52 protein-coding genes, 2 pseudogenes and 1 riboswitch (2 of these 55 running past the window's edge) are annotated in these 55,342 nt (G+C 71.4%); of the genes and pseudogenes, 16 read left to right on the top strand and 38 right to left on the bottom strand.

All coding sequences use genetic code 11. The features are described from left to right. The 3 genes and pseudogenes from ASG30_RS22935 to ASG30_RS05345 form a co-directional block, all read right to left on the bottom strand. Nucleotides 1-173: pseudogene (locus tag ASG30_RS22935) on the bottom strand (glyoxalase superfamily protein) (its annotated part extends 169 nt beyond the left edge of the window); the annotation flags it as partial. A gap of 66 nt (nt 174-239) precedes the next feature. Further along, on the bottom strand, nt 240-659 hold the full coding sequence (locus ASG30_RS05350; RefSeq protein WP_055893716.1) for a hypothetical protein: 420 nt from the start codon (nt 657-659) through the stop codon (nt 240-242). A 116-nt stretch (nt 660-775) separates the two neighbouring features. Beyond that, the gene (locus ASG30_RS05345) at nt 776-982 is read right to left on the bottom strand and encodes a dodecin (RefSeq protein ID WP_055893713.1); all 207 of its coding nucleotides are present in this window, start codon (nt 980-982) and stop codon (nt 776-778) included. A 104-nt stretch (nt 983-1,086) separates the two neighbouring features. Between ASG30_RS05345 and ASG30_RS05340 the strand changes: the two genes are divergently transcribed. Beyond that, entirely contained in the window at nt 1,087-1,776 is a 690-nt protein-coding gene (locus tag ASG30_RS05340; RefSeq protein WP_055893711.1) for an alpha/beta hydrolase family protein, read from the top strand. Nucleotides 1,777-1,821: 45 nt separating this feature from the next. Here ASG30_RS05340 and ASG30_RS05335 read toward each other — a convergent pair whose 3' ends face one another. From ASG30_RS05335 to ASG30_RS05315, 5 genes are all read right to left on the bottom strand, one after another. Further along, entirely contained in the window at nt 1,822-2,082 is a 261-nt protein-coding gene (locus ASG30_RS05335) for a ParE family toxin-like protein (protein ID WP_055893708.1), read from the bottom strand. After that, the gene (locus tag ASG30_RS05330) at nt 2,079-2,279 is read right to left on the bottom strand and encodes a hypothetical protein (protein ID WP_055893706.1); all 201 of its coding nucleotides are present in this window, start codon (nt 2,277-2,279) and stop codon (nt 2,079-2,081) included. Before ASG30_RS05330 ends, ASG30_RS05335 begins: the two co-directional genes overlap by 4 nt. 96 nt (nt 2,280-2,375) lie before the next feature. Beyond that, on the bottom strand, nt 2,376-3,581 hold the full coding sequence (locus ASG30_RS05325) for an aminotransferase-like domain-containing protein (protein WP_055893703.1): 1,206 nt from the start codon (nt 3,579-3,581) through the stop codon (nt 2,376-2,378). A 113-nt stretch (nt 3,582-3,694) separates the two neighbouring features. After that, nucleotides 3,695-4,384, bottom strand: a complete 690-nt coding sequence (locus tag ASG30_RS05320; RefSeq protein WP_055893701.1) for a hypothetical protein — start codon at nt 4,382-4,384, stop codon at nt 3,695-3,697. A 120-nt stretch (nt 4,385-4,504) separates the two neighbouring features. After that, nucleotides 4,505-5,317, bottom strand: a complete 813-nt coding sequence (locus ASG30_RS05315; protein ID WP_055893698.1) for an IclR family transcriptional regulator domain-containing protein — start codon at nt 5,315-5,317, stop codon at nt 4,505-4,507. Between the two features lie 92 nt (nt 5,318-5,409). Here ASG30_RS05315 and ASG30_RS05310 point away from each other — a divergent pair, with 92 nt between their 5' ends. From ASG30_RS05310 to ASG30_RS05285, 6 genes are all read left to right on the top strand, one after another. Beyond that, nucleotides 5,410-6,390 (top strand): Bug family tripartite tricarboxylate transporter substrate binding protein, encoded by a 981-nt coding sequence (locus tag ASG30_RS05310; protein WP_055893696.1) that lies wholly within the window; start codon nt 5,410-5,412, stop codon nt 6,388-6,390. Further along, nucleotides 6,387-7,616, top strand: coding sequence for an aromatic ring-hydroxylating dioxygenase subunit alpha (locus ASG30_RS05305; protein ID WP_055893694.1), 1,230 nt, complete (start codon nt 6,387-6,389; stop codon nt 7,614-7,616). The genes ASG30_RS05310 and ASG30_RS05305 overlap by 4 nt, the downstream gene beginning before the upstream one ends. 2 nt (nt 7,617-7,618) lie before the next feature. After that, on the top strand, nt 7,619-8,083 hold the full coding sequence (locus tag ASG30_RS05300) for an aromatic-ring-hydroxylating dioxygenase subunit beta (protein ID WP_055893692.1): 465 nt from the start codon (nt 7,619-7,621) through the stop codon (nt 8,081-8,083). Further along, nucleotides 8,080-9,156 (top strand): PdxA family dehydrogenase, encoded by a 1,077-nt coding sequence (locus ASG30_RS05295; RefSeq protein ID WP_082521920.1) that lies wholly within the window; start codon nt 8,080-8,082, stop codon nt 9,154-9,156. Before ASG30_RS05300 ends, ASG30_RS05295 begins: the two co-directional genes overlap by 4 nt. Before the next feature lie 22 nt (nt 9,157-9,178). Further along, nucleotides 9,179-10,177, top strand: coding sequence for a 2Fe-2S iron-sulfur cluster-binding protein (locus tag ASG30_RS05290; protein ID WP_055893690.1), 999 nt, complete (start codon nt 9,179-9,181; stop codon nt 10,175-10,177). A 133-nt stretch (nt 10,178-10,310) separates the two neighbouring features. Next, the gene (locus ASG30_RS05285; RefSeq protein WP_156385433.1) at nt 10,311-11,201 is read left to right on the top strand and encodes a YihY/virulence factor BrkB family protein; all 891 of its coding nucleotides are present in this window, start codon (nt 10,311-10,313) and stop codon (nt 11,199-11,201) included. Between the two features lie 69 nt (nt 11,202-11,270). Here the strand turns inward: ASG30_RS05285 and ASG30_RS05280 are convergent, their stop codons facing one another. The 14 genes from ASG30_RS05280 to ASG30_RS05215 form a co-directional block, all read right to left on the bottom strand. Then, on the bottom strand, nt 11,271-12,881 hold the full coding sequence (locus tag ASG30_RS05280; RefSeq protein ID WP_055893683.1) for a gamma-glutamyltransferase family protein: 1,611 nt from the start codon (nt 12,879-12,881) through the stop codon (nt 11,271-11,273). Between the two features lie 152 nt (nt 12,882-13,033). Continuing rightward, nucleotides 13,034-14,005: a tripartite tricarboxylate transporter substrate binding protein gene (locus ASG30_RS05275; protein WP_055893680.1), complete on the bottom strand. Its 972-nt coding sequence runs from the start codon at nt 14,003-14,005 to the stop codon at nt 13,034-13,036. 244 nt (nt 14,006-14,249) lie between these two features. Then, entirely contained in the window at nt 14,250-15,155 is a 906-nt protein-coding gene (locus ASG30_RS05270) for a crotonase/enoyl-CoA hydratase family protein (protein ID WP_055893678.1), read from the bottom strand. A gap of 108 nt (nt 15,156-15,263) precedes the next feature. After that, nucleotides 15,264-16,235 carry a tripartite tricarboxylate transporter substrate binding protein gene (locus ASG30_RS05265; protein ID WP_156385432.1) on the bottom strand — a complete coding sequence of 324 codons (972 nt, stop codon included), beginning with the start codon at nt 16,233-16,235 and terminating at the stop codon, nt 15,264-15,266. Nucleotides 16,236-16,267: 32 nt separating this feature from the next. Further along, nucleotides 16,268-17,131: an isocitrate lyase/PEP mutase family protein gene (locus ASG30_RS05260; RefSeq protein ID WP_055893672.1), complete on the bottom strand. Its 864-nt coding sequence runs from the start codon at nt 17,129-17,131 to the stop codon at nt 16,268-16,270. 33 nt (nt 17,132-17,164) lie between these two features. Continuing rightward, nucleotides 17,165-17,770 (bottom strand): 3-isopropylmalate dehydratase small subunit, encoded by a 606-nt coding sequence (gene leuD / locus ASG30_RS05255; protein WP_055893669.1) that lies wholly within the window; start codon nt 17,768-17,770, stop codon nt 17,165-17,167. Continuing rightward, complete coding sequence (gene leuC, locus ASG30_RS05250) at nt 17,767-19,170, bottom strand: 3-isopropylmalate dehydratase large subunit (protein ID WP_055893666.1); 1,404 nt, start codon at nt 19,168-19,170, stop codon at nt 17,767-17,769. Before leuC ends, leuD begins: the two co-directional genes overlap by 4 nt. Nucleotides 19,171-19,187: 17 nt before the next feature. Then, nucleotides 19,188-20,186 (bottom strand): Bug family tripartite tricarboxylate transporter substrate binding protein, encoded by a 999-nt coding sequence (locus ASG30_RS05245; protein ID WP_055893663.1) that lies wholly within the window; start codon nt 20,184-20,186, stop codon nt 19,188-19,190. A gap of 35 nt (nt 20,187-20,221) precedes the next feature. Then, nucleotides 20,222-21,202: a tripartite tricarboxylate transporter substrate binding protein gene (locus ASG30_RS05240; protein WP_235579739.1), complete on the bottom strand. Its 981-nt coding sequence runs from the start codon at nt 21,200-21,202 to the stop codon at nt 20,222-20,224. 34 nt (nt 21,203-21,236) lie between these two features. Then, nucleotides 21,237-22,199, bottom strand: coding sequence for a 3-hydroxyacyl-CoA dehydrogenase (locus ASG30_RS05235; protein WP_055893661.1), 963 nt, complete (start codon nt 22,197-22,199; stop codon nt 21,237-21,239). A 7-nt stretch (nt 22,200-22,206) separates the two neighbouring features. Further along, nucleotides 22,207-23,226 (bottom strand): LacI family DNA-binding transcriptional regulator, encoded by a 1,020-nt coding sequence (locus tag ASG30_RS05230; protein WP_055893658.1) that lies wholly within the window; start codon nt 23,224-23,226, stop codon nt 22,207-22,209. Continuing rightward, nucleotides 23,223-24,002 (bottom strand): SDR family NAD(P)-dependent oxidoreductase, encoded by a 780-nt coding sequence (locus ASG30_RS05225; protein WP_082521919.1) that lies wholly within the window; start codon nt 24,000-24,002, stop codon nt 23,223-23,225. The genes ASG30_RS05230 and ASG30_RS05225 overlap by 4 nt, the downstream gene beginning before the upstream one ends. After that, nucleotides 23,999-25,321, bottom strand: a complete 1,323-nt coding sequence (gene hisD, locus ASG30_RS05220; RefSeq protein WP_055893652.1) for a histidinol dehydrogenase — start codon at nt 25,319-25,321, stop codon at nt 23,999-24,001. Before hisD ends, ASG30_RS05225 begins: the two co-directional genes overlap by 4 nt. A gap of 125 nt (nt 25,322-25,446) precedes the next feature. Continuing rightward, a complete protein-coding gene (locus ASG30_RS05215) occupies nt 25,447-27,153 on the bottom strand; it encodes a GMC family oxidoreductase (RefSeq protein WP_055893648.1) in 1,707 nt (568 codons plus the stop codon). A 115-nt stretch (nt 27,154-27,268) separates the two neighbouring features. Between ASG30_RS05215 and ASG30_RS05210 the strand changes: the two genes are divergently transcribed. Beyond that, entirely contained in the window at nt 27,269-28,186 is a 918-nt protein-coding gene (locus ASG30_RS05210; protein ID WP_055893645.1) for a LysR family transcriptional regulator, read from the top strand. A gap of 6 nt (nt 28,187-28,192) precedes the next feature. Here the strand turns inward: ASG30_RS05210 and ASG30_RS05205 are convergent, their stop codons facing one another. Continuing rightward, nucleotides 28,193-29,227 (bottom strand): LacI family DNA-binding transcriptional regulator, encoded by a 1,035-nt coding sequence (locus ASG30_RS05205; RefSeq protein ID WP_082521918.1) that lies wholly within the window; start codon nt 29,225-29,227, stop codon nt 28,193-28,195. Between the two features lie 140 nt (nt 29,228-29,367). Here ASG30_RS05205 and ASG30_RS05200 point away from each other — a divergent pair, with 140 nt between their 5' ends. Together ASG30_RS05200 and ASG30_RS05195 are read left to right on the top strand one after the other, a co-directional pair. Next, nucleotides 29,368-30,246 (top strand): isocitrate lyase/PEP mutase family protein, encoded by an 879-nt coding sequence (locus ASG30_RS05200; protein ID WP_055893640.1) that lies wholly within the window; start codon nt 29,368-29,370, stop codon nt 30,244-30,246. Between the two features lie 29 nt (nt 30,247-30,275). Then, nucleotides 30,276-31,250: a tripartite tricarboxylate transporter substrate binding protein gene (locus tag ASG30_RS05195; RefSeq protein ID WP_055893636.1), complete on the top strand. Its 975-nt coding sequence runs from the start codon at nt 30,276-30,278 to the stop codon at nt 31,248-31,250. Between the two features lie 12 nt (nt 31,251-31,262). Here ASG30_RS05195 and pcaC read toward each other — a convergent pair whose 3' ends face one another. After that, a complete protein-coding gene (gene pcaC, locus ASG30_RS05190) occupies nt 31,263-31,646 on the bottom strand; it encodes a 4-carboxymuconolactone decarboxylase (protein WP_055893633.1) in 384 nt (127 codons plus the stop codon). Nucleotides 31,647-31,724: 78 nt separating this feature from the next. Between pcaC and nth the strand changes: the two genes are divergently transcribed. The 3 genes from nth to ASG30_RS05175 all read left to right on the top strand — a co-directional run bounded on the left by nth (nt 31,725) and on the right by ASG30_RS05175 (nt 33,255). Beyond that, complete coding sequence (gene nth / locus ASG30_RS05185; RefSeq protein WP_055893630.1) at nt 31,725-32,378, top strand: endonuclease III; 654 nt, start codon at nt 31,725-31,727, stop codon at nt 32,376-32,378. Between the two features lie 67 nt (nt 32,379-32,445). Further along, on the top strand, nt 32,446-32,961 hold the full coding sequence (locus ASG30_RS05180; RefSeq protein ID WP_082521917.1) for a J domain-containing protein: 516 nt from the start codon (nt 32,446-32,448) through the stop codon (nt 32,959-32,961). A gap of 24 nt (nt 32,962-32,985) precedes the next feature. Further along, nucleotides 32,986-33,255 carry a hypothetical protein gene (locus ASG30_RS05175; RefSeq protein ID WP_055893624.1) on the top strand — a complete coding sequence of 90 codons (270 nt, stop codon included), beginning with the start codon at nt 32,986-32,988 and terminating at the stop codon, nt 33,253-33,255. Between the two features lie 100 nt (nt 33,256-33,355). On the opposite strand, the gene ASG30_RS05170 is transcribed toward ASG30_RS05175, so the two are convergent. The 13 genes from ASG30_RS05170 to ASG30_RS05110 all read right to left on the bottom strand — a co-directional run bounded on the left by ASG30_RS05170 (nt 33,356) and on the right by ASG30_RS05110 (nt 52,396). Continuing rightward, nucleotides 33,356-34,876: an efflux transporter outer membrane subunit gene (locus tag ASG30_RS05170; RefSeq protein ID WP_055893621.1), complete on the bottom strand. Its 1,521-nt coding sequence runs from the start codon at nt 34,874-34,876 to the stop codon at nt 33,356-33,358. A 169-nt stretch (nt 34,877-35,045) separates the two neighbouring features. After that, complete coding sequence (locus ASG30_RS05165; RefSeq protein ID WP_055893618.1) at nt 35,046-38,318, bottom strand: efflux RND transporter permease subunit; 3,273 nt, start codon at nt 38,316-38,318, stop codon at nt 35,046-35,048. Further along, complete coding sequence (locus tag ASG30_RS05160; RefSeq protein ID WP_082521916.1) at nt 38,315-41,506, bottom strand: efflux RND transporter permease subunit; 3,192 nt, start codon at nt 41,504-41,506, stop codon at nt 38,315-38,317. Before ASG30_RS05160 ends, ASG30_RS05165 begins: the two co-directional genes overlap by 4 nt. 157 nt (nt 41,507-41,663) lie before the next feature. Continuing rightward, a complete protein-coding gene (locus tag ASG30_RS05155) occupies nt 41,664-43,052 on the bottom strand; it encodes an efflux RND transporter periplasmic adaptor subunit (RefSeq protein WP_055893615.1) in 1,389 nt (462 codons plus the stop codon). 225 nt (nt 43,053-43,277) lie between these two features. Further along, nucleotides 43,278-43,715 carry a universal stress protein gene (locus ASG30_RS05150; protein ID WP_055893614.1) on the bottom strand — a complete coding sequence of 146 codons (438 nt, stop codon included), beginning with the start codon at nt 43,713-43,715 and terminating at the stop codon, nt 43,278-43,280. A 77-nt stretch (nt 43,716-43,792) separates the two neighbouring features. Next, on the bottom strand, nt 43,793-44,833 hold the full coding sequence (gene cobT / locus ASG30_RS05145; RefSeq protein ID WP_055893603.1) for a nicotinate-nucleotide--dimethylbenzimidazole phosphoribosyltransferase: 1,041 nt from the start codon (nt 44,831-44,833) through the stop codon (nt 43,793-43,795). Then, a complete protein-coding gene (locus ASG30_RS05140) occupies nt 44,830-46,356 on the bottom strand; it encodes a cobyric acid synthase (protein WP_055893600.1) in 1,527 nt (508 codons plus the stop codon). The genes cobT and ASG30_RS05140 overlap by 4 nt, the downstream gene beginning before the upstream one ends. Before the next feature lie 10 nt (nt 46,357-46,366). After that, entirely contained in the window at nt 46,367-47,128 is a 762-nt protein-coding gene (locus tag ASG30_RS05135) for an ABC transporter ATP-binding protein (RefSeq protein ID WP_055893597.1), read from the bottom strand. Then, entirely contained in the window at nt 47,125-48,150 is a 1,026-nt protein-coding gene (locus ASG30_RS05130) for a FecCD family ABC transporter permease (protein WP_082521914.1), read from the bottom strand. The genes ASG30_RS05135 and ASG30_RS05130 overlap by 4 nt, the downstream gene beginning before the upstream one ends. Then, complete coding sequence (locus ASG30_RS05125; protein ID WP_055893594.1) at nt 48,147-49,055, bottom strand: ABC transporter substrate-binding protein; 909 nt, start codon at nt 49,053-49,055, stop codon at nt 48,147-48,149. Before ASG30_RS05125 ends, ASG30_RS05130 begins: the two co-directional genes overlap by 4 nt. Beyond that, complete coding sequence (locus ASG30_RS05120) at nt 49,052-49,639, bottom strand: bifunctional adenosylcobinamide kinase/adenosylcobinamide-phosphate guanylyltransferase (RefSeq protein WP_055893593.1); 588 nt, start codon at nt 49,637-49,639, stop codon at nt 49,052-49,054. Before ASG30_RS05120 ends, ASG30_RS05125 begins: the two co-directional genes overlap by 4 nt. Further along, a complete protein-coding gene (locus ASG30_RS05115) occupies nt 49,632-50,447 on the bottom strand; it encodes an ABC transporter substrate-binding protein (protein ID WP_055893590.1) in 816 nt (271 codons plus the stop codon). The genes ASG30_RS05120 and ASG30_RS05115 overlap by 8 nt, the downstream gene beginning before the upstream one ends. Nucleotides 50,448-50,455: 8 nt before the next feature. Then, on the bottom strand, nt 50,456-52,396 hold the full coding sequence (locus tag ASG30_RS05110; RefSeq protein WP_055893585.1) for a TonB-dependent receptor: 1,941 nt from the start codon (nt 52,394-52,396) through the stop codon (nt 50,456-50,458). Between the two features lie 73 nt (nt 52,397-52,469). Then, nucleotides 52,470-52,740, bottom strand: a riboswitch (cobalamin riboswitch). A 36-nt stretch (nt 52,741-52,776) separates the two neighbouring features. On the opposite strand from ASG30_RS05110, the gene ASG30_RS05105 reads away from it, so the two are divergent. The 3 genes from ASG30_RS05105 (at nt 52,777) to ASG30_RS05095 (ending at nt 54,717) form a co-directional block, all read left to right on the top strand. After that, nucleotides 52,777-52,989: a hypothetical protein gene (locus ASG30_RS05105; protein ID WP_055893582.1), complete on the top strand. Its 213-nt coding sequence runs from the start codon at nt 52,777-52,779 to the stop codon at nt 52,987-52,989. A gap of 14 nt (nt 52,990-53,003) precedes the next feature. Then, the gene (locus tag ASG30_RS05100; RefSeq protein WP_055893579.1) at nt 53,004-53,339 is read left to right on the top strand and encodes a cell division protein ZapA; all 336 of its coding nucleotides are present in this window, start codon (nt 53,004-53,006) and stop codon (nt 53,337-53,339) included. Between the two features lie 562 nt (nt 53,340-53,901). After that, complete coding sequence (locus ASG30_RS05095) at nt 53,902-54,717, top strand: sulfite exporter TauE/SafE family protein (protein ID WP_055893577.1); 816 nt, start codon at nt 53,902-53,904, stop codon at nt 54,715-54,717. A 51-nt stretch (nt 54,718-54,768) separates the two neighbouring features. Here ASG30_RS05095 and ASG30_RS22930 read toward each other — a convergent pair. Beyond that, a pseudogene (locus ASG30_RS22930) lies at nt 54,769-55,342 on the bottom strand (alpha/beta fold hydrolase); its annotated part runs 59 nt beyond the window's last position; the annotation flags it as partial.

Raw genomic sequence — 55,342 nt, 5'->3', positions numbered from 1 at the left:
TGCTCGGACAGGTGCAGCCGGCAGCCCTGCCGCGACACCTGCAGGTAGAGCGGCAGGCCGGGTTCGAAGCGGTGCTCCCAGTCGATCCTGAAGCCGAGGAAGTCCACGTAGAACTCGCGGGCCTTGGCCTCATCGAAGATGCGCAGGATCGGGGTGGGCGAGCCGAGATGCATGGGGAAACGAGCCTCCTCGGGCGATCATCCCACGGGCCCCGGCGGCGCGAATCGGACGCGCCGGCCTCAGCGGCATTCCGCCTGCGCCCAGTACTTCGGCGTCCATTCCGGCGGGCTGTTCTCGTTCCACACCGAAGCGGAGATCCGACGGGCGACGAAGAGGTCGCCGTGGCGCCAGACCACCTGGCCCGGCATGTAGCGCACGCGGGGGTCCCACCGGGGCGCGCCGCACGACTGCTCGTGGCGGTGGCGGCGTTCGTACGCGTAGGCGGGCGGCGCGTCGTACACCTCGTAGGGCTGCGCGTGCACCGTGCGCACGGCCGGCGCGTACACCGGTTGCGGCTGGACGTGCACCGGCACGGCCGTGGGCAGGGGCACGCCCACGGAGACGTGGACAGAGGTGCCTGCATGGGCGCCGGCGGCAGCGCCCAGGGTGCCGACGACCAGGGCGGTGGCGGCGATCCGGTTTCTGATCGAACGGTTCATCTGGGTCCTTTCCTCGATGACCGCACTGTCCGCTTCCTACCTGAACGGACCATGAAGGCAAGGTGAACCCTGCGTGAACAATTGGAAGCAAACGCTGGGCCCGGCCTGCCGCCGGATCACTCCAGCGTGAAGCCGACCTTCAGCGTCACCTGCCAGTGCGCGACCTTCCCGTCGCGGATGTGGCCGCGGGTCTCGACCACCTCGAACCACTGCATGTTGCGCACGCTCTCGTGGGCCTTGGCGATCGCCGCGCTCACGGCCTCCTCGATCCCGGCGGGGGACGATCCCGTCAGCTCGAGCGTCTTGTACACGTGGTTCGACATGGTGGGGCTCCTTTGATCCAGGCGGGCGCCCATTCTCCCGCCCGGCGCACCGTCGAGCTGAGGTGGCGTGTCGCATCGACCCTCGGACGGCTAGCATCGCCCGCATGCAAGCCGATGCCCTGCCGCTGTCGATCGACCTGCCTTCGGGCCCGGCCGTCTCGGGACTGCTGCTCGCCCCGAAGGCGCCCGCCGCCTGCTACGTGTTCGCCCATGGCGCGGGCGCCGGCATGCAGCACCGGTTCATGGCCGACCTGGCCGGCGCGTTGTGCGGCCGCGGGATCGCCACCCTGCGCTTCCAGTTCCCGTACATGGAGAACGCGAGCAAGCGCCCGGACCGGCCGGAAGTTGCGCACGAGGCCGTGCGCGCGGCGGCCGCGGAAGCCGCGCGACGCTTGCCGGACGTGCCGCTCTTCGCCGGCGGCAAGTCCTTCGGCGGCCGCATGACGTCCCAGGCGCAGGCCGCCCGCCCACTGGCCGGCGTGGCGGGACTGGTGTTCGTCGGCTTTCCCCTGCACCCGGCCGGCAAGCCCGGCACCGACCGGGCCGCGCACCTGTCGCAGGTGCAGGTCCCGATGCTCTTCCTGCAGGGCGACCGCGACGAGCTGGCCGGGATGGACCTGATGCGCCCCGAGGTCGAGCGGCTCGGTGCGAAGGCGTCCCTGCACGTGGTCGCGGGCGCCGACCACGCCTTCCACGTGCTGGCGCGGTCCGGGCGCAAGGACCCGGAGGTGGTCGAGGAACTGGCTGATGTGATGGCGCGCTGGATGGGCGCTTTACGGGCCGAGAAGAAGTAGCCCCGGGGCCCATCGGCCGCAGCGGAATGTGTCCGCCCCGCGAGGTCAGCCGACGAGCTTGTCGTATTCGGCGTGGCTGCCGATCCAGAACCAGTGCACCCCTCCATCCACGCGCAGGCCCAGTGCCCGGTAGTGCAGGCCGACCCGAACGCTGTAGACCCTCGCAGCGCCGAGCGGCTTGAGCTGCAGGGAGGGATGCGCAGGGTCGACTCTCAGGAGAGCAAAGTTTCTACGGGCAAGCGACCGGATCTCGGCGGGAAGCTTCTCGAGACAGTCCCAGAACCGAGCCGACGCCGTGTGCTTCAAGGCTGTTTGCGCGGGCCGCTAGCGTAGTCAGCCTGAGCCTCGGCGACAAGCGTCTCCAGCTTGCCTCTGGAGAGGTCGTCTTCGAGCTGGGCGTCCCATGCAGCGTTGTCGAACTCTGCGAACCAGCGACGAAACACCGCGAGCTCCGCCGGAGGCAGGGATCGCACAGCGTCTTCAATGGCCTTGACGTCTGACATGGTGGGCTCGTTGGATAGGGATTTCAGTATGCCGCACACATGACGCGGCGCCAATGGCCGGGTGGCGCACACACCCCCCACCTTCAGGGGATGCGATCAAGACGCCAACGCCGCCCCGAGCCGCGCCACGCCCTCCCGGATCTTCCCCACATCCGCCGTCGCGAACGACAGCCGCAGCGAACTGCGATCCGGCTCCTTGGCAAAGAACGGCGCGCCCGGCACGAAGGCCACGCCCTTCTCGATCGCGCGCTTGGCGAACTCGGCCGCGTCGCTGGTCTTGCCGCCCGCGCCCGTCAGGCGGGCCCAGAAGAACAGGCCGCCCTGCGGCTGCGTGAACTCGATCGCGTCGCCCAGCTCGCGCTGGAGCGATTCGCCCATCGCCTGCGCGCGCTCGGCGTAGACCTGCCGCACGCGCTCGAGGGTCGCGGGCATGCGGCCGCTCCTGAGGTACTGCGCGGCCGTCGCCTGCGCGAAGGTGCTGGTGTGTGCGTCGCTGAACTGCTTGCACATGGTGGCCTTGGCCAGCAGCTCGGTGGGCGCCACCAGCCAGCCCACGCGCAGGCCGGGCGACAGCACCTTGCTCAAGCTGCCGCAGTGCGCCAGCCAGTCGCGCGAGCCGGGCACCTCGTGGCTGAGGGCCAGCATCGACGGCGGCGGCGGCCCGGGGGTGAAATAGAGATCGCCGTAGGGGTCGTCCTCGACGATCAGCGTCTGGTACTTGACGGCCAGCTCCAGCACCTTGCGCCGCCGCTCCAGCGAGAGCAGCGCGCCGCTCGGGTTGCCGAAGGTGGGGATCAGGTAGACGAACCTGGGCTTGTGCTCGCGGATCAGGGCTTCGAGCCGCTCGACATCCACGCCATTCGAGTCGATGGGCGCGGAGACCAGGTCGGCGCCATAGAGGCGGAAGCACTGGATGGTGGCCAGGAAGGTCGGGCCCTCGACGATCACCTTGTCGCCGGGGCTGATCAGGGTCTTGCCCAGCAGGTCCAGCGCCTGCTGGCTGCCCGTGGTAACGATCAGCTGCTGCGGCTCCAGGCCCTGGACGCCCTTGCCCTGTTCGAAGGCGGCGAGCTGCGCGCGCAGCGGGTCGTAGCCTTCGGTGGCGCCGTACTGCAGCGCGGCGCCGGGCTCCTCGGCCAGCGCCTTCTGGCTGGCCTCGCGCAGGCCCTCGACGTCGAACATCGCGCTGTCCGGAAAGCCGCCGGCGAAGGAGATGATGCCCGGCTTGCCCAGCAGCTTGAACAGCTCGCGGATGGCCGAGGTTTCGACGTTGTCGAGGCGGGAGGCGAATTGGAGGGGCATGGCAAGGCAGGTGGGTCGGTCCGGCGCCTATTGTGGCGCGAACGGCCCCAGCCCTCGCCTGCGGCGCTGCGGGCGTCGGGGCCGTGCCCGACGCCGCCGTGGCACTTCGAAGGTCAGCGAGCCGGCTTGTCCTTGTCCGCGTAGCGCAGCCCCACGTGGTCCAGGTCGTCGCGCTCCGCCGCACGGGCGCGTTCGCGCTCCGCCTCCGCGCCCGGGGTGGCGTCGCTCCAGTCGCGGCCGGCGGCCGGGGCCTGCGAGGTGTCGACGGCGGCGGCACCCGACGCCATCGCGCGTTCGCGCGGCGTTTCGGCCCGCGGATCGAACGCGCTGCTGCGGTCCTGGTAGCTGCCCTGCAGGCCGCCGGAGCTGCCGGGCAGCGGGCGGTCGACGACCTCGTGCAGGGGCTTTTGCGCCGGCCGGTGGAACACGTTCAGGTCCGTGGCCTGCAGGTCGTGCAGCAGCGCACGCGCCCGGGCGGCCTCGGCCTCGTTCGCGGTGTCGACCACGAGCACGAAGGAGCCGCGGTCCACCGCCTTCTCGTAGACCTCGTGGTCGCCCGGGTTGCGGTCGGCGCCGAACAGGCGCACGAAGAAACCGGCCACCTTGTCGACCATGTCGCGGCTGGCGGCGATCTCGCGGTCCGTGCCCTCCCAGGCGCGCGGGTCCTCGCCCATGGCGTCGGAATCGGTGGGGCCGCGGTGCTGCAGGTGGACGTCCTTGCGGTCGAAACCGGATTGCAGCAGGCGGTCGCGGGCGCGCTCGGCGACGTCGCGGTGGTCGAAAGAGCAGATGGCGGTGTGCATGAGGTACTCCTTTCGCTTGGCTTGCCTCCTTGATAGGCCTGCGGGAGGCGCAGGGGCAGTCGCCGGGGGAGGCAGAGGGTGTAGGTGGGGGACTACCGCGCAGTCGTCCCGGCGGCGCCCTCACCCTTCGCGCGGCAACCGCTGCGCCAGCGAGTCGCGCGCTTTCTGCAAGACCGGCAGCATCGCCTCGCGGAATTCCGCCATCGTCATGCGCTCGGCGCGCACCGCCATGCTGATGGCGCCGACGGCGCGGCCCTCGCGGTCGAAGGCGGGCACGGCGAGGGACCGCACGCCCAGTTCCAGCTCGCCGTCGCTGCCGGTCCAGCCCTCCTCGCGGCAGCGGTCCACCAGCGCGATCACCTCACGCGTGCGCCACACCGTGCGCTCGGTCAGCGGCTTGCGCGGCATCAGCTCGATGCGGCGCCGGACCTCGTCCGGCGGCAGGCTGGCCAGCAGCGTGCGGCCGAGCGCGGAGCAGTAGCCCGGCAGGCGCGAGCCGATGGCCAGCCCGGTGGACAGGCTGCGCCGCGCGGTCGAGCGCGCGATGATGAGCGCGTCGTCGCCCAGCAGCGTGCCGAAGGTGGCCGACTGGCGGGTGCGTTCGGCCAGCGCGTCCAGCAGCGGCTGGGCCAGCTGAGGCAGCGGGCGCGAGACCAGGTACGAGTGCCCCACCAGCAGCGCGCGCGGCGCCGGCCAGAAGCGCTTGCCGTCGCTGTCCAGGTAGCCCAGCGCGTGCAGGGTGTGCAGCGAGCGGCGCGCCGAGGCCGGCGTGCTGCCCGCCAGCCGCGCGACCTCGCTCAGCGTCAGCCGCGCCGCCTCGCGGTTGAAGCACGTCAGCACGTCCAGCCCCTTCTGCAGGGCGGTGACGAAGCTCTTGTCTTCGGGTGCGGCAGCGGCGCGCGGCCGGGCTGCAGCGGAGGCGTTCTTGCGCATCGCGCAATTTTCGCTTGCCGCGCCGGCGCGCACGGCGGGACACTGGCAGGCTGCCGCGAAAGAGACAAGCGGCCCACCAGGAGACACCGTCCATGACCCATCGCTTCACTCGCCGCCAGGCGCTCGCGCTCGCCGCCGGCGGCGCCCTCGCCCCGGTGCTTCCGGCCCTGGCGCAGGGACAGCCCGCCAAGTCGGTGCGCCTGATCGTGCCCTTCCCCGCCGGCGGCACCGCCGACGTGCTGCCGCGCCTGGTGACCGAGAAGATGCGCGCTTCCTTTCCCAACGGCATCGTGGTGGAGAACAAGTCCGGCGCGGGCGGCAACATCGGCGCGGCGGAAGTCGCGCGGGCCGAGCCGGACGGCAGCACCTACCTGGTGTCGCCGCCGGGGCCGATCGCGATCAACCAGCACCTGTACAAGTCGCTGCAGTTCGACCCGGCCAAGTGGGTGCCGGTGACCGTGCTGGCCACCGTGCCCAACGTGCTGGCGGTCAGCAACAAGGTGCAGGCCGCCAACCTGCAGGACTTCGTCGCCTACCTCAAGGCCAACCCCGGCAAGGTGAGCTACGCCTCGCAGGGCAACGGCTCCACCTCGCACCTGACGGCCAGCCTGTTCATGCAGCTGACCGGCACCGAGATGATCCACGTCCCCTACAAGGGCACGGCGCCCGCGCTGGTGGACCTGGTGGCCGGCAACGTGGACGTGTTCTTCGACAACATCAGCTCGTCGGCCCAGTTCCACACCGGCGGCAAGATCAAGGTGCTGGCCGTGGCCGACCAGCAGCGCTCGCAGGCGCTGCCCAACGTGCCCACCTTCGCCGAGCAGAAGCTGCCCGCGATGAGCGCGGTCACCTTCTTCAGCATGGTGGCGCCCCCCGGCACGTCGGCCGAGAACGTGGCCTACATGCACAAGGCCGTGTCCGGCGCGCTCGCACTGCCGGACGTGCGCCAGAAGTTCCTGGACCAGGGTGCGCAGCCGCGCGGCTGGTCGCCCGAGGAGACCGGCCGCTTCATCCGCGGCGAGTCGGACAAGTGGAACAAGGTCGTCAAGACCGCCAACGTGACGGTGGAATGATGGAAAGCACGATCGAATGGCGCGGGCCGGGCTTCACCCGGATCCCGTACGGGGTCTACAGCGGCTCCACGCTGGAGCAGCAGGAGCAGGAGCGCATCTTCCGCGGCCCGACCTGGAACTACCTTTGCCTGGAAGCCGAACTGCCCGAGGGCGGGAGCTTCCGCACCACCTTCGTCGGCGAGACGCCGGTGGTGGTGGTCAAGGACGACGACGGCGAGATCTACGCCTTCGAGAACCGCTGCGCCCACCGCGGCGCGCTGCTGGCGCTGGAGAAGTCGGGCAAGGTGGAGAACTTCCAGTGCGTCTACCACGCCTGGAGCTACAACCGCCAGGGCGACCTCACCGGCGTGGCCTTCGAGAAGGGCGTCAAGGGCCAGGGCGGCATGCCGGCCTCCTTCTGCAAGGAGGAGCACGGCCCGCGCAAGCTGATGGTGGCGCGCCATTGCGGCCTGGTGTTCGGCAGCTTCAGCGACGAGGTGCCGCCGATCGAGGAGTACCTGGGCGAGGAGATCTGCGCGCGCATCGGGCGCGTGCTGCACAAGCCGGTGCAGGTCATCGGCCGCTTCACCCAGGCCCTGCCCAACAACTGGAAGCTGTACGTGGAGAACGTCAAGGACAGCTACCACGCCAGCCTGCTGCACCTGTTCTTCACCACGTTCGAGCTCAACCGCCTCTCGCAGAAGGGCGGCGTGATCGTCGACGAGAGCGGCGGCCACCACGTGAGCTATTCCATGATCGACCCGGCCGCGGCCGACTCCTCCTACCGCGAGCAGGGCCTGCGCTCGGACGACGCGCAGTACCGCCTGAAGGACCCCAGCGTGCTGGCCGGCTTCCAGGAGTTCGACGACGGCATCACGCTGCAGATCCTCTCGGTGTTCCCCGGCTTCATCCTGCAGCAGATCCAGAACTGCCTGGCCGTGCGCCAGGTGCTGCCCAAGGGCGAGGGCCGCTCCGAGCTGAACTGGACCTACCTGGGCTACGCGGACGACACGCCCGAGCAGCGCACGGTGCGCCTGAAGCAGCTGAACCTGGTGGGGCCAGCCGGTTTCATCTCGATGGAAGACGGCGCCGTCGGCGGCTTCGTGCAGCGCGGCATCGCCGGCGCGCGCGACCGGGAGGCGGTGGTGGAGATGGGCGGCGAGGCCACCGACTCCAGCGAGGGCCGCGCCACCGAAACCTCGGTGCGAGGCTTCTGGAAGGCCTGGCGCGGGCACATGGGGGTGTGAACATGGTCGACGTCCTGTCCCTCTGCGCCTTCCACGCCGCCTACGCGCAAGCCATCGACAGCGATGCGCTGGAGCGCTGGCCCGGCTTCTTCACCGAGCGCTGCCACTACCGCATCACCCACGTGGAGAACGAGCGCGAGGGCCTGCCTGCCGGCATCGTCTACGCCGACTCGCGCGCCATGCTGGAAGACCGCATCGCCGCCCTGCGCGAGGCCAACATCTACGAGCGCCACCGCTTGCGCCACCTGCTGGGCATGCCCCTCGTGGAATCGGCCGATGGCGGCGGCGCCGTGGCGCGCACGCCCTTCATGGTGGCTCGCATCATGCACACCGGCCAGACCGAGCTGTTCGCCACCGGCGAGTACCGCGACCGCTTCGTGCTGCAGGACCAGCGCCTGCTGCTGGCCGAGCGCGTGGTGGTGTGCGACAGCACCGTGACCGACACCTTGCTGGCGCTGCCGTTGTGACCCGACGCATCGCGCTGTCGGTCGGCGACCCGAACGGCATCGGGCCCGAGATCGTGCTGAAGTCGCTGGACGCCTTGCGCGGCGAGGACCGGCTGCGCGTGACGGTGTTCGGGCCGCGCGCGGTGCTGGAGCGGGCGGCGCAGGTCACGGGGCTGCAGGAGTTGCTCTCGACGATCGACCTGCGCCCGGCCGGCGAGCTGCCGGCGGCCGCCGCGCAGCCCGGCCAGGTCAACGCCGAGGCCGGCGCCAGCGCGGTGGCCAGCGCCACCGCCGCCATCGAGGCCTGCCGCCGCGGCGAGTTCGACGCCGTCGTGGCCGGCCCGCACCACGAGACCGCCATCGCGCTGGCCGGCATCCCCTTCTCGGGCTACCCGTCGCTGCTGGCGCGCGTGTGCGGCCAGCCGGAGGACCAGGTCTTCCTGATGCTGGTGGGCGGCGGCCTGCGCATCGTGCACGTGACGCTGCACGAAAGCGTGGCGACCGCGCTGGCGCGCATCACGCCCGAGCTGGTGTGCGCCGCCACGCTGGCCGGCGTGCGCGCCTGCCGGGCGCTGGGCGTGGCCAAGCCGAGCGTGGCGCTGTTCGGCATCAACCCGCATGCATCCGAGGGCGGCCTGTTCGGCCACGAGGACGCCGAGCGCGTGTTTCCCGCTGCGCTGCGCCTGCGCGCGCAGGGCGTGGACGTCGCCGGTCCGCAGGGCGCGGACATGCTGCTGGCCGACCGCAAGCACGACCTGTACGTGGCCATGCTGCACGACCAGGGCCACATCCCGGTCAAGCTGCTCGCGCCCCAGGGCGCCAGCGCGGTGTCGATCGGCGCCGACGTGCTGCTGGCCAGTACCGGGCATGGCAGCGCGATGGACATCGCGGGCACGGGGACGGCGCGGCCCGATGCCTTGCTGCGCAGCCTGCGGCTGATGGGCGGGCTTCCGACTCCCTCCCGTCATTCCCGCGGAGGCGGGAATCCAGAGCTCCCGCCTTCCTCCCGTCATTCCCGCGAAGGCGGGAATCCAGAGCTTCCGCCTTCCGAGACGCCGGAGGGAAGCACTGGATCCCCGCCTCCGCGGGGATGACGGCCCATCCAAGACAGCTCCCATGCCCTTTGACATCCGCATCGCCGGCACCGACGTGCAGTTCCCCTGCGAGCCGGGCCAGAACGTGCTCGACGCCGCGCTCAAGTCCGGCATCGAGATGCCCTACTCCTGCCGCAAGGGCATCTGTGGCAACTGCGCGGGCCGGGTCACCGCCGGCCGCGTCGAGTGCCCGCCGCCCGGCGCGGTGATCGAGGCGGACCAGCACCTGTTCTGCCAGTGCCTGCCGCTGGAGGACCTGGAGATCGCGCCGGCCACCTGGCACCGCCTCGATCCGTCGGCGCGCAAGACCTACACGGTCAAGGTGTTCCGCAACACGCTGGCCGCCCCCGACGTCAACGTGCTGCAGCTGCGCCTGCCGGCCGGCCAGCGCGCGAAGTTCCGCGCCGGCCAGTACCTGCAGGTGACGCTGCCCGACGGCAGCCGCCGCTCCTACTCCCTGGCCAACCCCCCGCACGAGAGCGACATGCTCCAGCTGCACATCCGCCACGTGGCCGGCGGCCAGTTCACGCAGCTCGTGCCGCAGCTCAAGTCGGGCGACACGCTGCAGGTGCAGCTGCCCTTCGGCGACGTGGAGATCCAGGAGGACACCCCTGCCCCGCTGCTGTGCGTGGCCGGCGGCACCGGCTTCGCGCCGGTCAAGTCGCTGATCGACGACCTCCTGAAGAAGGGCAGCACCCGCGCCGTCACCCTGGTGTGGGGCGCGCGAACGCCGGACGGGCTCTACCTGATGCCGGCGGTGGAGCGCTGGAAGAAGTCGCTGCCGGGCTTCCGCTTCGTGCCGGCGGTGGAGGACGAAGCCGGTGCCCAGGCGACGGGCGGCTTCCACGGTCGCGCCGACGACGCCGTGCGCTCGCTGTTCACCGCACTGGCCGACCACGAGGCCTACTGCTGCGGCGCGCCGGCCATGGTGACGGCCGTGCGCAAGGCCTGCGTCGAGGACCGCGGGCTGGACCCGCACCGCTTCTTCGCCGACGTGTTCGTGCCCGGCCCGGCGGCCTGACGGGGCCTGCCGTCCGGGCGGCGGCCGCCGAAGTCACCGCTTTCGCATGGCGTTTGTCGCCCCTTTCTTACCTGCGTCGCGCCTCATCGGGCGCAGAGTAGGCGTGCTCCCAACGCGACAACGGGCACGAAAAATGATGAATCCCAAGCAGTTGCTGCGGCTGGTCGTCCAGTCCGCGAAGTCCTGGTCCAACGACTACGCGCCCTCCATGGGCGCGGCCATCTCCTACTACACGGTGTTCTCGCTGGCCCCGCTGCTGGTGATCGTCATCGCGATCGCCGGCGCCGTCTTCGGGCGCGAGGCGGTGCAGGGCCAGATCTCCGACCAGCTCACCGGCCTGATGGGCCCCAGCGGCGCGCAGATGGTCGAAGGCCTGGTGGCCGCCGCGAGCGACACCGACCGCGGCCTCGTCGCCGGGCTGATCGGCTTCTTCCTGCTGCTGGTGGGCGCCACCACGGTCTTTGCCGAGCTGCAGAGCGCGCTGGACCGCATCTGGAAGGTGCCCGAATCGAAGAAGCCGTCGGGCATCTTCGGGCTGCTGCGAGCGCGCCTGATGTCCTTCGGGCTGATCCTGGGCGTGGCCTTCCTGCTGATGGCGTCGCTGGTCGTGAGCGCCGTGCTGGCGGCGGTGGGCAGCTGGCTCGGCGGGCTGATGCCGGGGTGGGAGGCCACGCTGCAGGTGCTGAACCTGGCGGTGTCGCTCACCATCCTCACGGTGCTGTTCGCGATGATCTTCAAGCTGATGCCGTCCACGCCGGTCGGCTGGAGCGACGTGTGGGTGGGCGCCTTCGTCACCGCCCTGCTGTTCGAGGTGGGCAAGGTGCTGATCGGCCTGTACATCGGCAAGAGCGGCATGAACGAATCGTTCGAGGCCGCCGGCTCGCTGGTGATCCTGCTGGCGTGGGTGTACTACGCGGCGCAGATCTTCCTGCTGGGGGCGGAGTTCACCAAGGCGTACGCGGACACGCACGGCTCGTTGTCGCGGGTCGAGAAGCCCGTGCAGGAGAACCCGACCAAGCACTAGGCGGGCACGGGAAGCACTGGATCCCCGCCTGCGCGGGGATGACGGCCAACCCTTCGCGATGACGGGATCTCAGAACCCGGCCGCCAACCCGTCCCGCCGCGAATCCGAAGCCGCCACGTAGCCCTCGGCCTTGGGATCGCCCGCGCGCCAGATGAACTGGCCGGCGCCGAAGTCCTGGTAGTTGTCGTGGATCACCTCGACGCGGTGGCCGCGGGCGGTGAGCTCCTCCAGCGTCGCCGGGTTCATCTGCTGCTCGGCGTTGATCTCCAGGCCGGCGTTGTAGCGCCAGCGCGGCGCGTCGCAGGCAGCCTGCGGGTTCTGGCCGTAGTCCAGCATGCGCACCACCGTCTGCATGTGGCCCTGGGGCTGCATGTTGGCGCCCATCACGCCGAACGACATCACCGGCTGGCCGTCCCGGGTGAGGAAGGCCGGGATGATGGTGTGGAACGGCCGCTTGCCGGGCTCGACCTGGTTGGGGCCGGGCTGCAGGCTGAAGCCGTGGCCGCGGTTCTGCAGGCTGATGCCGAACTCCGGCTCCACCACGCCGGAGCCGAAGCCCATGTAGTTGCTCTGGATGAAGCTGACCATCATGCCGTTCTCGTCGGCGGCCGTGAGGTAGATGGTGCCGCCCTTGACCGGATTGCCGGCGCCGAAGTCCTGCGCTTTCTTCATGTCGATCAGCCTGGCGCGCGACGCGAGGTAGCCATCGTCCAGCATCTCCTCTGGCGTGACCTCCATCGACTTCGGTTCGGCCACGTACTTGTAGACGTCGGCGAAGGCCAGCTTCATGGCCTCGATCTGCAGGTGCTGCGAGTCGGGGCCGTCCACCGGCAGGCCGGCGACGTCGAACTTCTCCAGGATGCCCAGCGCGATCTGCGCGGCGATGCCCTGCCCGTTGGGCGGGATCTCGTGCAGCGTGTGGCCGCGGTAGTTGCGCGCCAGCGGCGTCACCCACTCGGGCTTGTACGCGGCCAAGTCCCTGGCCGTGAGCGTGCCGCCGTGCTCCTTGACGAAGCGCTCGATGGCCTGCGCGATCTCGCCGCCGTAGTACGCCGCGCCCTTGCTGTCGGCGATCGTGCGCAGGCCGCGCGCGGCGGCCGGGAATCGGAACAGTTCGCCCACGCGCGGCGCGCGGCCCCAGGGCAGGAAGGCCTGCGCGAAGCCGGGGTTGCGGCCCAGCTCCGGCGTGGCGGCTTCCCATTTCTGCTGCACGACGATCGGCAGCAGGTAGCCGCGCTCGGCGATCTCGATGGCGGGCGCCAGCACGTCGGCGAACGGCAGCTTGCCGAAGCGCTCGGACAGCGCCACCCAGCCCGCGACGGCGCCGGGCACGCTGATCGAGTCCGGGCCGCGCTTGGGCGGCGTCTTCGCATCGGCGCCGTACTTCTGCTTGAAGTAGGAAGGCGTCCAGGTCGAAGGCGCGCAGCCGGACGCGTTCAGGCCGTGCAGCTGCTGGCCGTCCCACAGGATGGCGAAGGCGTCGCTGCCCAGGCCGTTGCTCACCGGCTCGCAGACGGTCATCGCGGCCGCGGCGGCGATGGCCGCATCGACGGCGTTGCCGCCCTGCCAGAGGATGCGCAGGCCCGCCTGCGCGGCCAGCGGGTGCGAGGTCGACACCACGTTGCGCGCGAAGACGGGGATGCGGGTGGTGGGATAGGGGTTGTGGAAGTTGAAGTGCATGGTGTCGTCTCTCATTAACTCAACACAGAGGCACAGAGGCACAGAGGCACGGAGGCACGGAGGGAAGAGGAGGAATCCTTTTATGAAGATCCTCTGTGTTCCTCTGTGTTCCTCTGTGTTCCTCTGTGCCTCCGTGCCTCTGTGTTCTGTCCTCAATCCGCGATCAGTTTGCGCTCCACGATGATCTTCTTCCACTTCGCACGGTCGGCTTCGGCCATGCGGGCGAACTGCTGGGGCGTGCCGCCGGCCGGCTCGATGCCCAGGCGGGCCAGGCGGTCCTTGACCTCGGCGTCCTGCAGGGCCTGGTTGATGCCGGTGTTGACGCGCGTGACGATGTCCGCCGGCAGGCCCTTGGGGCCGTACAGGCCGAACCAGGTGACGGTCTCGTAGCCCGGCACGCTCTCGGCGATCGCGGGCAGGTCCGGCAGCAGCGGCGAGCGCTTGGCGCTGGTGATGCCCAGGGCCTTGAGGCGGCCCTCGCGCACGTGCGGCAGGCCGCTGGGCAGCGAGTCGAACAGCACGTCGATCTTGCCGCTCACCAGGTCGGGGATGGCCAGCGCCGTGCCGCGGTACGGGATGTGGACCAGGAACAGCCCGGCCTGCGCCTTGAAGTACTCGGCGCCCAGGTGGACGATGGTGCCGTTGCCGCTGCTGGCGTAGTTGAGCCGGCCGGGGTTCTTCTTCGCGTACTCGACCCACTCCTTGACGTTCTTCGCGGGCGCCGAGTTGGGCACCAGCATGATGCTGGGCGCGCTGCCCACGTGCGAGATCGGCGTGAAGTCGGCCACCACGTCGTAGGGCAGTTTGGCCGAGGCGAAGCTCGGGCCGATCGCGTGCGTGCTGGTCGTGGCCAGGAGCAGCGTGTAGCCGTCGGCCGGCGCCTTGGCGGCGATGTCCGAGCCGATGGCGCCGCCCGCGCCGGGCTTGTTGTCCACGACGACGGTGGTGCCCAGGCGCTCGCCCAGCTTGGCCGACACCGCGCGCGCGAAGATGTCGGTGGCCCCGCCGGCCGGGAACGGCACGACCAGGCGGATCGGCTTGTTGGGATAGGCGTTCTGCGCCCAGGACGGCGCGAGGGCGGCCGCCGAAGCGGCGGCCAGCAGGAGGGTGCGGCGTGTGCTCATGGGGGGATTATCGCGGGGTGTTGGCATGCCAACGGATGAGGTGGGAGCTTGTCCGTCATTCCCGCGGAGGCTCCCTTTCCCGTCATTCCCGCGGAGGCGGGAATCCAGGGCTTCCGGTTTCGGCCTTCGAGGCCCGCTGGGCTGGGTCCCCGCCTGCGCGGGGACGACGGCAGAGTGGGGGCTGGGTCCCCGCCTGCGCGGGGACGACGGCAAAGTGGGCGCGGCGGCCGGGCGGATCCGACGATCATTCGCCCTTTCGCTTCTCCTCCATCCGCCGCACCAGCTCGCGCGCCTCGTCGCCTTCCGGGATCGGCTTGCCGCTGTCGCGCCACTGCACGGCGGCCTTGAAGCCCTCGGTCTGCGCATAGCGGCGGAACCACATCCCCTCCGGGTTGTGGCGGGTGATGCCGTCGAACACGGTGGCCAGCTGCTGGGTCTGCTCCAGGCCCATGGTGAGCATGACGTTGTTGACCACCATCTTGTGCATCGCCAGGTGGCCGCGCGGCACGCCGGCGATGCGGGACGCCAGCTTCATCGTGGCCGCGTCGAGCTGGTCGGCCGGCACGCATTCGTTGGCCAGGCCCCAGGCGGCGGCGGTGCGGCCGTCGACGGTGTCGCCGGTGAACATCATCTGCTTGGCCCGCGCGGGGCCAAGGCGGAAGGTCCACATGGCGGTGGTGGGGCAGCCCCACACGCGCGTGGGCATGTAGCCGATGCGGGCGTCCTCGGCCATGACCAGCAGGTCGCAGCACAACGCGATGTCGCTGCCGCCGGCGGCGGCGTAGCCGTGCACCTTGGCGATGGTGGGCTTGGGGCTGCGCCACAGCGCCATGAAGTCCTCGGTGTTGCCCTTCATGTAGGCGTAGTCGACCATCGGGTCCCAGGGCGCGCGCTCTTGCTGGCAGGGATGGTCGGCCTCGCCCTGGCCGAAGAACTGCAGGTCGTAGCCGCCGCAGAAACCCTTGCCCGCGCCCTCGACCACGATGACGTGGACCTCGTCGTCGGCATTGGCCCATTCCACCGCGCGCCGGATGTCGCGCGGCGTGTCCTCGTCGATGGCGTTCAGCCGCTCGGGGCGGTTGAGCAGCAGCCGCGCGACGCGGGGGTTGGCGGCGTCCTTGGCGATGCGGACGGTGCTGAGTTCGAGCATGGAAGGTTCCTCATTGAAAGATATCCGTCATTCCCGCGGCGGCGGGAATCCAGTGCTTCCGCTTTCAAGACAACCGAGCCGCGCCGCGGTGGATTTCCCCGGTCCCGCTCAATCCAGCGGAAAGCGCTTGGCCAGGCCGGTGAAGCGCTCGTCTTCCTTGCGCACCTGGGCAGCGAATTCCTCGGGCGTGTTCACCAGCGGGATCGCGCCGGCGGCAGCGATCGACTTCTGCAGTTCGGGATTGCGCATCGCTTCCTTCACCGCGGCGTAGATGCCCTGGGCCACCGCCGGCGGCGTGTCCTTGGGCGCGAACAGGCCGAACCAGGTGGTGAACTCGTACTGGGGCAGGCCGGTTTCGATCACCGTGCGCACCTCCGGCGCCGCGGGCGCGCGGATGTTGCCCTGGCTGGCGACGATCTTCAGCGTGCCGGCCTTCTGGTGGGGCAGCGCGGACGTGATGCCGGTGACGGCGAAGTTCACGTTGTTGGCGATCATGTCGGTGATGATGGCCGCCGTGCCCTTGTAGTTGACGACGATCAGGTTGGGCAGCGCCTCGGCCTGCAGCTGCCGGCCGAACAGCTTGGCGACGTTCTCGCCGGTGCCCATGGAACAGGGCGTGGCCGCGGTCTTGCAGTACGCGATCAGCTCCGGCAGGGTGCTGGCCGGGATCTTGCCGTTGGCCACGATGACGCCGGGCGACTGCGCGATGTTGGTCACCGGCTTCAGGTGGGCCAGCGGATCGGGGCCCTTGAAGGAAGGCGCGTGCTTGGTCAGCACGATGGCCGGCGTCTGCAGCAGCAGGGTGTGGCCGTCGGCACGGGCCTCGATCACCCGCCGCCCGCCGATCAGGCCGTCGGCGCCCGGCATGTTCTCCACCACCACCGGCTGGCCCCAGAGCTCGCCGAGCAGCTTGGCCGTGGCGCGCGCCGTGGCGTCGGTGCCGCCGCCCGCCACGTAGGGCACGACGATGGTGACGGGGCGGCTGGGCTTCCAGGCCGGCTGGGCCGGGGCCTGGGCCTGGGCCTGGGCCGAAGTGCCGAGGACGAACAAGGCCGCCAGGGCCAGGGAGTGCGTGCGCATCTTGCGAATGAGGGAAGTGTGGTTGGAGGTCATCAACGGGCCCAGCGCTTCTCGAAGTCCCAGACCTCTTCGAAGCCGATCAGCTTGCAGAACTCGCCGAAGTCGAACATGTCGATCCCGGGCGTCTGGCTCACGCCCTGCTCCTTGAGCGTGCGCAGCGACTTTTCCATGGCGGCGGCGGCCACCAGGCTGGTCATCGACGGATAGATCGCCAGGGCATAGCCGATCTCCTCCAGCACCTTGGCCGGCAGGATCGGCGTCTTGCCGCCGTCGGCCATGTTGGCCAGCATCGGCTTGTCGAAGGCCTCGCAGGCGCGGCGCATCTCCTCCTCGGACTGCGGCGCCTCGAAGAACAGGATGTCGGCGCCGGCCTTGTCGTAGGCCTCCAGCCGCCGCATCGCCTCGTCCACCCCCAGCCCGGCGCGGGCGTCGGTGCGGGCGATGATCAGGAAGTTCTCCTTGTCCTCGCGGGCCTCGGCGGCCACCTTGATCTTGTCCACCATGTCCTGCGTCGGGATGCAGCGCTTGAACGGCGTGTGGCCGCACTTCTTGGGAAACTCCTGGTCCTCGATCTGGATGGCGGTGACGCCGGCTTCCTCGTAGCCACGCACCGTGTGGTGCACGTTCAGCAGGCCGCCGTAACCGGTGTCGGCATCGGCGATGAGGGCCGCATTGCTGGTGCGCGCCACCGTGCGCATGCGGTCCACCATCTGGGTGTAGGTGGCGATGCCGGCGTCGGGCAGGCCCAGGCTGGAGGCGGTGAGCCAGTAGCCGGTGCCGTAGATGATGTCGAAGCCGACCTTGTTGGTCATGACCGCGGCGATCATGTCGTGCACGCCGGGGATGACGAGGAACTCGCCGGCGGCAAGTTTCTGGCGGAGGATGGGATTGGCCATGTTTCGGATGCCTGTTGGGGTGGAAGGAAAGGGTCAGCCCAGCGATGCCAGCCAGGGCTGCTGCTGGCGCACGCGCTCTTCATGGGCGCGCAGGGCGGCTTCGTGGCGCAGGGTGCGGTCCACTTCGTCCTCGGACGACAGCAGTTGTTCGGCGTGGCCCGCGGCCAGCGCCACCGGCAGCGTGCCGCCGTCGGACAGGTGCAGCGTGCTGGTGGCGACGTCCAGCCGCAGCACCCCGTCGGGCGCGGCGGCCAGCGCCTGCAGCAAGCGGGCATGGTCGGCCGGCGCGACGATGGCCGCGACCACGCCGTTCTTCACGCAGTTGTTGCGGAAGATGTCGCCGAACGACAGGGCCAGCACGGCCTGCACGCCGTAGTCGGCCAGCGCCCAGACGGCATGCTCGCGCGAGGAGCCGCAGCCGAAGTTCTGCGAAGCCACCAGCAGGCGCGGCGGATCCGGCTGCTGCATGAAGGCCACCTCGGGCCGGCCTTCGGCGCGCCAGTCGGCGAACAGGTGGGCCCCCATCCCGTCGCGCTGCACCAGGCGCAGGAAACGCCCCGGGAAGATGGCATCGGTGTCGATGTCGTCGCGCTGCATCAGCGCGGCGCGGCCCGAAGCCTGGGCGGTGACGGCCTTCATGACAGGAACTCCCGGGGATCGGTCAGCGCCCCGCGCACGGCGGAGGCGGCGGCGGCCGCCGGGCTCATCAGGTGGGTGCGGCCCCCCTGCCCCTGGCGGTTCTCGAAATTGCGGTTGGAGGTGGAGGCGCTGCGCTGGCCCGGGGCCAGGCTGTCGCCGTTCATCCCGATGCACATGGAGCAGCCGGGCTCACGCCATTCGAAGCCGGCGTCCAGGAAGACCTGGGCCAGGCCTTCGGCTTCGGCGGCGCGCTTGACGCTGCCCGAGCCGGGCACGACCAACGCGCGCACGCCGGCCGCCACGCGGCGGCCGCGGGCCACGGCCGCGGCGGCGCGCAGGTCCTCCAGGCGGCCGTTGGTGCAGGAGCCGATGAAGACCACGTCGATCGGCACGGCGGACAGCGCCTGGCCGGGCTGCAGGCCCATGTAGGCCAGGCTCGCCTCGAGCCGGCGGCGTTCGGCCTCGTCGGCCGGTGCGGCGCCGTCGCCCACCCGGCCCGAAAAAGGCGCGCTGTCGGACGGCATGGTGCCCCAGGTGACGCGCGGGCTGACGCCGGCGGCATCGAACGCCACCCGGCGGTCGAAGTCGGCCTTGTCGTCGGTGCGCAGCGCGGCCCAGGCCTGCACGGCCTGTTCGAAATGTTCGCGCGCCGCGCCCTGCACCCGCTCGCGCAGGTAGGCCACGGTGGTGGCATCGGGCGCCACCAGGCCGAAGCGCGAACCGGCTTCGATGGTCATGTTGCACAGGGTCATCCGGGCTTCCATCGACAGGCCGGACACCGTCGGGCCGAAGTACTCGGTGCAGTAGCCGGCGCCGCCGCTGGTGCCGGTGTGGTGGATCAGGGCCAGCGCCAGGTCCTTGGCGAAGACGCCGGGGCCCAGCGCGCCCGAGATCTCGATGCCCAGGGTGCGCGGCTTGCGCATCCACAGGCTCTGGGTGCTCATCACATGGGCGACTTCCGAGGTGCCGATGCCCCAGGCCAGCGCGCCCAGGGCACCGAGCGTGGCGCTGTGCGAGTCGCCGCACACCACGGTGCTGCCGGGCAGCACGTAGCCCAGCTCCGGCGCGATCACGTGCACGATGCCCTGCAGCGGATGGTCCAGGTCCAGCAGCCGCATGCCGGTGGCCTGCGTGTTGCGGCGCAGGGTGGCGATCTGCTCGGCGCTCTCGGCGTTGGGGATGTGGGTCAGGCGGTCGGCCGTGGTGGGCACGTTGTGGTCCTGCACCGCGATGTGGCGGGCGGCCGAACGCAGGACGTGGCCCGACGCCGTCATGCTGGCGAAGGCCTGCGGGCTCGACACCTCCTGCACCAGGTGCCGGTCGATGTAGACCAGGTCGTCGCCGGCCTCGTTGCGGGCCACCGCGTGGGCGGCCCATATCTTGTCGAACAGGGTGGTCATGGTGGCGCCCGCCCGGCTCAATCCAGCTTGATGTCGGCGGCCTTCACGATCGCCTTGTTCTTGGCCAGGTCGCGCACGATCTCCTGGCCGAAGGATTCCGGCGTGCCGGGCTGGGCCACGATGCCCAGCTGGTTCAGGCGTTCACGCATATCCGGCGCGCTCAGCACCTTGTTGAGGGCCTGGTTCAGCTTGGCGATCACCGCCGGCGGCGTCTTGGCCGGGGCCATCAGCCCGACCCAGGAGTTGAACTCGAAGTCCTTCAGGCCGGCCTCGATGAAGGTGGGCACGTCCGGCAGCGACGGCGCGCGCTGGCGCGAGGCCACGGCGATGGGCCGGATCTGGTTGTTCTTGATGAAGGGCATGGCGCCCGCCACCGCCGTGAAGTGCATCGGCAGGGTGCCGCCCACCAGGTCGCCCATGGCATGGCCGCCGCCCTTGTAGGGCACGTGGGTCATGTTCATGCCGGTGCGCTGCCGCAGCATCTCGCCGGCCAGGTGGGTGGTGCTGCCGATGCCGGCACTGCCGTAGGAAAGGCCGCCCGGCGTGGCCTTGGCCGCCGCCTGCAGCTCCGACAGCTTGGTGGCCGGGACCTTGGGATTGACCACCACCACCAGCACGGCGTCGCCGATCTTGCCGATCGGCGCGAAGTCCTTGATCGGATCGAAGGGCACCTTCGCGTACACGCTGGGGTTGATCACCAGGGTGCCGTCGTAGCCCAGGAGCAGCGTGTAGCCGTCCGGTTCGGCGCCGGCCACCTGCTGGGTGCCGATGTTGCCGGCGGCGCCGGCCTTGTTCTCCACCACCACCGTCTGGCCCAGGATCTGGCCGAGCTTCTCGGCCACGATGCGGGCGCTGGTGTCGGTGACGCCGGCGGTGGCGAAGGGAACGATCAGCTTGATCGGCTTGGTCGGATAGTCGCCTTGCGCGAAGGCGGGGGACAGGCCGCTGGCGGCCAGGGCGAGCGCCGCGCCCAGCAGGCAGCGGCGGGTGGAGGGAAGGTAGGAGTGCAGGTTCACGATGCGGGTCTTTCCAGGGTGTCGGGTGGGCGGATTCAGTCGGGCTTGATGCCGCCGCGCTGGGCGACGGTGGCCCACTTGGCGGCTTCGCTGCGCAGGAAGCGGTCGAGGTCGGCGGGGCCGGCGAGCACGAGCTGGGCGCCCTGGTCGCGCAACTGGTTGGCCACGGCGGGTTCGGCGCAGACGGCGCGCAGGTCGCGCACGATCTGTTCGACCAGGGCCGGCGGCATGCCAGCCGGGCCGAACATGCCGTACCAGCTGAGCGATTCGATGCCCGGCACGCCGGCCTCGGCGAAGGTCATCGCCTCGGGGAAGACGGCGATGCGCTCGCGCGAGGCCACGCCCACCACCCGCAGGTTGCCGGCCTGCACGTGCGGCAGCGCGGTCAGCACGCTGGTGAAGCCCATCGGCAGGTGGCCGCCGATGATGTCCACCATCATCGGAGCACCGCCCTTGTAGGCCACCTCCACGGTCTTCAGGCCGGCGCTCTGGCGCATCAGCTCGCCGGTCAGGCGCGTCTGGCCTTCCGAGTAGCCCACGCCCAGTTCCTGCGCGCGGGCCGCCTTCAGCAGGTCCGGCAGCGCCTTGTGCGGACCCTTGGCCGACACCACCAGCACCATCGGCGAGGTCGCCACGGTGGTGATGGAGGTGAAGGCGGTCAGGGTGTCGTACGGCATCTTCTTCACCAGCGCCGGATTCACCGCATGCGAGCCCACCACCAGCAGCAGGTTGTAGCCGTCGGGCGGCGCCTTGGAGACCAGGGCGGAGCCGATCATGCCGTTGGCGCCGGTTCGGTTGTCCACCAGCACCGACTGGCCCCAGCGGTCCGACAGCTTCTGGGCCAGCTGCCGGCCGACGATGTCGGTGCCGCCGCCCGGCGAATAGGGCACCACCAGGGTCACGGACTTGGCCGGAAAGCCGGCCGCCTGGACGGGGCGGGTGAAGGCCAGGGCGGCCATGCCGCCCAGGGCGGCGCGGCGGTTCAATGCGCCGGGGGCGCGACGGGGGGTTTGCATGGGATGTCTCCGGTGATGCATGAGTTGAGAGGTCTCATTCCGTCCGGGCCGGCGCGCGGCCCGCCGCGAATTCCATTAGGCGCTCATCGCGCCAGGCGCGGCGCGCCTCGAGCTCGGCATGGGCCAGGTGTTCGCGCCGCTGGGCCTCCACCTGCCGGATCAGCTCGGCGTCCCAGGGCTGCTCGTGGCTGCGTGACCGCGCGATGCGCTGGTACAGCGGCCCCAGGCGCACCGCGTAGTCGGCCACGCCGCCGGGTGCGTTGAGGTCGATGGTCTCGAACGGGCCCATGAACGACCAGCGCCAGCCGAGGCCGTCGCGCACCGTCTTGTCGATGTCCTCGCAGCTGGCCACGCCTTCCTGCACCAGCGCCCAGGCTTCGCGCAGCAGCACCGCCTGCAGGCGGTTCAGCACGAAGCCCTCGACCTCCTTGCGAACGTGCACCACGGTCTGGCCCACCGCCCGCATCAAGGCGTCGGCGAAGGCGACGGTGGCGGCCGAGGTTTCCGGCGAGGGCACCAGCTCGACCACCGGCACCAGGTACGGCGGATTGACCGGATGCGCGATCAGCACCCGCGGCGAGAGGCCCAGGCCGAGCGCGAACGCCGAGCCGGGGATGCCGGAGGTGGAGCTGCCGACGACGAGGTCGGGCGCCGCGAGCGCGTCGAGGTCGACCATCAGCTGCCGCTTCACGTCGACCCGCTCCAGCACCGATTCCTGCACGTAGCAGGCGCCGTCGATCGCCTGCGCGAGCGTGGCGACCGGCGTGATGCGCGCCAGGATGGCGGCCGGGTCCTCGTCGACCAGGCCGTGCCGGCGCAGCCCGGCGAGCTGGCCCTCGATCAGCGGGACCGCCTTGCGCGTGATCTCCGGATCGGCGTCGAACACCTTCACCGACAGGCCGGCGCGTGCGTAGACGATGGCCCAGCCCGCGCCCACCAGCCCGGCGCCGACGATGGCGACCGGTCGGCCGCCGCTGAGTTGCTGGATCGCTGTCATGTGTCTCTCAATTCCTTCTGGCCCGCACCGTGGCGCGCTCCACCAGCACGCAGGGCACGGTCACGCTGCGGGCCATCACCTCGCCCTCGATCTGCTCGAACAGCAGGCTGCGCGTGGCCTCCACCATGCTGTCCACGTCCTGCTGCACGGTGGTGAGGGCGAACGACGGCCAGGCCGCCTGCGGCACATTGTCGAAGCCCACCACCGAGACGTCCTCGGGCACCCGCAGGCCGAGTTCGGTGCGCAGGGTCTCCAGCGCCGCGATGGCCATGTGGTCGTTGGCGGCGAACAGCGCGTCGGGCCGGTCGGCGGGATCGGCGAACAGCGCCTGCACCGCACGCCGGGCCTCGTTGAAGTCGTAGCGGCCCACGCCCCGCGAATGCAGCGCCAGGCCGGCACCGGCCAGCGCTTCGCACAGGCCGGCCTCGCGGTCGAGGCTGGTCGATGCGTTCTCCAGGCCGGCCAGCCAGGCGATGCGCCGGTGCCCGGTTCGCACCAGCATCTCGCCCACCAGCCGGCCGCCCTCGCGGTTCTGCGAGGTGACCGAGCTGGTGGAAAAGCGCCCCATCGCGCCGAGCTGCGCCACGCGGTTGAACAGCACCACGGGGATGCCGGCCTCGGCGCAGTCGTGGGCCAGCCCCGACGAAAGCGTGGTGGAGGCCATCACGATCCCGTCCACCTGGTACTGCAGGATGTCCGCCAGGATGGCGTCGGCATCGGCGGTCTCGCTGATGAACAGCAGCACGTGGTAGCCGTCGCGCTGCAGGGCCTGCGACATGCGTTCGATGACCAGCGGGTAGAACTGGTTCTCCAGGTAGCTCATGACCAGCCCCACGATGCGGCTGCGGCGCGTGATCAGCGTGCGGGCGATGGCGTTGGGCCGGTAGCCCAGCTCGCGCGCCGCCGCCAGGATGCGCTCGCGCGTGGCGGGCGCCACGCTGGCGCCCTCTGTGAAGGCGCGGCTCACAGCCGACTGCGAGACGCCCGCCAGCCGGGCGACGTCGTGGGCGGTGGGGTGGGGCTTCATGCCGCCGTCCAGCCGCCGTCCAGCATCAGCGCGCTGCCCGTCATCAGGCTGGACGCCTCGCTGGCCAGGAACACGATGGGGCCCATCACCTCTTCCACCCGGCCGATGCGGCCGAGCGCGATCTTGCCGATGACGAGATCGCGGAACTGCGGGTCGGCGAGCATCGGCGCCGTGAAGGCGGTCTCGATGAAGGTGGGGCACACCGTGTTGACGCGGATGCCGGCCGGCCCCAGCTCCCACGCCAGCGCCTTGGTCATGCCCTCCACCGCGTGCTTGCTGGCGCAGTACAGGGTGCGGCGCGGGCTGCCCACGTGGCCCATCTGGGAACTGACGTTGATGATCGAGCCCTTCTCGCCGGCCCGCAGCATGCGCTGCGCCACCGCGCGGGTGACGTAGAAGGTGGCCTTCACGTTGAGGTCGAACACCGCATGGATGTCCTCGTCGGGCGTCTCGGCCAGCGGCTTGGGCCGGTTCATGCCGGCGTTGTTGACCAGGATGTGGAACGGCGGCCGCGCCTCCACGGCAGCGGCCACCGCCTTCGAATCGGTCACGTCCAGCACGAGGAAGTCGGCTTGCCCGCCCTCGGCCCGGATCGCTTCGCAGGCCGCTTCCAGTTCGCCGGCGGAGCGCGCCGCCAGGGTGACGGCCGCGCCGGCCCGGGCCAGCGCGGCGGCCGCCGCCAGGCCCAGGCCGCGGCCGGCGCCGGTGACCAGCGCCCGCCTGCCGTCGACCCGGAAGCCCGGGAACGCCGGCAGCGCCTGCGGCATCCCGCTCATGCGTCCAGTGCCGGCACGGGTTCGTACCAGGGCACTTCCGGGCGGGTGCCGTAGCGGCGCACGCGGATGTTGGCCTGCTCGCCGTGGCCGGCGAAGTTCTCCATGTGGCACAGGCGCGAGCAGTACTCGCCGATCTCGGCGCTGGCCTGGTCGGTCACCACCTTCTGGAAGGTGCAGGTCTTGAGGAACTTGCCGACCCACAGGCCGCCGGTGTAGCGCGCCGCCTTGTTGGTGGGCAGGGTGTGGTTGGTGCCGATCACCTTGTCGCCGTAGGCCACGTTGGTGCGCGGCCCGATGAACAGCGCGCCGTAGTTGGTCATGTTGTCCAGGAAGTAATCCGGCTCGCGGGTCATGACCTGCACGTGCTCGGAAGCCAGTTCGTCGGCCTTGTGCAGCATCTCCTCGCGCGTGTCGCAGACGATCACTTCGCCGAACTCGGCCCAGCTCTGCGCCGCGATGGCGGCGGTGGGCAGCACCTTCAGCTGGCGCTCGATCTCGGCCATCGTGTCGCGGGCCAGGGCCTCGCTGTCGGTCAGCAGCACCGAAGGCGAGGTGGCGCCGTGTTCGGCCTGGCCCAGCAGGTCCACCGCCACCAGTTCGCCGTCGACCGAGTCGTCGGCGATGACCAGGGTTTCGGTGGGGCCGGCGAACAGGTCGATGCCGACGCGGCCGAACAGCTGGCGCTTGGCTTCGGCCACGAACATGTTGCCGGGGCCGACCAGCATGTCCACCGGCTTCAGGCTGGGCGTGCCCACGGCCATGGCGACCACGGCCTGCACGCCGCCCAGCACCAGGATCTCGTCGGCGCCGGCCAGGTGCATGGCGGCGACGATGGCCGGATGCGGCGCGCCCTGGAACGGCGGCGCGGTGGAGACGATGCGCTTGACGCCGGCCACCTTGGCGGTGAGCGCGCTCATGTGGGCCGAGGCGATCATCGGGTACTTGCCGCCGGGCACGTAGCAGCCGACCGCGTTGACCGGGATGTGGCGGTGGCCGAGGAACACGCCGGGGCGGGTTTCCACTTCGACGTCGCGCATGGAGTCGCGCTGGATCTGCGCGAAGTTGCGGATCTGCGCCTGGGCGAAACGGATGTCTTCCAGCTCGCGCGCCGACAGGCTCTTGATCGAAGCCTCGATCTGCGACTGCGACAGGCGGAAGTCCTGCGGGTCCCAGTTGTCGAACTTGCGGCTGTACTCGCGCACCGCCTCGTCACCGCGCTGCTCGATGTCGCGGATGATGCCTTCCACGGTGGCGCGCACCTTGGTGTCGTCGGCGGTCCGGGCCTGCACGTCGCGGCCGCGCTTGAGGTATCTGATCATTGGGTCGTGTCCTTGCCAGGTGGGTCGTGCATTCGTATGCAAGACCGCAGTCTCGGAGTCTTGCATTCGTATGCAATTAGGTGTTTACCCTAGGATTGCGGTGGCTCGTCGCCGCCGGGGGCGCCCTACTCCCCGCTGCCGATCCAGCGCGCCGCCTTCTCCGCGATCATCAACGTCGGGCTGTTCGTGTTCCCGCTGGTGATCGTGGGCATCACGCTCGCATCCACCACACGGAGCCCTTTGACCCCCATCACCCGCAGGTGCGGATCCACCACTGCCGTCGGGTCCCCCTCCCGCCCCATGCGGGCCGTGCCCACCGGATGGAAGATGGTGGTCGCGATGTCGCCCGCCAGCCGCGCCAGCTCCTCGTCGGATTGGTACCGTGCGCCGGGAAGGTACTCGGTCGGGCCGTAGCCGCCGAGCGCCGGCTGCGCGACGATCCGGCGCGCCATGCGCAGCGAGTCCGCCGCCACCTTGCGGTCTTCCGGCGTGCTCAGGTAGTTGGGGGCGATGGCCGGCGCCGCGTGCGGGTCGGCGCTGCGGATGCAGACGGTGCCGCGGCTGGTCGGGTTGAGGTTGCACACGCTGGCGGTGATCGCCGGGAAGTCGTGCAGCGGATGGCCGAACGCGGGCAGGCTGAGCGGCTGCACGTGGAACTGGATGTTGGGGTGCGCCTGCGACGAGTCGCTGCGCGTGATCGCGCACAGCTGCGAGGGCGCCATGCTCATGGGGCCGGTGCGCCGCAGCGCGTACTCCAGCCCGATCATGGCCCGGCCCCACAGGCTGTTGGCCAGGGTGTTGAGCGTGCGACCGCGCTCGACCTTGAACACCGACCGCACCTGCAGGTGGTCCTGCAGGTTGGCGCCGACGCCGGCCGCGTCGCGCAGCACGGGGATGCCATGGCGGTGCAGCAGCGCGCCCGGGCCGATCCCCGACAGCTGCAGCAGCTGCGGCGAGCCGATCGCGCCCGCCGCGAGGATCACCTCGCGCCGCGCCAGCACCTCCAGCCGCTCCCCGCCCCGCTCGACATGGACGCCGGTGCAGGCCGGTGCGCCCGCGACCTGCCCCATCCGCAGGCGCAGCGCCCTGGCGCCGGTCCACACGGTGAGGTTGGCGCGCCGGCGCGCCGGGCGCAGGAAGGCCTTGGAAGTGTTCCAGCGCCAGCCGTCCTTCTGGTTCACCTCGAAGTAGCCCACCCCCTCGTTGCTGCCCCGGTTGAAGTCCCCGGTGGCCGGAACGCCGGCCTGCTGCGCCGCCTGGGCGAAGGCGTCCAGGATGTCCCAGCGCAGCCGCTGCTTCTCGACGCGCCATTCGCCACCGCCGCCATGGAAGGCCCGCAGCCCTTCGTCGGCCGCCGCGGCGGCCTGCGCCGGATCGACGAAGTACCCGGCGCCTGCCCTCGCCGGCGCCTTGCGCCCGCCGGCCCGCAGGCCATGGTGGCTCTCGTGCCGCTTGAAGTCCTCCAGCGCGCTTTCCCAGGCCCACTTCGGCTCGCCGGTGGCCTGGGCCCACTGGTCGTAGTCGCGGGCCTGGCCGCGCATGTACAGCATGCCGTTGATGCTGGAGCAGCCGCCCAGCACCTTGCCGCGCGGGTACAGCAGCGATCGGCCGTTGAGGCCCGGTTCGGGCTCGGTGCGAAAGCGCCAGTCGGTGCGGGGGTTGTCGATGCAGTAGAGGTAGCCCACCGGAACGTGGATCCAGGGGTAGGTGTCGCGCCCGCCGGCCTCCATCAGCAGCACGCTGTGCCGGCCGTCGGCGCTCAGGCGGTTGGCCAGCAGCGATCCGGCGCTGCCGCCGCCGACGATGACGTAGTCGAACGCTGGGGCGCTCATCGGGCCACCGGCGACGGCGGAGGCTTGTTCGGGGACGGTAAGCATGGCCCGGAATCTAGGCAGGCTCGCACCCCGCGTCCAATGAGTTCCGCAACCGCTGATATAAGCTGCGGCAATGATGTCGCGCCCGCTCGATGCCCGCCTGCTGCGCACGTTCGCCGCCGTCGCGCGGGAAGGCAACGTGTCGCGCGCGGCCGGCAAGCTCTTCCTCAGCCAGCCGGCGGTCAGCCTGCAGATGAAGGAGCTGCAGTCGCTGCTGCAGCTGGAGCTGTTCACCCGGACCTCGGCCGGCGTGGTGCTCACGCGCGACGGCCAGGCGCTGCTGGCGCATGCGCAGCGGGCGCTCGAGGGCCTGGACGACTTCGCCGCCGCCGCCCAGCGGCTGGGCGCGCGCGTGCGCGGCAAGCTGTGCATCGGCACCATCCTCGACCCGGAGTTCACGCGCCTGGGCGCCTTCCTGCAGGAGCTGGTGCTGCACGCGCCCGACATCCGGCCGGAACTGCAGCAGGGCATGAGCGGCACCACGCTGGCCCGGCTGCTGGCCGGCGACATCGACGTCGGCTACTACATCGGCGACGCCGCGGCCGACGCGCAGGCCCTGCGTGCCGGCGGCAAGGTGCACGCCGAGGTGCTGACCCGTTTCACCTACCGCGTGGTGGCGCCACCGGGCTGGGAGCCGCGCGTTCAGGGCAAGGACTGGCCGGCGCTGGTCGACCTGCCCTGGATCCTGACGCCGCCCGAGTCGGTGCATGCGCGATTGCTGGCGGCCACCCTGGAGCCGCTGGGCCTCAGGCAGAAAGGCGTGGCCCTGGTCGACCAGGAAGCCTCCATACTGGCCCTGGTGCGCTCCGGCGTCGGCCTGGCGCTGGCGCGCGACTCGACGGCGATCCACGCCAGCCAGAGCGAGGGCCTGGTCGTCGCGGACCGGGTCGCGCTCGACACGCAGCTGTGCTTCATCGCGCGCGCCTCCGCGCGGCGTTCACCGGTGGTGGATGCGGCACTTGCGGCGATCGCACGTGCGTGGCGGCGCTAGCAGGTTTCACGTGCTGCCGCGCTGCACCACCTCGAAGCCGAGGTCTTCCATCACCGGCCCGGAAGCCTCGGCCTCCAGGCGCGACACGATCAGTTCGGCGCTGCGCACCCCGATGCGGTAGCGCGGGAAGCGCACGGTGGTGACGGGCGGAACCATGTGCTGCATCAGGTCGTTGTCGTCGGAGCCGGCGATGGCGATGTCCTGCGGCACCCGCAGGCCGCGGCGCGCGCACTCGAAGATGGCGCCGGCCGCGAGCACGTCGCCGGCCAGGAACAGGGCCTGCACCGAGGCGTCGCGGGCCAGCAGTTCGGCCAGCGCGCGGCTGCCGCCCTCCAGGCCCTCGTCCACCTCCAGCACCATCGCGGGATCCAGCGTGATGCCGGCGGCCCGCAGCCCGGCCAGGAAGCCGTCGCGGCGCTCGCGCAGGCGCTCGTTGGTGCCGATGCGCAGGCTGGCGAAGCCGAAGCGCCGGTAGCCGCGCGACAGCAGGTGCCCGGCCATGGCGCGACCGGCCGCGTGGTTGGAATAGCTGACCGCCATGTCCACCGGCTGGGGCGGCAGGTTCCCGGTCTCGACACAGGGCACGCCCGCGGCTTCCAGCATCTGGCGCGCCGCCGGCGTATGGACGGTGTTGTGCAGGATCAGGCCGCAGGGCCGCTGCGCGAGGTAGGCGGCGATCAGTTCCTCCTCGCGCTCCAGCGAATAGCCGCTGTCCGAAATGATCAGGTGCAGGCCATGGCGCTGCAGCACGTCCGAGATGCCCTGGATGGTCTGCGCATAGAGGGCGTTGCGCAGGCTGGGCACGATCAGGCCGACCAGGCTGGTGCGCCTGGAGGAGAGGCTGGCGGCCACGCGGTTGGGCACGTAGCCCACGGTGCGGATCACCGACTGCACCTGCTCCAGGGTCTCGGGCCGCACCAGGTGCGGGGCGCTCAGGGCGCGCGAGACGGTCATGGGCGACACGCCGGCCAGGCGCGCGACGTCGCGCATCGAGATCTCGCCCTCCATCGGGGGCGCCTTGGGTGCGGATGCTGCGGGCATGGGGTGGTTCCGATTCTAGGCGGCCGTCGAGCGCCAGACCCCAAGGACGAGTTCCTTGTACCCAGGTGAAACGTTGATGGTACCGATACCAGCAATCGTTATGATACCGGTACCAGTCACCTTTTTCCCGGAGCCTCGTCTTGACCCGAAACCAGCGTTTTCGCGCCCTTTTCCGCCCAGGCCAGCCTTTCGTCTGCATGGGCGCCTTCGATGCCATCAGCGCCAAGCTGGCGCAAGCCGCCGGCGCGCAGGCGCTCTTCGTGAGCGGCTTCGTCGCCTGCGGTGTCGAGGCGGGCGAGCCGGACATGGGTGCGCTGTCGCAGCGCGACATGTTCGAACACATCCGCCGCGTCTGCCGCGCCACCACCCTGCCCGTCTTCGCCGATGCCGACACCGGCTACGGCGGCATGCTGGACGTGCAGCGCACCATCCGGCTCTGGGAGGAGGCCGGCGCCTCCTGCCTGCACCTGGAAGACCAGGCCCTGCCCAAGAAGTGCGGCCACTTCGCCGGCAAGCAGCTGGTGACGCGCCACGAGATGGTCCAGAAGCTGCGCGCCATGGTGGCGGCCCGGCAGGATCCCGATTTCTTCATCGTCGGCCGCACCGACGCCATCGCGGTCAACGGTCTCGATGACGCCATCGCGCGCCTGATCGCGTACGCGGAAGCGGGCGCCGACGGCCTGTATGCCGACGCGGTCGAGAGCGTGGAGCAGATGCAGGAGATCAGCCGCCGCCTCAAGCCCCTGGGCAAGCCGCTGCTGTTCAACATGGTCACCTCGGGCAAGAGCCCCCAGCTGACGCTCAGGCAGGTCGGCGAGCTCGGCTTCGATTTCACGCTGTGCCCGGTCGAGCCGCTGCTGGCCATGCACAAGGCGGTGAAGGACATGATGGAGACCTTCTTCAGGAGCGGCGGCGACACGCGCGCCATCGCGCACCTGATCACGCCCTTCGAGACCTACAACGAGTTCGTGGGCCTGCACGAAGCCGTCGAACGCGAATCCCGCTTCACCCAGGGCTGACCGCCCGCACCAAGCCCAGGAGACATCGAATGAAGACTTCCTTCCTTCCCAAGCTGGCCGGCGCGCTCGCGCTGGCGGGCGCCGCTTTCGGCGCCGCCGCCCAGGACTGGCAGCCCGCCAAGCCGATCCGGATGGTGATCCCCTCCACCCCCGGGGGTGGCACCGATTTCATCGGCCGCACGATCAGCACCAAGCTGGCCGAGGCCACCGGCTGGCAGGTGGTGCCGGACAACCGTCCCGGCGCGGCCGGCACGCTCGGCCTGTCGGAGACGGCACGGGCCCGGCCGGAAGGCTACGAGCTGGTGATCGGCCAGACGGCCAACGTCGCGCTCGCCCCCTGGCTGATGAAGCTTTCGTTCGACCCCGCGAAGGACCTGACGCCGATCGCGTCCGCGGTGGAGGCGCCCATGGTGCTGCTGGTCAACGAAGCCTCGCCCTACAAGACCTGGGCCGACTTCGTGAACGCGGCCAAGGCGAGCGGCAAGCCGCTGAGCTTCGCCACCTCGGGCACCGGCAGCGTGGCGCACGTCGCCGGCGTCATGCTGCAGGAGGTCGCCGGATTCAAGCTGCAGCACGTGCCGTACAAGGGCTCGACCCCGGCCATCGCCGACCTGGTCGGCGGCCACGTCGACCTGGCGGGGACCTCGGTCGCGTCGGCCCTCAGCCTGGTGCAGGGCGGCAAGGTTCGAGCGCTGGCCGTCACCTCCGGCAAGCGCAGCCAGGTGATGCCCAACGTGCCCGCGCTGGCCGAGCTCGGGTATCCCAGGTTCCACATGGTCGAGTGGTACGGCGTCTTCGCCCCGCCCAACCTGCCGCCGGCGATCGCCGACCGCTTCAACGCGGAGATCAACAAGGTGCTGCAGAAGCCCGAGGTGCGCAACGCCATCGTCGCCCAGGGCCAGGAACCGCGCGTGGACAGCCGCGCCGCCTTCGCCGCCATGGTCAAGGGCGACAACCAGCAGTCCAAGGACATCATCGGCCGCGCGGGCATCCGCGTGGAATGAGGGACGGGCGCATCACTTCGCGCCGTCCATCTCCCGGAACACTTCCTTCGCCACGCGGAAGCTGTCCAGCGCGGCCGGCACGCCGCAGTAGATCGCGGCCTGCAGCAAGACTTCCTTGATCTCGTCGCGCGTGAGGCCGTTGTGGAGGGCCCCGCGCACGTGCAGCTTGAGTTCGTGCGGCCGGTTGAGCGCGGTGATCATGGCCAGGTTGAGCAGGCTGCGGGTGCGGCGGTCCAGCCCGGGGCGGTTCCAGACGTCGCCCCAGCAGTACTGGGTGACCAGCTCCTGCATCTCGCGCGTGAAGTCGTCCGCTTCCCGCAGCGACCGGTCCACGTGCTCGGCGCCGAGCACCTCGCGCCGCACCTTCAGTCCCTTGTCGAAGAGTTCCTGGTTCATTCGCCGTCTCCTTGCGTCGGCCTGGACTGGCCGGGAACGGGCGATGATGCCGCAGGCCAGGCTCTACACTCCCGCCCCGTGAAAGACCGCGACGTCGAGCCCTTCTTCGCCACCCTGCAGGCAGCCAATCCCTCGCCCGAGACCGAGCTGGAGTACAGCAGCGTCTTCGAGCTGCTGGCGGCCGTGCTGCTGTCGGCGCAGGCCACCGACGCCGGGGTCAACAAGGCCACGCGCCGGCTGTTCCCGGCGGCCGGCACGCCGCAGGCCATCCTCGAGCTGGGGCTGGAGCGGCTGGAGGACCACATCAGGACCATCGGGCTGTACCGCACCAAGGCGCGCAACCTGATGGCCACCTGCCGCATCCTGGTCGACCGGCACGGCGGCCAGGTGCCGCGCACGCGCGAGGAACTGGAGGCCCTGCCCGGCGTGGGCCGCAAGACCGCCAACGTGGTGCTGAACGTCGCCTTCGGCGAGGCCACCATGGCGGTGGACACGCACATCTTCCGCGTGAGCAACCGCACCGGCCTGGCCCCGGGCAAGGACCCGCTGCAGGTGGAGTTCAAGCTGCTCGAACGCGTGCCGCCCGCGTACCTGGCCGACGCGCACCACTGGCTGATCCTGCACGGCCGCTACGTGTGCGTGGCGCGCCTGCCCCAGTGCTGGCGCTGCGCGGTGCGGGCGTACTGCGACTTCGAGCCCAAGACGCCACCGCCTCCCACCCGCCCGGGTTGAGCCTGCCGCCCGGCCTTGACGCCGAGCTCATGGGCGGCCAATCGGCGCGGTGGTATCGTTCCGGCCCATGGCCGGAGAGTCCTCGCCGACGTTGTACGAAGCGCTGCAGCTGCCCCGCGGCGCTTCGGCCGACGACGTGCGCGCGGCCTACCGGCGGCTGGCGCGCGAGCACCACCCGGACCGGGCCGGCGCCGACGGCGCGGCCATGGCCCGCATCAACCGCGCCTACGAGGTGCTGTCCGACCCCGAACTGCGCGCCAGCTACGACCACCGCCTCGACCACCGCCCGGCTCCGCGCAAACCCGGCCGCGTGGTGCTGCCCGGCGACCGCCTGCGCACGCGGCTGCTGTGGGCGGTGGCCGGCGTCGCGGTGGTGGCGGTGTCCGCGCTGGCGGTGATGGCCGGCCAGCGGGCGCGTTCGGCCACCGAGCCGTCCACCGCGCGGGTGCCGCCGCTGTCGCATCCGCTGCCGCAGCGCGAGGCCCCGCCGCAGGCGCGCTCCGACGACGGGCTGCGCCTCATCCCCGCCCGCAGCATCTCGGCCGTCCCGCCCCCGCCCGACACCAGCGCCCGGTCCCGGTAGGCACCTGCCTGCTACATTGGCCGGATGGACACGCAGGACTTCGAGCAGACCCTGGCCGAGATGGGCCAGAACGTCGACGCACTCAAGGAAAACCAGTTCGCGCTGGTGGCGCAGGTGCAGGTGCTGCAGGCCGCCCTGGCCAGCGCGCTGATGCACCACCCCGACCGCAAGGCGGTGCTCGCCGCCTTCGAACGCTACATGCAGGTGGCCAAGGATTCGGCGCCCAACCTGGCCAGCCGGATGGAAGGGCTGGAGGCGGGGATGCTGTCGCTGCTGGGCAAGCACCAGGCGTAGATCACGAGCCGCAGGCGCGCTGCGCTGGATTCCCGCCTTCGCGGGAATGACGGGGCACAGGCGTCATCCCCGCGCAGGCGGGGATCCAGGGCTTCCGTCTTCAGCTGTCTCCCGAAGCGCGCTGCGCTGGATTTCCGCCGTCGCGGGAATGACGGTCTTCGATCCCCGCCCACCCTCCCCCCAGCGCCTGGATCAGCGCCACCGCCGCCGCCTGCCGATCCGCCTGGAGCTGCACGAAGGCGCGGCGCGCGTTCTGCGCCGTGGCCTGGGCATTGACCACGTCGGTGAAGCCCACCTGTCCCGCCTGGTAGCGGTTGAGGACCTGCTGCTCCACCAGGTCGGCGGCGCGGCTGGCCTCCTCGCGCAGGGCGACCTGCTGGCCCAGCACGCGCACGCCCGAGAGCTGGTCCTCCACGTTCTGGAACGCGGTGAGCACCGTCTGCCGGTAGCGCGCGGCCGCCTGGTCGAAGGCGGCACGGGCGCCCTCCACCTGCGCGCGCGTGGCCCCGGCATCGAAGAGGGCCTGCGCCACCGAGCCGCCCAGCGCCCACACCAGCGAGGAAGCGCTGAACAGGTCGGCGATGCTGGCCGCGCCCGCGCCCACCGAACCGGTCAAACGCAGGCTGGGGAAGAACGCCGACTGCGTGATGCCGATGTCCTCGTTGGCCTGCGCCACGCGCCGCTCGGCCGCGGCGATGTCGGGGCGCCGCTGCAGCAGCGTGGACGGCACGGACAGCGGCACGTCCGGCACCGTGATCGGCCAGCTCGGCTCGGCCTTGAGCGCGAAACTGGCCGGCGCCTGCCCCACCAGCACGGCGATCGCATGTTCCAGCTGGGCCCGCTGGCGCTCCACGCCCAGCAGGTCGGCGCGCGCGTTGGCCAGCTGGGTCTGGGCCTGCAGCACGTCGGTGCGCGCGGCGATGCCGGCGGTGTAGCGGTTGTTGGTGATCTGCAGCACCCGCTCGTAGCCCGCGACGGTCTGCGACAGCAGGGTGCGCTGCGCGTCCGCCTGGCGCAGGCCGAAGTAGTTGGCAGCCAGCTCGCCCTGCGCGGCCAGCCGCGCCGCCGCCAGGTCGGCCTGGCTGGCCTGCTCGCCCGCGCGGGCCCCGGCCACGCCGCGCGCCAGGCGGCCCCACACGTCCGGCTCCCAGCTGGCGCCGATGTCGAACTGGTAGCTGCTGCGCGCGCTGCCGCCGCTGGCGCCGCTGATGACGGTGGTGCCGCCGGTGGTCGTCGTCGCGGTGGTCGTGCCGCCGCCGCCGCGCGTGCCGCTGCGGTTGGCGCTGGCGTCCAGGCCCACCACGGGGAAGAGCGAGGCGCGCTGCTGCGCCGTGAGCGCCCGCGCCTGCGCATAGGCCGCGACGGCTGCCGCCACGTTCTGGTTGGAGACCTCGACCCGCGCGGCCAGGTCGTCGAGGACCGGATCGTTGAAGAGCTGCCACCAGGGTCCGCGCTCCAGGGCGTCGGCGGGCGTGGCCTTGATCCACTCGCCCTGGCCTTCCTTGAAGGTGGCGGGCAGGTCCATCGCGGGCGGCGCGTCGTAGCGGGGACCGACGGCGCAGGCGGTGAGCGCCAGCGAAAGGGCCAGGCAGAGGGGTTTGAGCAAGGGCAATGGACTCATGGCGGGGTAGTGCTCCCTCCCCTTCGGGGGAGGGTTGGGGTGGGGGCGCGCACGCGGCTGGAAGCGATGCAGGGTGGGACATCGGGCACCGGGGCGCCCCCACCCCCACCCCCGCCCTCCCCCGGAGGGGGAGGGAGTTTCGTGCATGCGATCACTTTCATGGGCCCCTTCACGCCGCCTCCGGCGCATGGCTGCGCGCCAGCGCGCGTTCATGCGGACTGCGCCGGCGCAGCTTGTCCAGCAGCAGGTACACCACCGGCGTGGTCAGCAGCGTGAGCAGCTGGCTCGCGATCAGGCCACCCACGATCGCGATGCCCAGTGGCCGGCGAAGCTCGGCGCCTTCGCCGAAGCCGATCGCCAGCGGCAGCGCGCCGAGTGCGGCGGCCAGGGTGGTCATGAGGATGGGGCGAAAGCGCAGCAGGCAGGCCTCGCGCACCGCCGCCACCGGCGACAGGCCGCGCGAGCGCTCGGCGTCCAGCGCGAAGTCGATGATCATGATCGCGTTCTTCTTCACGATGCCGATCAGAAGGAACAGGCCGATCAGCGCCATGATCGACAGCTCCAGCTTGAACAGCATCAGCGCCAGCACCGCGCCCACGCCGGCGGAAGGCAGCGTGGAGAGCACCGTGACCGGGTGCACCAGGCTCTCGTACAGCACGCCCAGCACGATGTAGATCACCAAGATGGCCGCCAGGATCAGCAGCGGCTGCTGCGACTGCGACTCCTGCGCCGCGCGCGCCGTGCCCTGGAAGCTGCCGCGCACGTTGGTGGGCATGGCGATCTCGGCCTCGGCCGCCCGCACCGCGGCCTGGCCGTCGGCGATGGTCTGCCCCTCGGCCAGGTTGTAGGAGATGGTGGTGGCCAGCTCCGCGTCCTGGTGGTTGACCGAGGTGGCGGTGGGCCGCTCGACCACGCGCGCGATGGCCGTCAGCGGCACCATGTTGCGCACGCCGCTCAGCGCCGAGCCGGTGGCCTGGTCGCGCAGCGACGGGTTGATGGTGGCGGTGGTCGCCACCGTGCCGGTGCTGGCGCTCGCGGTGCTGGCCGTGGCCGTGGTGGCCGCGGCCGACGCCGGCACGTAGATGTCGCGCAGCGCCATCGGGCTGAGGATGTAGCGCTGCGCCACGCCCAGGATCACGCGGTACTGGTTTAGCTCGCCGTAGATGGTCGCCACCTGGCGCTGGCCGAAGGCGTTGTAGAGGGCGTTGTCCACGTCGCGCGAGCTGATGCCCAGGCGCGCCGCGCTGTCCTTGTCGACCTCCACGAACAGCTCGACGCCGTTCTCCTGCTGGTCGGTGTCCACGTCCACCAGCGCGGGCTGCCGCTTCATCGACTCGGCCAGCCGCGCGGCCCAGCGCTTGAGGTCCTCGTTGTTGTCGCTCTTGAGCGTGTACTGGTAGGTCGAATTGCTCTGCCGCCCGCCCATGCGCAGGTCCTGCACCGGGTTGAGGAACAGGCTCACGCCCGAGACGCGCTGCAGCTGCGGCCGCAGGCGGGCGATCACCGCCTGGGCGCGCTCGCCCGGCGCACGCTGGTCCACCGGCTTGAGCGTGACGAACATGAAGCCGCCGCCCGCGCGACCGCCGCCGGTGAAGGCCACCACGGTGTCGACGGCCGGGTCGGCCCGCGTGATGTCCACCAGCTGCTTGAGCTTCTCCTGCATGGCCTGGAACGAGATGCTCTGGTCGGCGCGCAAGCCCCCGGTGATCTGGCCGGTGTCCTGCTGCGGGAAGAAGCCCTTGGGGATCTTGACGAACAGGTAGACGTTCAGCCCGATCACGGCGACCAGGATGGCCAGCACCAGCCAGCGCGCCTGCAGCGCCCAGTCCAGGCTCCACGCATAGGTGCGGTGCATCGCGTCGTAGCCGCGCTCGGCCCAGCGCGCCAGCCGGCCGGGCGGCCTGCCGCCGGCGCCGTGCGGGCGCAGCAGCCAGGCGCACAGCATGGGCGTGGTGGTCAGCGAGATCAGCAGCGAGATCATCACGGCCGCCGACAGCGTGACCGCGAACTCGCGGAACAGGCGGCCCACCTGCCCGCCCATGAACAGCAGCGGGATGAACACGGCCACCAGCGACAGGCTGATCGACAGCACGGTGAAGCCCACCTCGCGCGCGCCCAGCAGCGCCGCCTGGAAGCGGTCCATGCCGCGCTCCAGGTGGCGGCTGATGTTCTCCAGCACCACGATGGCGTCGTCCACCACGAAGCCGGTGGCCACCGTCAGCGCCATCAGGCTCAAGTTGTTGAGCGAGAACCCCATCAGCAGCATCACGCCGAAGGTGCCCAGCAGCGAGACCACGGTGGCCACGGCCGGGATGAAGGTGGCGCGGGCGCTGCGCAGGAACACGCTGACCACCAGCACCACCAGCGCGATGGCGATGGCCAGCGTCAGCTCCACCTCGTGCAGCGAGGCGCGAATCGAGGTCGTGCGGTCGGACGCCAGCACCAGCCGGATGTCGGGCGGCAGCGCGGCCTGCAGCTCGGGCAGCAGCTTGCGCACGGCGTCGACGGTCTTGATCACGTTGGCGCCGGGCTGCAGCGTGATCGGCACCACCACCGCCGGCTCGCCGTTGAACAGGCCCAGCGTGTTCACGTTCTCCACGCTGTCGCTCACGGTGGCGATGTCGCCCAGCCGCACCGCCGCACCGTCGCGCCAGGCCACCACCAGGCCGCGGTAGTCGGCGGCCGACAGGCGCCCGGCGCCGATGGCGATCAGCCCGTCCGCGTCCGGCGAGCTGCTGCCGGTGCTGGTGTAGATCTGCAGCCGGCGGCCGCTGGCGTCCTGCACGTCGCCCTTGGGCCGGTTGGCGCTGCCGGCCTGCAGCGCTGCGCGGATGTCTTCGGTCGCGATGCCGTACTTGCTCAGCGCGAAGGGGAGCAATTCGACCCGCACCGCCGGCTGCGAGCCGCCGCCCAGCTCCACGTCGCCGACGCCCTGGACCTGCGCGACCTTCTGCTGAACCAGGTTGGAGACCGCGTCGTAGATCTGGCCCGGCGTGCGGCGCGGCGAGGTCAGCGCCAGGATCATCACCGGCGCGGCCGAGGGGTTGGCCTTGCGGTAGGTCGGGTTGCTGCGCAGGTTGGACGGCAGGTCCGCGCGCGACGCGTTGATCGCCGCCTGCACTTCGCGCGCGGCCGAATCGATGTTGCGGTTGAGGTCGAACTGCAGGCTGATGCGGGTCGAGCCGTTGCCGCTGCTGGACGTCATCTCGTTGACGCCCGCGATCACGCCCAGCCGCCGCTCCAGCGGCTGCGCCACGCTGGTGGCCATGGTTTCGGGGCTGGCGCCCGGCAGGTTGGCGCTGACCGAGATCACCGGGAAGTCCACCTGCGGCAGCGAGGCCACCGGCAGCTGGAAGAACGCCGCGATGCCGGCCAGCGCGATCCAGACCGTCAGCAGCACGGTGCCGACGGGCCGGCGGACGAAGGGGCCGGAGAGGTTCATGCCGCTGCGTCGCCGCCGAGCGCCGCTCTCCCGTCATTCCCGCGGAGGCGGGAATCCAGTGCATCCGTCTTCGCGGCGCCCGAGGGAAGCCCTGGATCCCCGCCTTCGCGGGGATGACGAAGTCGTCCCAGCCGCTCGAACCCCAGGTAGATCACCGGCGTGGTGAACAGCGTCAGCAGCTGGCTCACCACCAGCCCGCCGAAGATCGCCAGGCCCAGCGGCCGGCGCAGCTCGGCGCCCTCGCCCCAGCCCAGCATCAGCGGCACCGCGGCGAAGAGCGCCGCCAGCGTGGTCATCAGGATCGGCCGGAAGCGCAGCAGCGCGGCCTGGTGGATCGCCTCCTGCGGCGCCTTGCGTTCGTTGCGCTGCGCGTCGATCGCGAAGTCGATCATCATGATCGCGTTCTTCTTCACGATGCCGATCAGCAAGATGATCCCGATGATCCCGATGACGCCCAGGTCGTTGCCGGTGAGCATCAGCGCCAGCAGCGCGCCGACGCCGGCCGAAGGCAGCGTCGAGAGGATCGTGAGCGGGTGCACGTAGCTCTCGTACAGCACGCCCAGCACGATGTAGACGCAGACGATGGCCGCCAGGATCAGCCAGAGCTGGTTGGTGAGCGACGCCTCGTAGGCGCCCGAGGCGCCGAGGAAGCTCATGGTCAGGCTGGCGGGCAGGCCCATCTCCTTCGCGGTGGCCCGCACCGCATCGACCGCCTTGCCCAGCGACACGCCGGGCGCGGTGTCGAAGCCCACGGTCGCCGCCGGGTACTGGGCCACGTGCGTGATCTGCAGCGGCGCGCGCCGCTCGACGATGCGCGCCACCGCCGACAGCGGCGTGGCCTCGCCCGACGAGGTGCGCAGCTGGATGCCGGCCAGGGCGTCGGGCGTGGCCGCGGCGTCGGGCCGCGCCTCCAGGATCACGCGGTACTGGTTGGTCTGCGTGAAGATGGTCGAGACGATGCGCTGGCCGAAGGCGCTGTAGAGCGCCTCGTCGATGCTGGCCGCCGTGATGTTCAGCCGCGCCGCCGTGTCGCGGTCGATGTCGACGTAGACCGCCGCGCCGCTGGCGCCCGCGTCGGTGACCGGGTTGCGCAGCTGTGGCACCGAGTGGAGGCGCTCCACCAGGCGGTTGGCCCAGTCGTTCACCGTGGCCGTGTCCGCGCCTTCCAGCGAGAAGCGGAACTGGGTGGGGCCCGACTCCGCGTCGATGGTGAGGTCCTGCACCGGCTGCAGGTAGAGCGTGGCGCCGGGCACGCGCTGCGCCCGCTCGCGCAGCCGGTCCATCAGCTCGCGCTGGCTGCCGCGGCTGCCCGTCAGGTTGATCAGCATGCGGCCGGTGTGCAGCATGGTGTTGTTGGCCGCGTCCACCCCCACGAAGCTGGCGATGCTGCTGACCTCGGGGTCCGCCATCAGCGCGCGCGCCACCTCCTGCTGCAGCTGCGCCATGCTGGGGAACGAGGTCGATTCCTGCGCTTCCACCCGCGCCTGCAGCTGGCCCGTGTTCTGCGTCGGGAACAGGCCCTTGGGGATGACGACGTACAGCAGCACCGTCAGCACGAAGGTCGCCAATGCCACCAGCAGCGTGAGCCGCTGGCGCGTGAGCACCCAGCGCAGGGCGCGGTCGTACACGCCGATCAGCCGGTCGAAGTGGCGCGCCAGCCGCGCCCCGACGCCGGTGCCGGCCGCCTCGCCGCCCGGGTGCGCCTTGAGCCAGCGGGCCGACATCATGGGCACCAGGGTCAGCGAGACCACGGCCGAGATCAGGATGGTGATGGCCAGCGTGACCGCGAACTCGCGGAACAGCCGCCCCACCACGTCGCCCATGAACAGCAGCGGGATCAGCACCGCCACCAGCGACACCGTCAGCGAGATGATGGTGAAGCCGATCTCGCGGGCGCCCTGGATCGCGGCATCCATCGGCCGCTTGCCCATCTCCACGTGGCGCTGGATGTTCTCGATCATCACGATGGCGTCGTCCACCACGAAGCCGGTGGCGATGGTCAGCGCCATCAGCGAAAGGTTGTTCAGGCTGTAGCCCAGCAGGTACATCACGCCGCAGGCGCCGACCAGCGATATCGGGACGGCCAGGCTGGCGATCAGGGTGGCGCGCGGGCTGTGCAGGAAGGCGAAGATCACCAGCACCACCAGCACCACGGCCAGCACCAGCTCCAGCTGCACGTGGTGCACCGAGGCGCGGATGCCGGTGGTGCGATCGGACAGCACGTCCACCTTGAGCGAGGGCGGCAGGCCGGCCGTGAGTTCCGGCAGGCGCGCCTTGATGGCGTCCACCGTCGCGATGACGTTGGCGCCCGGCTGGCGCTGCACGTTCAGGATGATGGCCGGCTTGAGTTCGCCGCCCACCACCGACCAGGCGCCCAGCTTCACGTTCTCGGCGCTCTCCAGCACCCGCGCCACCTGGCCCAGGCGCACCGGCGCGCCGTTGCGGAAGGCCACCACGAGCCTGCCGTAGTCCTCGGCCGTGAGCAGCTGGTCGTTGGAGTTGATGCTCCAGGCGCGCGTGGGCCCGTCGATGCTGCCCTTGGCGCCGTTGGCGTTGGCGGCGTTGATGGTGGTGCGCACGTTGTCCAGCGTCAGGCCGTACGAGGCCAGCGCGCGCGTGTCGGCCTGGATGCGCACGGCCGGGCGCTGCCCGCCGGCCAGCGTGACCAGGCCCACGCCGGACACCTGGCTGATCTTGAGCGCCAGCCGCGTGTTGACCAGGTTCTGCACGTCGGGCAGCGGCAGCTGGTCGGAGCTGATCGCCAGCGTGAGCACCGGTGCGTCGGCCGGGTTGACCTTGGCGTAGACCGGCGGCGCCGGCAGGTCGGCCGGCAGCAGCGAGGCGCCGGCGTTGATGGCGGCCTGCACCTGCTGCTCGGCCACGTCCAGCGCCAGGCCCAGCCCGAACTGCAGCGTGACGATGGAAACGCCCGACGCGCTGGTGGAACTCATGCGCGACAGGCCGGGCATCTGCCCGAACTGCCGCTCCAGCGGCGCGGTGACCGTCTGCGCCATCACCTCGGGACTGGCGCCGGGGTAGAGCGTCTGCACCTGGATGGTGGGGTAGTCCACCTGCGGCAGCGCCGAGAGGGGCAGCAGCCGCAGGCCCACCAGGCCGGCCAGCACGATGGCCAGCATCAACAGGGATGTGGCGACGGGGCGGAGGATGAAGGGGCGGGAGGGGTTCATGCAGCCTCCCCGCGGCCTGGACAGCCGCTCGCTCCGCAACAGCCGCTCACTCCGCAACAGCCGTCATCCCCGCGAAGGCGGGGATCCAGGGCTTCCCGGCCCTCCGCGAAGGCGGACGCACTGGATTCCCGCCTCCGCGGGAATGACGGGATGAGCGTCACTGCGCCGCTCCTCCGCCCTGCTGCTGCTGCTGGCGGCGCCGCTGCGGCGCCGACGCCGCGCCTTCCGCGCCTTGTCCACCCCGCTGCCGGGCCGCCTGCGGCTGCGCCCCGTCCGTCGGCGCCGGCGACGGCAGCGTCACGCGGGCGCCATCCCTCAGACGGTCGGCGCCTTCCGTGACCACGCGCTCGCCCACCTGCAACCCGCTCACGACCTGCACGCGGTCGGCCGTGGCCTGGCCGCGCTGCACGGTGCGAAGCTGCACGGTGCGGTCGTCCTTCAGCACGAACACGTAGTCGCCGTTGGTGCCGGTGCGCACCGCCGCCAGCGGCACCGTGACCGCGCCCTCGATGGTGCGCAGGCGCAGCTGCAGGTTGACGAACTGGCTGGGGAAGAGCTGCTGCCTGTCGTTGGCGAAACGGGCCTTGGCCCGCACGGTGCCGGTCTGCGTGTCCACCTGGTTGTCCAGCGAGGAGAAGGAGCCGGTCTCCAGCACCGTGCTGCGCGTGCGGTCCAGCGCGCGGGCCTGCATGGGCGCGCGGCCGGTCTCCTGCGCCAGCGCGGCCGCCTGGTCCTGCGGGATGGCGAACTCCACGTCGATGGGCGACAGCTGGGTGATGAGCGCCACGCCGTTGGCGTCGCTGGCGCTCACCACGTTGCCCACGTCCACCGTGCGCAGGCCCACCCGGCCGGCGATCGGCGAGACGATGCGGGTGTAGCCCAGGTTCAGCCGCGCCGTGCCTTCGTTGGCCTTGGCGATCACCACCGCGGCCTCCAGCTGCTTGACCAGCGCGGCCTGCGTGTCCACCTCCTGGCGGGCGATGGAGTCCTGCTCCAGCAGCGTGCGGAAGCGCTGCAGCGTCACGCGCGCCGCTTCCAGCTGCGCCTCGTCGCGCATGCGCTGGCCGGCGGCCTGCTGCACGGCCATCTCGAACTGGCGCGGGTCGATGGTGGCCAGCAGTTCGCCCTTGCGGACCACCTGGCCCTCGCGGTAGAGCACCTGCTGCAGCACGCCCGACACCTGCGGCCGCACCCGCACGGTGGCCTGCGGGATCACCGTGCCCAGGGCCTCGAGCATGACGGGGATGTCGGTGCGCTCGGCCACCGCGATGCCGACGGTGGTGGGCGGACCGCCGCGCGCCCCACCCGCACCGCCCGGACCGCCCAGGCCCGCTCCCGCGCCGCCGGGCGCCGAAGCGCCGGGCCGCGCCGCCGCCGGGGTGGCCGGCTTGCCCGTGAGGTCCCAGGTCAGCCAGGCCACGCCCGCCACCAGCGCCAGCGCGGCCAGGCTGCCCAGCAGCATGCCGCGACGCCCGATGCGGCGCGGCGCGGGGTCGTCGGTGGATTCGGGGGCGGGTCGGTTCTGGCGGGTGGGGTCGGCTTGCATTCTTGTCCTGTGGGCCCTTCGCGGGGGCGGTTGCCTAGCGTACCGCCCGCGCATGGCCCCGCCACCAGCGGGGAGGCCTCGACGGCCGGGCTTGTCGCGCATCCGCATCCCACGCGAGGATGGCGCCCGCAGGTGTCGCCCGGTTGGCCGCAAGGTTTCCGCTGCGCAAAGTTCGGCAATGGGGCGGGACGCGCGCAAACGCCGCGGCCCGGGCTCGCCTGCGTGTCAGGACGTGATGACGACCAGCACGTTGCAGGGCGCATGCTCGATCAGCGCGCCCGAGATGGAGCCGCGCCACCAGCGCGCCGCCCAGCTGTCCAGGTGCTTGTGGCCGACCACGATCAGGTCGGCGCCGACCTTGCGGGCGCACTTGGTGATCTCGTCCACCGCCTCGCCGGTGACCACCTCGCCGGTGGAGGCATAGCCCGCCTGCTCCAGCCGGCGCAGGCCTTCCTGCAGGACCGACTGGTACTTGGCGCGCTCGCGCTCTTCCAGCTCCACGTCGTAGACGCCGCCTTCCAGGCCGACGAAGCTCATGGCCGAAGGCATGACGGCGATCAGGTAGAGCTGGGCGCCGCCCCACTGGGCCATCGTCTGGCAATCCAGCAACGCCTTCTGCCCGGCGTCGCTGCCGTCGTAGGCCAACAGGATCCGCTTGTACATGGCGTGCCTCCGCGAGGTATGTGGTGCGGAAAAGGATAGCCCGCCGACGAGCCGGCCGAGGGCCGCGCAGGGGGGTGTTAACCCGAACGGGCTACGCCGGCCGATTCGAAAGTGGCCATCTCGCGCAGCAGCGCGCAGGCCGACACCAGCAGCGGCCAGGCGAGCGCCGCGCCGGAGCCTTCCCCCAGCCGCAGGTCCAGGTCCAGCAGGGCCCGCGCCGGCGTGCGCTCGTCCGGGCCCAGGTGCCGCAGCATCAGGCCGTGGCCGCATTCGCCCGAGCGGTGCGAGAACACGCAGCGCTGCGTCACCCGCGGCTCCAGCGCACGCGCCACCAGCACCGCCGCGGTGGCGATGAAGCCGTCCACCACCACCAGCCGGCGCCGGGCCGCCGCCTCCAGCACCGCGCCGACCATGGCGGCGACCTCGAAGCCGCCGAAGGCCGCCAGGGCGTCCAGCGGCTCGCTCGCGAGCGGATGGCGTTCCAGCACCTGCCGCAACACCTCGCGCTTGCGCGCCAGGCCGGCCTCGTCCAGGCCGGTGCCCGAGCCCACGCAATCGGCCAGGTCGCTGCCGGTGAGCCGCGCCAGCAACAGCGCCGCCGCCGATGTGTTGCCTATGCCCATCTCGCCCAGCAGCAGGGCGTTGCCCGGCAGGCCGGCGACCACGCCGCGGCCCGCCTCGATCGCCTGCCGGCACTGCGCCGGCGTCATCGCGGGCCCTTCCAGCGCGTCGGCGGTGCCGGGCGCGACCTTGCGAACCAGCAGGCCGGGCCGCGGCGCGAAGTCGTGGCGCACCCCGCAGTCCACCACCGTGAGCGCCAGGCCATGCTGGCGGGCCAGCACGCTGACGGCCGCGCCGCCGGCCAGGAAGTTCTCCACCATCTGCCAGGTGACGTCGCTCGGGTAGGCCGACACGCCGCGCGCGGCCAGCCCGTGGTCGCCGGCGAACACCACCAGCTGCGGCTGCGACAGGAGCGGCGACTCGGTGCCCAGCACCAGCCCGATCTGCAGCGCGAGCGACTCGATGCGCCCGAGCGCGCCCAGCGGCTTGGTCTTGTGGTCGATCAGGTGCCGCAGGCGCGCGGCCAGCGCCGGGTCGTTCAGGTCGGGAAGGCTCAACGGATCAGCTCCTCGAGGACGCCCGCCGCGAAATGGCGGTCGATGAAATCGGCCAGGTTGTCGAACACGCGGTCCGGATCGGGGGCCTGCGCGCCGAACAGCGCGCGCAGCACGTTCGCGTCCTCGAACAGGCCGTGCAGGTACACGCCCAGCACGTTTCCGGCGGCGTTCTGCCAGCCCAGGCCGGCGGGCAGCACCGGCAGGCCGGCGTCCATGGCCGGGTGCTGCGCGGTCCGGCCATGGCGGATCTCGTAGCCGGAGACGGGCACGCCGGAAAGCGCCGACCACGTCCCCCGCAGCGCGCCGAAAGTGGCCTGCGTTCGCCGCACCGTCTTGTCGGGTTCGAACTGCGTCACCAGCGGCAGCAGCCCGAGGCCCGGCGCGTTGCCGTCGATGCCGTGCGGATCGACCAGCGCCTCGCCCAGCATCTGCAGCCCGCCGCACACGCCCAGCACCGCCCCGCCCCGCTGCGCGTGCGCCGCCAGCGCGCGGTCGATGCGCTGCTCGCGCAGCCAGGCCAGGTCGGAGCTGGTGTGCTTGGAGCCGGGCAGCACGACCCAGTCGGCGCCTTCGAGTTCGCCGGCCGAGCGCACCCAGCGCAGGCGAACGCCGGGCAGGTGCGCGAGGGGCTGGAACTCGTCGAGGTTGCTGATGCGGGGGTAGGCGACGATGGCGATGTTCTTGCTCCCTCCCCCTCCGGGGGAGGGCTGGGGTGGGGGCGCTCCGGGGCCTGATGCGACAGCGCCGCCGGCTTGAGCACCGGGGGCGCCCCCACCCCCACCCTCCCCCGGAGGGGGAGGGAGTGAATACCAGCCGTCCTCCTCGGGGAGGCCGTGGTTCCACCACATCGGCAACGTTGCCACGGTCGCGATGCCCGTCAGCTCCTGCAGCAGCTGCGGCGCCGGCGCCAGCAGCGTCGCATCGCCCCGGAACTTGTTCAGCACGAAACCGCGGATCAACGCGCGCTCGTGCTCCGGCAGCAGCGCCCACGTCCCGTACAGGTGCGCGAACGCACCCCCGCGATCGATGTCCGTCACCAGCAGGCAGCGAGCATCCGCGTGCAGCGCCACCCGCATGTTCACGATGTCGTCGTCCTTCAGGTTGATCTCCGCCGGCGAGCCCGCGCCTTCGATCACCACGACGTCGTTCTCCGCGCGCAATTCGTCGAGCGCGCCCGACACCTGCGGCCACACGCTGGCGCTGCGACCGCGCCACGACCGGCGCGAGAGCGCCTCGTCCACCCGCCCGAGCAGCACCACCTGGCTGTGGGTGTCGCGCTCGGGCTTGAGCAGCAGCGGGTTCATCCGCACCTCGGGCGCGGCCCTCGCGGCCAGGGCCTGGAAGTACTGGGCGCTGCCGATCTCGCCGCCGGCCACCACCCGCGCGTTGTTGCTCATGTTCTGCGCCTTGAACGGCGCGACCTTCAGGCCGCGGCGCGCGTACCAGCGGCACAGGGCCGTGGCCAGCCAGCTCTTGCCGGCGCCGCTGGTGGTGCCCAGGACCATGACGCAACGCGCGGTCATCTCCGGCGCCTCACGTTTCCGGCAGGGCGACCCAGCGCCCCGCGACTTCGTGCACGTGCACCCGCCCGCCGAACACGCGCCGCACCGCCGCATGCGTGTCGGCCGACGTGCAGGGGCCGTGGTGCGCGATGCGGCCGGCATCCACCACCAGCAGGTCGTCGGCCTGCAGCGCCAGCGTGAGCTCGTGCAGCACCGTGACCGCCGTGCCGCCCGCCGCCACATGCCGGCGCACCAGCGCCAGCACGTCGGCCTGGTGCGGCGGGTCCAGGTTGGCCAGCGGCTCGTCCATCAGCAGCACGCCGGCCTGCACGGCGAGCGCGCGGGCCAGCAACACGCGCTGGCGCTCGCCACCCGACAGCTGGCCGATCGGCCGGCCGCGCCAGTCCCAGCACTGGGTGCGGTGCATGGCCTCCTCCACCGCCGCGGCGTCCTGCGCCGTGGGCGGCGCGAGCCAGGGACGGTGCGGCAGGCGGCCCAGCATCACCACGTCCCAGGCGCGCAGGTCCTCCGCGCCCTCGTGGCCCTGCCCCAGCCAGCTCACGGCGCGGGCGCGTTCGCGCGCCGCCCACTGCGAGGCCGCGCGCCCGAGGAGTTCGACACGCCCCCGGCAGGGCACGAGATGCGCCAGGGCCTTGAGCAGCGTGGTCTTGCCGGCGCCGTTGGGGCCGACCACCGCGGTCCAGCGGCCGCGTGGCAGCGCGATGCGCACGCCGTGCAGCACCTCGCGCCCGGCCAGCGCCACGCGCAGGTCGTCCGCGGCGAGCGCGATCAAGCAGGCCTCCGATGCATCAGCCACAAGAGGTAGCCGCCACCCAGCAACGCCGTGAGCACGCCCACCGGCAGTTCGCGCGGCGCCAGCAGCCAGCGCGAGAGCACGTCGGCGGCCAGCAGCAGCACGCCGCCCGACATGGCCGACAGCAGCAGCAGCGCGCGGTGCGTGGGCTGCACGGCCGAGCGAACCGTGTGCGGCGCGACCAGGCCGACGAAGGCGATCAGCCCGACCTGCGCCACGGCCGCGCCGGTGGCCAGCGCGATCGCCGCCACCAGCCCGATGCGCACCGGCCGCAGCGGGATGCCCAGGCTGGCCGCGGCCGTCTCGCCCAGCGACAGCGCATCGAGCGCCGGGCTCAGCGCCACGCAGGCCACCAGCACCAGCGCCAGCACGCCACCCAGCAGCGTGGCGCCATCCCAGCCGAGGAAGCCGGTCGTGCCGAGCAGGAAGGCCTGCATGGCCCGCATCACGTCGGGCGACCAGAACATCACCAGCGCCGCCAGCGCGCCGAAGACCACGCCCACGATCACGCCGGCCAGCAGCAGGCGCAGCGTGTGCTGCACGCCGCGGGCCAGCACCAGCGTCACCAGCACCGCGGCCATCGCGCCCAGGAAGCCCGCGCCCGCGAGCCCGAGGTGGGCGATGGCGCCGGCCGTGGCGCCGGGCACCGCGCCGACGGCCACCAGCAGCACGGCCACGCCGAAGGCCGCGCCGGTGGCGCTGCCCATCAGGTAGGGATCGGCGAGGGGGTTGCGGAAGAGGCCCTGCGCCACGGCGCCTGCCAGGCCGAGCAGCGCGCCGGCGAGCCAGGCGCCGAGGCTGCGCGGCAGGCGGATGTCCCAGAGGATGGCGCGGGAGGTTTCGGAGGCGGACCAGAGCGGTTCCCAACCGAGGGAGCCGACGGCGGCGCCGGCGGCGAGGAGGAGGAGCGTGGCCGTCGTCAGGATGGCGGCCAGGCCGGCCACGCGGCGGCCCTGGCGGGCCAGGGCCGTGTCGAACGCGGGCGAGGCGACGGCGCTCATGGGCGGTCCTGGCGTGAAGGCGGAAGCACTGGATTCCCGCCTCCGCGGGAATGACGGGACTGGGCCAGGCAATCGGCCATCAACTGCGCGGCTTCGGCCAGCCGCGGCCCGGGCCGCACGATCACGTCGCCCTGCGCCAGCGTGAAGCTGCACACGCGGCCCTCGCGCATGGCGCGGATGCGCGACCAGCCGGGCCGGGTGGCCAGCGCGCCGGCGTCGCGCTCGGAGATCATGATCACCTGCGGGTCGGCCCGCACCACGAACTCCGGATTGAGCAGCGGCACCGAGCCCAGGCGCGCGGGCACCACGTTGGCGGCGCCCAGGCGCGCCAGGATCTCGCCGATGTGCGAGGCCTCGCTGGCCGCATACGGCCCCGCGCTCACCTCGAAGTACACGCTGGTGCCGCGCGCGGATGCCGGCAGCGAGCGCGCGGCAGCGTCCACGCCGGCCTGGATGCGGTTCCACACCGCCTCCTCGCCCGGCACCTGCAGCACATGGGCGACGCGGCCGAAGACGCGGCGCACGTCGGCCAGTGTCTTGAGGTCGAAGCCCAGCACCGGCACGCCCAGCGACTCCAGCCGCCCGAGCGCACGCGCGGTCGACGACAGCATCACCACGTCGGGCTTGAGCGCGACGATGCGCTCGATGCTGGCGTCGTCCAGCCCGCCCACCTGCGGCAGCTTGCGCACCTGGGGCGGCCAGTTGGCGTAGTCGTCCACGGCCACCAGCCGGTCGCAGGCGCCCAGCTCGCACACCGTCTCGCCCAGCGATGGCAGCAGCGTGACGATTCGGCGCGGCGGCTCGCGCAGCGTGACGGTGGCGCCGCGGTCGTCGGTGACCGTGACGGGCGCGGCGGCCGCGCAGGCGGAGGCCAGTGCGAAGGCGACGGCCAGCAGGCGCTTCATGCCGATCCCTTCAGCGTCAGCGGCAGCCCCGCCGACATGAGCGTGACGCGCTCGCAAGCCCCGGCCGCCTGCTGGTTGAGCGTGCCCAGCGAATCCACGAACTGGCGCACGTCGCGCCCCAGCGGGATGATGCCCAGCCCGATCTCGTTGCTGATCAGCACCAGCGGCCCGGCGCAGGCGGCGATGGCCGTGGCCAGCGAGGCCGGGCCGCCTTCCGGCGCCAGCGGCGTGCCCTCCCCGCCCACGGCCGGCATCAGGAGCGCCGTCAGCCACAGCGTCAGGCAGTCGACCACCACCAGGGTCCCGGGCTGGCTGTGCGCGCCGATCGCCTTGGCCAGCGCGAGCGGCTCCTCCACGGTGCGCATGCGCGGCACGCGCTGCGCGCGGTCGCGCCGGTGCCTTGCGATGCGCTCGCGCATTTCCTCGTCCCAGGCCTGCGCGGTGGCGATGTAGACCGCCTCGTGGCCGGGCGCTTCTTCCAGCCAGGCCGCCGCCAGCGCCTCGGCGCGCGTGGTCTTGCCGCTCTTCTGGCCGCCCAGGATCAACTCGCTGCGGGCCACGCGCAGCCGACGCTCTTCAGCCATGGCGCTGGCTCCACTGCAGCACGATGCGGTGCAGCTGCTCCACGCCGTCGGTCAGCGCCGCCGGCCCCGGCTGCAGGATGTCGGCGGACTTGACCTCGAACAGCTGGCCGTCGCGCACCGCGCCCACGTCCTGCCAGCCGGGACGGGCCGCCACGCGCTCGGGCCTGAATTTCTTGCCGCACCACGACCCCACCACGATGTCCGGATCGCGGCGCACGATCTCCATGGGGTCGACGACGATGCGGTCCTTGCCCAGCGCCTGCCGCGCCAGCTCGGGGAAGCAGTCGTCGCCGCCGGCGATGCCGACCAGCTCGCTCACCCAGCGGATGCAGCTGATCGGCGGCTCGTCCCACTCCTCGAAGAACACGCGCGGCCGGCGCGGCAGCGCGGCGGCCGCGGCGCGGATGGCGTCCAGCCGCGCGCGGAACCCGCGCAGCAGCTCGAGGCCGCGCTCAGGCCGGCCCACGATGGCCGCGACCTGGTACAGCATGGAGAAGATCTCCTCCACGCTGCGCTGGTTGAACACGGTGACCTGCACGCCCTTGCGCACCAGCTCGGCCGCGATGTCGGCCTGCAGGTCGGAGAAGCCGAACACGCAGTCCGGCTCCAGCGCCAGGATCTTGTCGATCTTGGCGGACAGGAATGCGCTCACCCTGGGCTTGTCCTGCCGCGCGCGCGGCGGCCGGACGGTGTAGCCGGAGATGCCGACGATGCGCGCCTCCTCGCCGAGCAGGTAAAGCCACTCGGTGGTCTCCTCGGTGAGGCAGACGATGCGCCGGGGCGCGAGGGAAGCGGCATCGAAGGTCAAGCGGTCTCCTAGAACTTCACCCGCACGGCCGCCGTCACCGCCCGGCCGGGCTCCGGGAAGATGGCCGAGGGCTGGGTGCCCGCGCAGGCGAAGGCCTGTGTGAAGTACTGGCGGTCGAACAGGTTGGTGGCGCCCAGCGAGAACTCGGCGTTGCGCCACTCGTACGCATAGCGCAGGTCGGCCGTGGTGTACGAAGGCATGGTGCAGGTGTTGCCCAATTCCGGGTGCTGCGACGACACCCAGTTCACGCCGCCCGTGACACGGTGGCCGGCCAGCGGTGTCCAGTCGGCGCGCACGGCCAGCGTGCGGCGCGGCACCAGCGCGAGGTCGTTGCCCTCGAAGGGGCCGGAGCGGAAGGTCGCGCGGCGCACGCTGCCGTTCACCCGCACCGCGAAAGCGGACGTGAAGGCATGGGACGCGTCGATCTCCAGCCCGACGCGGCGCGTCGGGTCCAGGTTGACGTTGGCGCCGAAGGGGCCGAACGGCCCGGCGCCTGTCGGATCGAAGCCGATCTCGTTCTCCAGCGCGTTGCGGAACAGCCGGACCTCGACGCGGGAGGCCTCGCGGCCCCAGCGCGCGCCCACCTCGGCATCGCGCGAGGTCTGCGGGCGCAGTTGCACGCCGGGCGTGGTGAAGCTGAACTCGTCGACGTTGGCCAGGCGAAAGCTGCGGCCCACGCGCGCATACACCGTCACGTCCGGCGTGACCGGGTGGCTGGCGCCCAGTTCCCAGGCGTTGAGGCGGTCGTCCAGTTCGGTCGGCGGGAACGCGTCGTTCTCCTTGTCGAAGCGCTCGGTGCGCGCGCCGGCGGACAGGCGCGTGCCGGCCGGCAGCGTGACCTCGTCGCGCGCATAGAAGCCGCGCGAGGTCTGCTTGGCGGTGGAGCCGAAGGCTCCGAGGCGTTCGCGGTTCCAGTGGGCCGTGTCCATGCCCAGCACCAGGCTGTTGGCGATGCCTGCGATTGTGGACGCATGGCGGGCGCGCAGCGAGGCGTTGGTCGCGTCGATGTCGTAGTCGAACGGGAAGCCGCCGGTGGAGCTGCGCAGGCGCTTGTCGCGGCGGGCGGCGTCCAGGCCGAGCTGCCAGCTTCCGAGCTGGGCTTCGGCGAACACGCCCACGCGTTCGTTGTCGATCGCGGCGAAGTCGTCGGGCGTGAGGGTCTGGCGCGGGTTGGCCGCGTACTGGCCGGGGGTGAGCCCGCCGGGCAGGCCGGTGTCCAGGTCGTCGCGCGAGAGGCGCGCGCCGATGCGCAGGTTGTCGCCGGCCCACTGGCCGGTGACGGCGGCCGCGTCGTAGTCGGACTTGAAGTTGTCGCGGTGGTTGTCGGCCCGGCGCTTCTGGCCGCTGGCATCCAGCGAGAAGCCGCCGGCGCCCAGGTGCGCGTTGGCGCGCAGGTCGCGCAGGCCCCAGCTGCCGATGCCGCCGTAGACCGAGCCGCCCGTGGGACGGTCGCGGCCCGCGCCGGCCTTGGTGGTGATGACGACCACGCCGCCGGTGGCGCCCTCGCCGTACAGCACGGCGCCGCTGCCGCGCAGCACCTCGATGCGGTCGACCGACTCGATCGGGATGCCCGACAGGCGGGTGCCGCCCAGGTCGGCCTCGGTCAGGCGCACGCCATCGAGCACGATCACCTGGTTGCTGTCGGCGGTGATGCCGAAGCCGCGCAGGTCGACGTTGTACTCGCCGCCGCCGAACAGGTCCTGGCGGCCGGGCAGGCCCAGGATGCGGACCAGCGCCTCGTTGACGGTCGATGCGCCGGAGCGCTCGATCTCCTGCGCGGTGACGACGCTCACGCCGTAGGGCAGCGACCTGGCCGGCTCCGGAAAGCGGGTGGCGGTGACCACCGTTTCCTTGAGGGCCGCGGGCTGCGCGGACAGGACGAGCGGAAGGAGGGCAGCCAGCGCAAGCGGAAGTCGCGCGAGACGGCCCGGGGTGGAGGAAACCTTCATGTTGGAACAGACACAGTGCTAGTGCCCGCGCCGGCTTCCCCGCCGGCGGATGGGCGAACACGGCCGCGCACGAGGCGCGGCCACCGTGTTGGCCGGTATCCGGGCTGGCGGAATGACGCTCCATCGGCCTTCCCAGCGCGCCGTGAAGGGCGCCAGTGGCGGGGGGATGGAGGGGCGTCCTTCTTTCCAGGACGCCTTCCGCTTACCGTTGCGGGGGCAGCGCAGGTTGGCCTTCAATGCCGCGCGCGAGACCTTGGTTTCGCGCGGGCGGATCGGGCTCCCTGCTTCCCGTTGAACTGCGGCATGCGAACCACACCGCGAGCACCAACGAAGACGATTCTAGATGTAAACGCAAAGCGGGCCGCCTACAATTTCGACCTATGGCCAGTGCCCCCCAGGTCGATCAGATCGCCGAACGCGTCGAGCGCCTGCTCGTGCGTTACGAGGAACTGCAGCGCACCAACGCACTGCTGGTGCAGCAGGTCGAACTGCTCACGACCGAGCGCGATTCGCTGCGCTCGCGGCTGTCGGCGGCGCGCTCGCGCGTCGACGCGCTGCTCGAGCGCCTGCCGGACATCCGGTCGGCCGCCTGAACCCCAACGCCCCCATGGCCACCAAGCAGATCGAAGTCCAGATCATGGGCCAGAGCTACCTGCTCGGCTGCCCCGAGGGCGGCGAAGGCCGGCTGCTCGAGGCCGTCGAGAAGGTCGACACCGCCATGTGCCGCATCCGCGATGCGGGCAAGGTCAAGGCCCGCGACCGCATTGCCGTGCTGGCCGCGCTGAACCTCGCCTTCGACGTCGCCGATCGACAGGCCGCGCCTTCGCGCGCGGCACCCGCGCCCGCCCCTGCCCCTGCTGCCTCCGGTGCGGACGATCCCCGCTTGGCCTTGCTGCTGCAGCGGCTGGACGGCGCGCTGGGCGACGACGGCCGGCTCATCTAGATTTCCCCGCCATTCCCGCGGAGATTCCACGTCATTCCCGCGGAGATACCACGTCATTCCCGCGTGAGGAGCGAAGCGTACGTGGGAATCCAGTGCGCCCGCCTTCGCGTGCTGCCGGGAAGCCCTGCATCCCCGCCTCCGCGGGGATGACGGATTCGCGGCGCGGGGTTGTCAAGCCCTCGATTCGTTCACGTCGCGACCATATGCTTTTGCGACCGGAACAGCCCCACGCCAACGCGCACGGGCCTAGAATGGTCTCCGTCTGCAGTGCGTGCCGGGCTTTATATTTCCTTGAACCAATGCTCATATGAGCCCGGGCTTGGAATACACCTTGCTAGCGTGAACGTCTCGCGTCAGATGATCCCAACGCATGGTTGACCTCGCCCACCTGAACCCCGGTTCAGGATGCCGGTCCGGTGGCAACTGCAGACGCCTATTCGACATGAAGGCCGGAGCGATCCGGCCTTCATCATTTGCGGGCCCCGCTGCATCTGATCGGCCAGTTCAGCTGGGCGACAATCGAGGGCTCCGCGCCCCAACGGCGTGCCAAGAAAAAAGCAAGATGGACCTCGGCCTGCCCCTCATCCTCGAACTCGCCGCGCTGGGCATCGGCACGGGCTTCCTCGCCGGGCTGCTGGGCATCGGGGGCGGGATGATCATGGTGCCGTTCCTCACGCTGATCCTCACCGCGCGCGGCGTGGCGCCCGACCTCACGGTCAAGATGGCGATCGCGACGTCGATGGCCACCATCATCTTCACCTCGGTGTCCAGCGTGCGCGCGCACCACAAGCGCGGCGCGGTGCGCTGGGACATCGTGCGGCGGCTCGCGCCCGGCATCGTCATCGGCAGCCTGGTCGGCAGCCTGGGCGTGTTCGCGGTGATCAAGGGCAGCCTGCTGGCCATCTTCTTCGGCCTGTTCGTCGGCTTCTCGGCCACGCAGATGTTCCTGGACAAGAAGCCCAAGCCGACCCGCCAGCTGCCGGGCACGGCCGGCACGGTGGCCGCCGGCGGCGTGATCGGCTTCATCTCAGGCCTGGTGGGCGCCGGCGGCGGCTTCATCAGCGTGCCGTTCATGACCTGGTGCAACGTCGCCATCCACAGCGCCGTCGCCACCTCCGCGGCCCTGGGGTTCCCGATCGCCGTGACCAACGTCGCCGGCTACATCGCCAGCGGCCTGCGGGTGGAGAACCTGCCGCCCGCCTCGTTCGGCTACATCTGGCTGCCGGGCCTGGTGGTCATCGCGCTGTGCAGCGTCTTCACCGCGCCTCTGGGCGCGCGCGCCGCCCACGCCCTGCCCGTCGCCCGGCTCAAGCGCATCTTCGCCAGCATCCTGTACCTGCTGGCCGCCTACATGCTCTACAAGGGCCTGACCGCCTGACGGCCCCGCGCGGGCCTGGTGCGCGATCTCACGCAACACCTCCAGCACCAGCTCGGGCTGCGTCAGCTGCGGGAAATGCCCGCTGCGGCGCGCCACCACCTGCCGGCCGCGCGGCGACAGCTTCGCCAGCGCCTGCTGGTGCGCGCGCTTGATGCGCAGCGCCTCGGGCGGCACCAGCCAGCGCGGCGGCTCGTTGCCGCCGGTGACCACCGCCAGCGGCACGGACGGGAAAGGCCCGGCCGCCTCGACCTCGCGGGCCGTCGAGTCGATCCAGTCCATCTCCGAATGCAGGTTGGCGCGGAAGATCTTCTGCGGCACCGACAGCACGCGCCCCAGCACCTGCGCCAGCCGGCCCTCATGGCCCTTGAGCAGCTCGCGGTCGCGCGGGTGCGTGGACTCCAGCAGCACCATCCCCGCCACCTCCCCGGGGAAGCGCCGCGCGAACAGCTGCGCGTACAGACCGCCCAGCGAGTGCCCGACCAGCAGGTAGGGTGGCGCGAGCTCCAGCGCCGCCAGCAGCTCGCGCAGGCTGTCCACCACCACCGTGCCGGTCTGCGGCAGCAGCGGCTTGCTGCTGCGGCCCACGCCGAAGCGGTTCCATGCGAACACGCGGCCGATGCGCTGG

The organism is Ramlibacter sp. Leaf400, from assembly GCF_001424545.1.
Lineage (GTDB): Bacteria > Pseudomonadota > Gammaproteobacteria > Burkholderiales > Burkholderiaceae_C > Ramlibacter.
The sequence above is the reverse complement of the archived record's forward strand: the minus strand, read 5'-3'. Positions and strand labels throughout refer to the sequence as shown.

Coding starts and splice junctions, on each gene's coding strand:
- ASG30_RS05195 (WP_055893636.1), top strand. CDS start 30,276: ATGAAGACTTCCTTCCTTCCCAAGCTGGCCGGCGCGCTCGCGCTGGCG.
- ASG30_RS05350 (WP_055893716.1), bottom strand. CDS start 659: ATGAACCGTTCGATCAGAAACCGGATCGCCGCCACCGCCCTGGTCGTC.
- ASG30_RS05340 (WP_055893711.1), top strand. CDS start 1,087: ATGCAAGCCGATGCCCTGCCGCTGTCGATCGACCTGCCTTCGGGCCCG.
- ASG30_RS05100 (WP_055893579.1), top strand. CDS start 53,004: ATGGCCACCAAGCAGATCGAAGTCCAGATCATGGGCCAGAGCTACCTG.
- ASG30_RS05210 (WP_055893645.1), top strand. CDS start 27,269: ATGATGTCGCGCCCGCTCGATGCCCGCCTGCTGCGCACGTTCGCCGCC.
- ASG30_RS05300 (WP_055893692.1), top strand. CDS start 7,619: ATGGTCGACGTCCTGTCCCTCTGCGCCTTCCACGCCGCCTACGCGCAA.
- ASG30_RS05105 (WP_055893582.1), top strand. CDS start 52,777: ATGGCCAGTGCCCCCCAGGTCGATCAGATCGCCGAACGCGTCGAGCGC.
- ASG30_RS05110 (WP_055893585.1), bottom strand. CDS start 52,396: ATGAAGGTTTCCTCCACCCCGGGCCGTCTCGCGCGACTTCCGCTTGCG.
- ASG30_RS05120 (WP_055893593.1), bottom strand. CDS start 49,639: ATGGCTGAAGAGCGTCGGCTGCGCGTGGCCCGCAGCGAGTTGATCCTG.
- ASG30_RS05320 (WP_055893701.1), bottom strand. CDS start 4,384: ATGCACACCGCCATCTGCTCTTTCGACCACCGCGACGTCGCCGAGCGC.
- ASG30_RS05230 (WP_055893658.1), bottom strand. CDS start 23,226: ATGAAGCCCCACCCCACCGCCCACGACGTCGCCCGGCTGGCGGGCGTC.
- ASG30_RS05235 (WP_055893661.1), bottom strand. CDS start 22,199: ATGACAGCGATCCAGCAACTCAGCGGCGGCCGACCGGTCGCCATCGTC.
- ASG30_RS05330 (WP_055893706.1), bottom strand. CDS start 2,279: ATGTCAGACGTCAAGGCCATTGAAGACGCTGTGCGATCCCTGCCTCCG.
- ASG30_RS05310 (WP_055893696.1), top strand. CDS start 5,410: ATGACCCATCGCTTCACTCGCCGCCAGGCGCTCGCGCTCGCCGCCGGC.
- ASG30_RS05305 (WP_055893694.1), top strand. CDS start 6,387: ATGATGGAAAGCACGATCGAATGGCGCGGGCCGGGCTTCACCCGGATC.
- ASG30_RS05280 (WP_055893683.1), bottom strand. CDS start 12,881: ATGCACTTCAACTTCCACAACCCCTATCCCACCACCCGCATCCCCGTC.
- hisD (WP_055893652.1), bottom strand. CDS start 25,321: ATGATCAGATACCTCAAGCGCGGCCGCGACGTGCAGGCCCGGACCGCC.
- ASG30_RS05095 (WP_055893577.1), top strand. CDS start 53,902: ATGGACCTCGGCCTGCCCCTCATCCTCGAACTCGCCGCGCTGGGCATC.
- ASG30_RS05240 (WP_235579739.1), bottom strand. CDS start 21,202: ATGCAAACCCCCCGTCGCGCCCCCGGCGCATTGAACCGCCGCGCCGCC.
- pcaC (WP_055893633.1), bottom strand. CDS start 31,646: ATGAACCAGGAACTCTTCGACAAGGGACTGAAGGTGCGGCGCGAGGTG.
- ASG30_RS05345 (WP_055893713.1), bottom strand. CDS start 982: ATGTCGAACCACGTGTACAAGACGCTCGAGCTGACGGGATCGTCCCCC.
- ASG30_RS05125 (WP_055893594.1), bottom strand. CDS start 49,055: ATGAAGCGCCTGCTGGCCGTCGCCTTCGCACTGGCCTCCGCCTGCGCG.
- ASG30_RS05215 (WP_055893648.1), bottom strand. CDS start 27,153: ATGAGCGCCCCAGCGTTCGACTACGTCATCGTCGGCGGCGGCAGCGCC.
- ASG30_RS05140 (WP_055893600.1), bottom strand. CDS start 46,356: ATGACCGCGCGTTGCGTCATGGTCCTGGGCACCACCAGCGGCGCCGGC.
- ASG30_RS05175 (WP_055893624.1), top strand. CDS start 32,986: ATGGACACGCAGGACTTCGAGCAGACCCTGGCCGAGATGGGCCAGAAC.
- ASG30_RS05165 (WP_055893618.1), bottom strand. CDS start 38,318: ATGAACCTCTCCGGCCCCTTCGTCCGCCGGCCCGTCGGCACCGTGCTG.
- ASG30_RS05265 (WP_156385432.1), bottom strand. CDS start 16,235: ATGCGCACGCACTCCCTGGCCCTGGCGGCCTTGTTCGTCCTCGGCACT.
- ASG30_RS05285 (WP_156385433.1), top strand. CDS start 10,311: ATGATGAATCCCAAGCAGTTGCTGCGGCTGGTCGTCCAGTCCGCGAAG.
- ASG30_RS05275 (WP_055893680.1), bottom strand. CDS start 14,005: ATGAGCACACGCCGCACCCTCCTGCTGGCCGCCGCTTCGGCGGCCGCC.
- ASG30_RS05315 (WP_055893698.1), bottom strand. CDS start 5,317: ATGCGCAAGAACGCCTCCGCTGCAGCCCGGCCGCGCGCCGCTGCCGCA.
- ASG30_RS05150 (WP_055893614.1), bottom strand. CDS start 43,715: ATGTACAAGCGGATCCTGTTGGCCTACGACGGCAGCGACGCCGGGCAG.
- leuC (WP_055893666.1), bottom strand. CDS start 19,170: ATGACCACCCTGTTCGACAAGATATGGGCCGCCCACGCGGTGGCCCGC.
- ASG30_RS05160 (WP_082521916.1), bottom strand. CDS start 41,506: ATGAACCCCTCCCGCCCCTTCATCCTCCGCCCCGTCGCCACATCCCTG.
- ASG30_RS05290 (WP_055893690.1), top strand. CDS start 9,179: ATGCCCTTTGACATCCGCATCGCCGGCACCGACGTGCAGTTCCCCTGC.
- ASG30_RS05180 (WP_082521917.1), top strand. CDS start 32,446: ATGGCCGGAGAGTCCTCGCCGACGTTGTACGAAGCGCTGCAGCTGCCC.
- ASG30_RS05130 (WP_082521914.1), bottom strand. CDS start 48,150: ATGAGCGCCGTCGCCTCGCCCGCGTTCGACACGGCCCTGGCCCGCCAG.
- ASG30_RS05260 (WP_055893672.1), bottom strand. CDS start 17,131: ATGGCCAATCCCATCCTCCGCCAGAAACTTGCCGCCGGCGAGTTCCTC.
- leuD (WP_055893669.1), bottom strand. CDS start 17,770: ATGAAGGCCGTCACCGCCCAGGCTTCGGGCCGCGCCGCGCTGATGCAG.
- ASG30_RS05205 (WP_082521918.1), bottom strand. CDS start 29,227: ATGCCCGCAGCATCCGCACCCAAGGCGCCCCCGATGGAGGGCGAGATC.
- ASG30_RS05225 (WP_082521919.1), bottom strand. CDS start 24,002: ATGAGCGGGATGCCGCAGGCGCTGCCGGCGTTCCCGGGCTTCCGGGTC.
- ASG30_RS05325 (WP_055893703.1), bottom strand. CDS start 3,581: ATGCCCCTCCAATTCGCCTCCCGCCTCGACAACGTCGAAACCTCGGCC.
- ASG30_RS05170 (WP_055893621.1), bottom strand. CDS start 34,876: ATGAGTCCATTGCCCTTGCTCAAACCCCTCTGCCTGGCCCTTTCGCTG.
- ASG30_RS05155 (WP_055893615.1), bottom strand. CDS start 43,052: ATGCAAGCCGACCCCACCCGCCAGAACCGACCCGCCCCCGAATCCACC.
- ASG30_RS05270 (WP_055893678.1), bottom strand. CDS start 15,155: ATGCTCGAACTCAGCACCGTCCGCATCGCCAAGGACGCCGCCAACCCC.